This is a genomic window from Pseudomonas sp. UBA4617, assembly GCF_002386445.1.
In the GTDB taxonomy this organism is placed as follows: domain Bacteria; phylum Pseudomonadota; class Gammaproteobacteria; order Pseudomonadales; family Pseudomonadaceae; genus Aquipseudomonas.
On the sequence record NZ_DGIR01000032.1, the window covers coordinates 583 to 41,242 of the forward strand.

General features: G+C 63.9%; 34 protein-coding genes and 2 pseudogenes. 13 read left to right on the forward strand and 23 right to left on the reverse strand.

Annotated features, from left to right (window positions below):
- The 5 genes from B4L76_RS14085 to B4L76_RS14105 form a co-directional block, all read right to left on the reverse strand.
- Positions 1 to 243, reverse strand: a 243-nt coding sequence (locus tag B4L76_RS14085; protein WP_296233315.1) for a hypothetical protein, incomplete at its 3' end; no start/stop codon positions are given.
- Positions 244 to 264: 21 nt separating this feature from the next.
- Positions 265 to 1,047: a T6SS effector BTH_I2691 family protein gene (locus tag B4L76_RS14090; protein ID WP_296233321.1), complete on the reverse strand. Its 783-nt coding sequence runs from the start codon at positions 1,045 to 1,047 to the stop codon at positions 265 to 267.
- Positions 1,044 to 2,009 (reverse strand): hypothetical protein, encoded by a 966-nt coding sequence (locus tag B4L76_RS14095; RefSeq protein ID WP_296233322.1) that lies wholly within the window; start codon positions 2,007 to 2,009, stop codon positions 1,044 to 1,046. Before B4L76_RS14095 ends, B4L76_RS14090 begins: the two co-directional genes overlap by 4 nt.
- Positions 2,010 to 2,173: 164 nt before the next feature.
- On the reverse strand, positions 2,174 to 3,079 hold the full coding sequence (locus tag B4L76_RS14100; RefSeq protein ID WP_296233323.1) for a LysR family transcriptional regulator: 906 nt from the start codon (positions 3,077 to 3,079) through the stop codon (positions 2,174 to 2,176).
- A gap of 62 nt (positions 3,080 to 3,141) precedes the next feature.
- Positions 3,142 to 6,072, reverse strand: coding sequence for an aminotransferase (locus tag B4L76_RS14105; protein ID WP_296233324.1), 2,931 nt, complete (start codon positions 6,070 to 6,072; stop codon positions 3,142 to 3,144).
- A gap of 225 nt (positions 6,073 to 6,297) precedes the next feature.
- Here B4L76_RS14105 and B4L76_RS14110 point away from each other — a divergent pair, with 225 nt between their 5' ends.
- The 4 genes and pseudogenes from B4L76_RS14110 (at position 6,298) to B4L76_RS14120 (ending at position 11,496) form a co-directional block, all read left to right on the forward strand.
- Positions 6,298 to 8,079, forward strand: coding sequence for a bifunctional diguanylate cyclase/phosphodiesterase (locus B4L76_RS14110; protein ID WP_296233325.1), 1,782 nt, complete (start codon positions 6,298 to 6,300; stop codon positions 8,077 to 8,079).
- A 123-nt stretch (positions 8,080 to 8,202) separates the two neighbouring features.
- Positions 8,203 to 8,682 (forward strand): annotated as a pseudogene (locus tag B4L76_RS24360) (PAS domain-containing protein); the annotation flags it as partial.
- A gap of 99 nt (positions 8,683 to 8,781) precedes the next feature.
- Positions 8,782 to 9,219, forward strand: a pseudogene (locus B4L76_RS24365) (methyl-accepting chemotaxis protein); the annotation flags it as partial.
- A gap of 87 nt (positions 9,220 to 9,306) precedes the next feature.
- Positions 9,307 to 11,496, forward strand: coding sequence for a TonB-dependent receptor (locus B4L76_RS14120; protein WP_296233327.1), 2,190 nt, complete (start codon positions 9,307 to 9,309; stop codon positions 11,494 to 11,496).
- A 74-nt stretch (positions 11,497 to 11,570) separates the two neighbouring features.
- Here the strand turns inward: B4L76_RS14120 and B4L76_RS14125 are convergent, their stop codons facing one another.
- The 7 genes from B4L76_RS14125 to gloB all read right to left on the reverse strand — a co-directional run bounded on the left by B4L76_RS14125 (position 11,571) and on the right by gloB (position 21,425).
- Positions 11,571 to 13,178 carry an ABC transporter ATP-binding protein gene (locus B4L76_RS14125; protein WP_296233328.1) on the reverse strand — a complete coding sequence of 536 codons (1,608 nt, stop codon included), beginning with the start codon at positions 13,176 to 13,178 and terminating at the stop codon, positions 11,571 to 11,573.
- A 1-nt stretch (position 13,179) separates the two neighbouring features.
- Positions 13,180 to 14,199, reverse strand: coding sequence for an ABC transporter permease (locus tag B4L76_RS14130; protein ID WP_170030782.1), 1,020 nt, complete (start codon positions 14,197 to 14,199; stop codon positions 13,180 to 13,182).
- A gap of 1 nt (position 14,200) precedes the next feature.
- Entirely contained in the window at positions 14,201 to 15,274 is a 1,074-nt protein-coding gene (locus B4L76_RS14135) for a microcin C ABC transporter permease YejB (protein WP_296233329.1), read from the reverse strand.
- Position 15,275: 1 nt separating this feature from the next.
- Positions 15,276 to 17,111 (reverse strand): extracellular solute-binding protein, encoded by a 1,836-nt coding sequence (locus B4L76_RS14140; protein ID WP_296233330.1) that lies wholly within the window; start codon positions 17,109 to 17,111, stop codon positions 15,276 to 15,278.
- Complete coding sequence (locus tag B4L76_RS14145) at positions 17,108 to 18,934, reverse strand: extracellular solute-binding protein (protein WP_296233358.1); 1,827 nt, start codon at positions 18,932 to 18,934, stop codon at positions 17,108 to 17,110. Before B4L76_RS14145 ends, B4L76_RS14140 begins: the two co-directional genes overlap by 4 nt.
- Before the next feature lie 180 nt (positions 18,935 to 19,114).
- Positions 19,115 to 20,545, reverse strand: coding sequence for a lytic transglycosylase domain-containing protein (locus B4L76_RS14150; RefSeq protein WP_296233331.1), 1,431 nt, complete (start codon positions 20,543 to 20,545; stop codon positions 19,115 to 19,117).
- A 100-nt stretch (positions 20,546 to 20,645) separates the two neighbouring features.
- Positions 20,646 to 21,425, reverse strand: coding sequence for a hydroxyacylglutathione hydrolase (gene gloB / locus B4L76_RS14155; RefSeq protein WP_296233333.1), 780 nt, complete (start codon positions 21,423 to 21,425; stop codon positions 20,646 to 20,648).
- A gap of 85 nt (positions 21,426 to 21,510) precedes the next feature.
- Between gloB and B4L76_RS14160 the strand changes: the two genes are divergently transcribed.
- From B4L76_RS14160 to B4L76_RS14175, 4 genes are all read left to right on the forward strand, one after another.
- Positions 21,511 to 22,284 (forward strand): class I SAM-dependent methyltransferase, encoded by a 774-nt coding sequence (locus B4L76_RS14160; RefSeq protein ID WP_296233336.1) that lies wholly within the window; start codon positions 21,511 to 21,513, stop codon positions 22,282 to 22,284.
- A 13-nt stretch (positions 22,285 to 22,297) separates the two neighbouring features.
- Positions 22,298 to 22,744, forward strand: a complete 447-nt coding sequence (gene rnhA, locus B4L76_RS14165) for a ribonuclease HI (RefSeq protein ID WP_186674758.1) — start codon at positions 22,298 to 22,300, stop codon at positions 22,742 to 22,744.
- A 51-nt stretch (positions 22,745 to 22,795) separates the two neighbouring features.
- Positions 22,796 to 23,554, forward strand: coding sequence for a DNA polymerase III subunit epsilon (gene dnaQ / locus B4L76_RS14170; RefSeq protein WP_296233337.1), 759 nt, complete (start codon positions 22,796 to 22,798; stop codon positions 23,552 to 23,554).
- Between the two features lie 139 nt (positions 23,555 to 23,693).
- On the forward strand, positions 23,694 to 25,943 hold the full coding sequence (locus tag B4L76_RS14175; RefSeq protein WP_296233359.1) for an Orn/Lys/Arg decarboxylase N-terminal domain-containing protein: 2,250 nt from the start codon (positions 23,694 to 23,696) through the stop codon (positions 25,941 to 25,943).
- Here the strand turns inward: B4L76_RS14175 and B4L76_RS14180 are convergent.
- Positions 25,927 to 26,145, reverse strand: coding sequence for a hypothetical protein (locus B4L76_RS14180; protein ID WP_225778501.1), 219 nt, complete (start codon positions 26,143 to 26,145; stop codon positions 25,927 to 25,929). The two genes, B4L76_RS14175 and B4L76_RS14180, sit on opposite strands and share 17 nt — an antisense overlap.
- Before the next feature lie 155 nt (positions 26,146 to 26,300).
- Between B4L76_RS14180 and B4L76_RS14185 the strand changes: the two genes are divergently transcribed.
- Positions 26,301 to 26,861 carry an NADPH-dependent FMN reductase gene (locus B4L76_RS14185; RefSeq protein WP_296233338.1) on the forward strand — a complete coding sequence of 187 codons (561 nt, stop codon included), beginning with the start codon at positions 26,301 to 26,303 and terminating at the stop codon, positions 26,859 to 26,861.
- 76 nt (positions 26,862 to 26,937) lie between these two features.
- Here B4L76_RS14185 and B4L76_RS14190 read toward each other — a convergent pair whose 3' ends face one another.
- Positions 26,938 to 28,998, reverse strand: coding sequence for a TonB-dependent receptor family protein (locus tag B4L76_RS14190; protein ID WP_296233340.1), 2,061 nt, complete (start codon positions 28,996 to 28,998; stop codon positions 26,938 to 26,940).
- A 219-nt stretch (positions 28,999 to 29,217) separates the two neighbouring features.
- Here B4L76_RS14190 and B4L76_RS14195 point away from each other — a divergent pair, with 219 nt between their 5' ends.
- The 3 genes from B4L76_RS14195 to B4L76_RS14205 are packed head-to-tail and all read left to right on the forward strand — an operon-like array spanning position 29,218 to position 30,178.
- Positions 29,218 to 29,466: a helix-turn-helix domain-containing protein gene (locus tag B4L76_RS14195; protein WP_296233341.1), complete on the forward strand. Its 249-nt coding sequence runs from the start codon at positions 29,218 to 29,220 to the stop codon at positions 29,464 to 29,466.
- 9 nt (positions 29,467 to 29,475) lie between these two features.
- Complete coding sequence (locus B4L76_RS14200; protein ID WP_296233342.1) at positions 29,476 to 29,823, forward strand: head completion/stabilization protein; 348 nt, start codon at positions 29,476 to 29,478, stop codon at positions 29,821 to 29,823.
- Positions 29,816 to 30,178, forward strand: coding sequence for a hypothetical protein (locus B4L76_RS14205; RefSeq protein WP_296233344.1), 363 nt, complete (start codon positions 29,816 to 29,818; stop codon positions 30,176 to 30,178). Before B4L76_RS14200 ends, B4L76_RS14205 begins: the two co-directional genes overlap by 8 nt.
- On the opposite strand, the gene B4L76_RS14210 is transcribed toward B4L76_RS14205, so the two are convergent.
- Positions 30,175 to 30,555, reverse strand: a complete 381-nt coding sequence (locus B4L76_RS14210) for a helix-turn-helix domain-containing protein (protein WP_296233345.1) — start codon at positions 30,553 to 30,555, stop codon at positions 30,175 to 30,177. The two genes, B4L76_RS14205 and B4L76_RS14210, sit on opposite strands and share 4 nt — an antisense overlap.
- Positions 30,556 to 30,755: 200 nt before the next feature.
- Here B4L76_RS14210 and B4L76_RS14215 point away from each other — a divergent pair, with 200 nt between their 5' ends.
- Positions 30,756 to 31,019 carry an ogr/Delta-like zinc finger family protein gene (locus B4L76_RS14215; protein WP_296233360.1) on the forward strand — a complete coding sequence of 88 codons (264 nt, stop codon included), beginning with the start codon at positions 30,756 to 30,758 and terminating at the stop codon, positions 31,017 to 31,019.
- 94 nt (positions 31,020 to 31,113) lie between these two features.
- Here B4L76_RS14215 and nuoN read toward each other — a convergent pair whose 3' ends face one another.
- The 8 genes from nuoN to B4L76_RS14255 form a co-directional block, all read right to left on the reverse strand.
- Positions 31,114 to 32,583 (reverse strand): NADH-quinone oxidoreductase subunit NuoN, encoded by a 1,470-nt coding sequence (gene nuoN / locus B4L76_RS14220; RefSeq protein WP_296233346.1) that lies wholly within the window; start codon positions 32,581 to 32,583, stop codon positions 31,114 to 31,116.
- Between the two features lie 7 nt (positions 32,584 to 32,590).
- Positions 32,591 to 34,123 carry an NADH-quinone oxidoreductase subunit M gene (gene nuoM / locus B4L76_RS14225; protein ID WP_170030746.1) on the reverse strand — a complete coding sequence of 511 codons (1,533 nt, stop codon included), beginning with the start codon at positions 34,121 to 34,123 and terminating at the stop codon, positions 32,591 to 32,593.
- A 40-nt stretch (positions 34,124 to 34,163) separates the two neighbouring features.
- A complete protein-coding gene (gene nuoL / locus B4L76_RS14230) occupies positions 34,164 to 36,017 on the reverse strand; it encodes an NADH-quinone oxidoreductase subunit L (protein ID WP_296233348.1) in 1,854 nt (617 codons plus the stop codon).
- Positions 36,014 to 36,322: an NADH-quinone oxidoreductase subunit NuoK gene (gene nuoK / locus B4L76_RS14235; RefSeq protein WP_008096201.1), complete on the reverse strand. Its 309-nt coding sequence runs from the start codon at positions 36,320 to 36,322 to the stop codon at positions 36,014 to 36,016. The genes nuoL and nuoK overlap by 4 nt, the downstream gene beginning before the upstream one ends.
- A gap of 3 nt (positions 36,323 to 36,325) precedes the next feature.
- Complete coding sequence (gene nuoJ, locus B4L76_RS14240) at positions 36,326 to 36,826, reverse strand: NADH-quinone oxidoreductase subunit J (protein ID WP_170030742.1); 501 nt, start codon at positions 36,824 to 36,826, stop codon at positions 36,326 to 36,328.
- Positions 36,827 to 36,836: 10 nt separating this feature from the next.
- On the reverse strand, positions 36,837 to 37,385 hold the full coding sequence (gene nuoI, locus B4L76_RS14245; protein WP_016488223.1) for an NADH-quinone oxidoreductase subunit NuoI: 549 nt from the start codon (positions 37,383 to 37,385) through the stop codon (positions 36,837 to 36,839).
- Positions 37,386 to 37,396: 11 nt separating this feature from the next.
- Entirely contained in the window at positions 37,397 to 38,404 is a 1,008-nt protein-coding gene (nuoH, locus tag B4L76_RS14250) for an NADH-quinone oxidoreductase subunit NuoH (protein ID WP_296233356.1), read from the reverse strand.
- The coding region (locus B4L76_RS14255) for a molybdopterin-dependent oxidoreductase (protein WP_296233357.1) at positions 38,401 to 40,660 on the reverse strand (2,260 nt) is incomplete at its 5' end. The genes B4L76_RS14255 and nuoH, both read right to left, overlap by 4 nt.

The window sequence follows — 40,660 nt, forward strand, 5'->3', positions numbered from 1 at the left end:
GCGGGCTTCCTGCTGTTTGCGCGCGATGTTGCGTTCGCTCCTTGCCTCGATGTCCACCGTCGGCAGAGGCGCCTTGCCGGCCAGCGCGCTGTGGTTCCACTGCTCGACCTCTAGCGCCTCGCGCTGTGCATCCTCGACACCCTGCGCGGCGGCGGTGGCGGCGTGCAGCTCGCGGATGCCCAACAGCGCCTGCGAGGTGAAGTACTCGAAGTGCCGCTGCGGCTGCGCGCGCCACTCCTGCATGCGCTGTACCCAGCCCGTGCGCTACGCGTTCAGCTCCATCACCATGCCGACCGGGTCGGGCACTGTCAGCGCCAGTATGCCGTTGGGCAGTTGCTCGCGCTGGATGGCGTTGCGCACCTGGACGCGGGTTTCGTGCCAGCGCCCCAGGCGGCTGTAGAAGCCATGCACGCTGGCATACCTGGCGGAGGAAAACGTCGAGAACTCCAGCACATCCTCCAGGCCGAAGCGGAAGCTGTCGGTCATGGCGATGCCGATGCTGGCGGGGTCGTTGCGCGCGGTGTCCAGGTCTACCTCGACAAAGCGGGCGAGGGTGCCCGGGTCGCCGCTGGCGATGCCTTGCCGGTAGCGGTCGAGTACCACCCGCGGCCAGGGGTCGTTGGCGAAGGCGATCCAGGCTTTGCGGTAGAGCAGGGTATCGATGTTGATGAACGAGGCGATGACGTCATGGCCCTCGGTGGCGCACCACTGGGGCACTGGCCTGGGTGGCGCCAGGGGCATCTGCGACACCGGGAAACGCTTAAGGGTCCCGGCTGCCGCAACCTCGTAGGCTTGCCAGATTTCCTGGTCGAGCAGCACGTAGACGTAACCCTGGCGCAGCAGGCGCAACTGGTCGGTGTGCATCGGGTGGAAAGTGATCTCGCTGTCGTCCGCCAGGCGATAGGGGCGCTCGGTATCCGGGCGCGGGGCATAGGCTTGGCGCAGCAGCAGGATCGGCAGGCCGGAGCGTTCGCAGAAATGACAGCGCCCGTAGGTATTGGGAATCTCTTCCTGCATGGCGATGTGGATGGCTTTGCTGATGCTCATGAGTAACTCCTTGCCTGCGGCAAAGCCGCGACGATGTGTGCCCAGGTGCGGTCGTCGTAGCTGGCGAAGCGAACTGCCAGGCGTCGCTCGCCGGCAGCCGCCTGGGCCACATCGCGCTGGATGGTCGGGTGCTGCAGGAGCAGTGGGTGGATCATGAGCAGGTGCAGGCACATGCACTGGATATCGGCGCGGTCGCGCAGGCCCTGCTTGAAGGCCTTGAGGATCAGTTTCATGGCATGCGCGGGCGCGTTTTCTGGCAACCCTGTCGAGCCTGCGAAGCGCCAGGGAGCCCAGGTTTGCCGCATGCCATTCAGGCGTTGCCAGGCAACGAGCAGTTGCATGATCTGCGGTGCGACGTGCTGGGTCGCCCTCGCGGCTTCCGGGACGACCAGGTCGCCAGCCGACGGTTGCCGTTCAAACACCGTGCAACTGCCACTGCCATCCGGGTGTAACCAGCTACGAATGGGCCCGAGCACCTCGGCTGCGTTTTTCATGGTTTCGCGCAGCAATGCCAGGCGCACAGGCTGGAACCAGGCCGTAAGGCCATGCGGTGGTGGTTGGTGCAATACATGGCATTGCTTGTTGATATGCCGGGCGATGTGTTCGGCCGGCTGATCGCTGAGCAGCCAGCCACACACATGGTGCCTGGTGGCGGTTGCCTCACGTACGGCGCAAGTCGCACTGAGTGCGGCCAGCGCTGGGGGCACTGAGCCAGGTTTGGCGAGCTGGACCAGGGCTGGCCAGTATTGCGGGTCCTGGACCAGCCCGGAGCAGTCGATACGGGTTACGGCTTCACTGCCTAGCGCGTCGATGAGGGCGGGAATGCTCAAGGGGTGCTCGGGCGGACACCCGGCAGAAGGGTCGAGCAGAAGATAGAGCGCCTCTTCTGGACTGCGCTGCCGGGTGGCGAAGTCATGGAGGCGCTGTGGGTAGCGAGTGGCCGTTTCAGCCTGGCTCTGCATGTGAAATTCCTTTTCGGCTAGTGCACCTTGAATGGCGTCTGCTGGGAGGGCAGAACACTAGCGAGGAATGAATTCGCAGAGGAGGTTTGGGCGTCCCAAAAGCTTGTAGGAAGTTTCGCTTCTTGCGTTTTCAATGGTCTTGGAGGCTGCCGACCCAGCCACGATCAGGCCCGAGGCGGCTCCTTCTCGAACAGCTGGCGCATGACCTCCAGGTAGCGCCGCGCACCCAGCCCCAGCGGGCGCGGCTTGACCCAGATGATGTCGACCCACAGGCGCAAGCGGCTGGCCATGTTGTCGAAGCGCACTTCCGCCAACGCACCCGAAGTTATCAGCGGATCTACCAACGGCTGCGGCAGGTAGGCCCAGCCCAGGCCGGACTGCACCAGGTCCAGCGTGGCCAGGTAGCTGTCGGTCAGCCAGATGCGCCGCGACAGCACCATGCGCGGGTCCGAGCCGGTGGCCTTGCCCGAGGCCACGATGATCTGCCGTTGTTCGGCGAAAGCCTCTTCGGGTAACGGTGCGCCACGGTTCTGCCCGGCGGGATGGCGTGGTGAAGCCACCGCCACCAGCAACTGGCTGCCGGCTTCAAGGAACGACTCACGCTCGTCGATGCCGGGCCGCTCGAACACCAGCGCCAGTTGCACGCTGCCGTCATGCAGCAGGCGAATGGCCTCGGTCTGGGTGGCCGAGCGCACCTCGATTTCCAGGCTGGGGAATTCCTCGGCGAGGATTTCCAGTGGTTGGCTCCAGCGGCCGGTCTGCAGCTCGGGCGCCATGGCAATGCTCAGGCGTTTTTCCAGGCCTTTGTGCAGCTGCAGGGCCTGCGCGTCGAGCAGGTTGAGCTGGCACATCACCTGCCTGGCCTGGGGCTCCAGTGCCAGGGCGGCACTGGTGGGCAAGGCCTTGCGCGTGGCCCGGTCGAACAGTACCAGGTCGAGCTCCGCTTCCAGCTGGGCGATCGCCATGCTTACGGCCGAAGGTACGCGCCCCAGCTTGCGCGCGGCGGCGGAGAACGAACCCGCCTCCAGCACGGCGAGGAAGATAGCCAGGGAGTCGCTGCTGAAGGCCATGTCGGCAAACCTGATGAACGGGCCGGAAATTATGACTGCTCGCCGGCCCGCTTGACAGCCCCTTACAAGCCTTCGCCCAGCACCCGGTCGATGCTGTCGACAAAGTAGTCGACGCTTGCCCGGGTAGTGCACATCGGTGGCTTGATCTTGAGAATATTCAGGTAATCGCCGGTCGGCTGCATGAAAATGCCCAGGTCACGCAGGCGGTCGCACAGCGCCATGGTTTCTTCGGTGGCGGGTTCGAGCGTTTCGCGGTCGCGCACCAGCTCCAGCCCCAGGTAGAAGCCCGAGCCATGCGCGGCGCCGGCCAACGGGTGCTTGTCTACCAGTGCCTGCAGGCGTGCCTTGAAGTAGCGCCCGGTGTCGCGGGCATTGTCCCACAGGCCTTCCTCCTGCATCACGTCCAGTACCGCCATGCCGATGCGGCAGCTGACCGGGCTACCGCCGGCCGAGGAGAAGAAGTAGCCCTCGGCCTCCAACGCTTCGGCAATTTCGCGGCGGGTGATGACCACGCCCAGTGGCTGGCCGTTGCCCATGCCCTTGGCCATGGTGATGATATCGGGTACCACGCCCTGTTCCTCGAAGCCCCAGAAGTACTCGCCCAGGCGGCCATAACCGACCTGCACTTCGTCAGCGATGCATACCCCGCCACGGGCGCGTACCTTGGCATAGGCTTCGCGCAGGTAGCCGGCCGGCAACGCAATGCCCCCGGCGTTGCCATATACCGGCTCGCAGATGATGCCTGCCAACTGGCGGCCACGGGTGTCGAGGTCGGCCAGCTTGGCGTCGACATCGCGCAAGTACTGCGCGGCGCTGTCGGCACCGCGGAAGCGGCCGCGGAAGGTGTTCGGCGCCTCTACCGGATGCACCCAGTCCGGACGGGTTTCCAGAGCCTGCGGGTTGTCGGCGATCGAGGTGGAGATGGCATCGGTGGCTACCGACCAGCCGTGGTAGGCTTCCAGCACGCTGAGTATGTCGCGTCCGCCGCTGTAGGCCCAGGCCAGGCGAATGGCCAGGTCGTTGGCTTCGGTGCCGCTGTTGACCATGAACACCCGGTCGAAGCCTGCGGGAGCCAGCGCCAGCAGGCGTTCGGAGAACTCGGTGATGGCCGCGTAGTGGAAGCGCGAGTTGGTGTTCAGCAGCGACCACTGCCGCGCTGATTCGGCGACCATGCGCGGGTGGCCGTGGCCCAGCACGGCGACGTTGTTGAGCATGTCCAGGTACGAGCGGCCGTGCATGTCGATCAGGTAGTTGCGCCAGCCGCGCTCGATATGTGGCGGCTGCGCGTAGTAGTGCTTCTGCGAGCGGGCGAAGCTGGCATCGCGGCGGGCCAGCAGGGCCTGCGGGTCAGGCAGCGGTTCGGCATCGCAGTCAAAGCCCAGTAGCGCCGCCGGCGATGGGCACAGGGCCAGCCAGGCTGGCGCATGGGAGGGGGTGGCAAAGAACGGCGGCTGGATGCTGCTGTCCAGGCACAACTGGACGCTGAGAAAGCCACAGCTGCTGCCCAGCGACTGGCCTTTTTCCACCACCTGGCCATCGTCGGGGATACCTTCCAGACCTTGCAGCCACAAGGTCCAGTGTGTGCTGCGCAGGCAGCCACGGCTGTCGCCGTGGCGCTCCCAGGTGCCGCTTTCCGGCGCATGCACAGGGCTGCCCGTGGGCACATGCAATTCGACGCCGAGGGCGCAGGTAGCGGGCTCCTCGGGGCGGTCGATATGGGTTTGCGACAGGCGATACTGGCCGTGCAGGCTGCAGGCCGGGGCCGGCTGCAGGCTCAGCAGGTGCCGGTCGAAGCCTGGTTGTTCCCAGTTGCCCGCCTGGTAATGCACGCTGAGCACGCCGAGGTCTACGCGAGTGACGGGCTGGCCATTCAGCTCCGGGAGCAGGGGCGCGCAGGTGCTCAGGTCAGGCGTGGCAGGTTGCAGCCCCGCCGCTTGGAGGATGGCCGCTTCCATCAGCGCGAAAGGTACAGCAGTGGCGGTGTCGAAGATTTCCCATTCATGGGCGATGTTGGCGCGGATGTACTGGTTGTCCGGGTCGACGTTGAGCTGCTGCTCGCTGCTCAGCACCAGCACGGCGGCGCGGTTGACCACCAGTGGCCAGAGGGCGCGTAGCTCGGCTTCACTCAGTGGGTTGAGCGCCTGGTAGGCGTGTACGGCCGGCAGGACGCGCAGCGGGTCACCTTCTGCGTGGTGCAGCAGCGCCGCGCAGGTTACCGACAGGTCGGCGATACGCCAGGTACGCAACAGGTCGCCGAAATCGATCACGCCCTGCAGCTGCCATTGGCGCGCAGCGTCGCGGGCCCAGACCGCATTGTCGTCAGTGATGTCCAGGTGCACGGCCTGGGCCGGCAGGTGCCCGACCAGCGGGGCCAGATGCGCGGCTGCCACGGCGCTGGCCTGTTCGATGCGCGCGCGTCGTGCGGGGTCGGACAGTACCGGCAGCAGGTGCTGGATCAGGGCCTGGGCATGTTGCGGGTCCCATTGCAGGGTACGCGCCAGGCCTGGGTGGTCGAAGCCGGCGAGGGCTTTGTCCAGCCTGGCGCAGAGACCGCCCAGCTCGGCCATCAGGTACGTCGGCATGTGCCCGAGGCGGGTCAGCGGCTCGCCTTCGATGTAATCGAGCAGGCGCATGCGCAGGGCCTGGCCGTCCACGTTCACTTCCCGCAACGCCTGGCCATCGTTGGCCGGATGCACGGCCGGCACCGGCAGGCCCTGTTCGCGCAGGTAGGCCAGTGCTGCATGTTGAGCTTCAAGTTCCACTCGCGCATAGCTGCTGTGGCAAGCCTTGAGCACGTACCTGCCTTGGGCTGTGTCGACCCGCAGGTTCAGGTCTTGTTGGCTGCCCATGGCCGACAGTTCGCCGGCAAACCCGTAATGGGCCAGCAGCAGATCGTTGGCCTGGCACGGGTCGAGCGTCGGGTTTGGCAGGCTGGAACGCTGGGCCAGGATGTCAATGACGGAGGAAGCGGGCGTTACTGGCTGGGTGGGCATGGCTCTACCGTGTTCGCTGGGAGGACGGTAGAAAATTTATGCGGGTTTTGATTGATGATGAAAGACGATAATCGTCAATTTTCCTGATGACTGCACCATCACCCGGTCGGTCCTTGATCGAAAAACCTATACAATACTTGTACAAATGCTTTGTCTTGTACATATATTGGGTGTAGCGTAGTGCTATTACTTTGTAGGCTCCCCGTGTGGGACAGGTGAAACGACATGAAGGTTGCGCCCGTTTCGACCAACGAGCAGGAGCGCCTGGCCACAGTTGCCGAATGGTGTGTGCAGCATCACGAGCAGAGCGGTGAGTTGCGTGCGCTGGTAGAGCTGGCCCGGCATTACTTTTCGGCACCCATCTGCCTGGTTTCGATTGTCGGTGCATGTCAGCAATGGTTCACCGCCCGCGCTGGCCTGGAGATAGCGGGCACGGCCCGGGATGTATCGTTTTGTGCCCATACCATCTTGCAGGCGCAGCTGCTGGAGATACTCGACGCTGCTGCCGACCCGCGCTTCGCGGATAACCCCCTGGTTACCGGTGAACCGGGCATTCGCTACTACTGCGGTGCGCCGCTACGGGTCGAGCAGCAGGTGGCGATCGGCAGCTTCTGTATCATCGACACCGCATCGCGCGCAGCGCTGAACGACGCTCAGCGCGGGATGCTGTTGGCGTTCGCCGACATGGCCATGCAGATCATCGCCGGCATGCGCCGCAACAACTTTCACGACCAGGCTACAGGGCTGTTCAACCGACTGAAGCTCGAATGTGATGTCGGCGCGGGGCTGGATCGCGGCCAGTCGATGACACTGCTGGCCGTCGACATCATGTCGGCAGAGGCGCTGAGCGAGCTGATTCGCGGGCTGGGCTACAACTTTGCCCATGACTTGACCTTGCAGGCCAAGTCGCGCATCGCCAGCCAGTTGGAAAGCGGCTTGTCATTGTACAAGATCAGCCCCACCCGGTTCGCCGTGCTGCTTGAGGATGCAGCTGCTGTCCTGCCGCTTTGCCAGCGCATCCTCCAGGCGCTGCAGGCGCCTGCCCAGTGTCACCAGATACCCGTGCTATTGGACGCAGGCATCGGCATCGCACCCATCACCCCGCTGGAGGATGACCGCAACAGCCTGGAGTGGCTGCGCCGCGCCGTGGCCGCTGCTGACACGGCACGGCGCAGTGCGGGGCGTCATGCCTGGTACCAGACCGGAGTGGACGCGGCCCAACGTCGCGCGTTCATGTTGCTCACATCGCTGGCGCAGGCGTTGCACAGCGAGGATGAACTGAGCCTGCATCTGCAGCCGCGGGTCGAGCTGCCCGGCGGTGAGTGCCGTTCTGCCGAGGCCTTGTTGCGCTGGCGCCACCCGCTGCTGGGCGACGTTTCGCCCGGCGAGTTCATCCCGTTGGCAGAAAAAACCGCACTGATGGCCAACCTCAGCCTCTGGGTCATGCGTGCCGTGCTGCGCATTTTGCAGTGCACCCGCGACCTGCAATTCAGCGTCAGCTTCAACGTCACCGCGCGGGACCTGGAAAGCGCGACGTTCATGGACACCTTGCTGGCCGAACTGCAACGCCAGGCTGTCGAGCCGGGCCGCGTACAGCTGGAGTTCACCGAAAGTGTGCTGATAGAGCAGCCCGGCGAGGTGCAACAGCAATTGCAACGTGCCAGCCAGGCCGGCATTGCTGTTGCCATCGACGACTTCGGCACCGGTTACAGCAACTGGGCCTATCTCACTCGCCTTCCGGCCTCGCTGGTCAAACTGGACAGAAGCCTTGTGCAGCGGTCCGCGCGTGGTGCCAAGGAGGCCTTGCTGGTGCAGTCGGTCGTCAGCCTGGCCTGCAGCCTGGGTTACCAAGTGACCGCCGAGGGTATCGAAACGGCCGAGCAGCTTGCCCAGGCCAAAGATTGGGGCTGTGCGGAGGCGCAGGGCTACCACATTGCCAGGCCGATGCCTGTCGAGGTGTTCCGGCAGTGGTACTGCCGCACCCGGTTGGCAGGCCCGGCGGCCTGATCATCTTGTCATTACGTAGGTACTTCCATGTTCAATCGGCAACTCAAAGCCGCGCTCGCCGAGCGCGATGCGGAAATACTGAGCCTTCGCCAGCGTCTGGCCCAGATCGAACAGGGACCTTTCATGAGGCTGGATGCCCAGGGCCGCGTGCTGGAACTCAACCCGGCGTGCGCTGCCGCCCTGGGCGCAGAGCCCGGCAGTGCCGTTGGCCAACCGCTGGCGCAGTGGCTGCCGACCCCGGCCCAGCAGGGCCAGGCACTGCTTGACGCGCTGCTGCGTTCGACTGCGGTGATCCAGTTCGGGCTCGATGGCACGGTGCTGGATGCAAACCCGATGTTTCTCGATGCCATGGGCTATCGGCTCGAGCAGGTGGTGGGCAGGCATCACCAGATGTTCTGCAGCGCCGCACAGGCCAGCAGCCCTGACTACGCTCTTTTCTGGCAGACGCTCAATACCGGCCGCTATGTGGCGGGTCGCTTCTGCCGCCTGGACCGGCAAGGCCGGGAGGTCTGGCTGGAAGCCAGTTACAACCCGGTCACCGACGCCCGGGGGCGCCTGGTGAAGGTGGTCAAGTTCGCCTCGGTGGTGACTGACCAGGTGCGGCGGGAGGAGGAGGTCAAGCGTGCCGCGCAGATGGCGCTGGATGTTTCTCGCAGCACCGACGCCGGTGCCAGCGAAGGCGTGGCGGTGATGCATGCCATGGAGCAGACCATGCACGACGTGGCTCGCCAGATGCAGGCTGCGGGTGTCACCATCAGCGCGCTGGGCGAGCAATCGACCAGCATCAGCGCCATCGTGCAGACCATTGGCGGGATCGCCGCGCAGACCAACCTGCTGGCACTCAACGCGGCCATCGAGGCGGCACGTGCCGGCGAGCAGGGCCGAGGCTTCGCAGTGGTGGCCGATGAGGTCCGCAAGCTGGCGGCGCGCACCAGCACGGCCACCGCCGAGATCGATGCCGTGGTCGCGCGTAACCAGGTCCTGGCCAGCCAGGCTGTCAGCGAGGTCGAGCGTAGCCGGAAGGAGGCGGCCAGCGCATTGCAGTTGGCGCTCCAGGCCGGTACGGCCATCAGCGCCATCCAGGCCGGGGCACGCAAGGTGGTGGATGCGGTAGAGCGGGTGAGCGAAGACCTGGGCTAGACATGGCGGCGGGGTGGCCAGATTTGCCTTATGTGTTTGCGAAGCATTAGCATTAGCAAAATCATTGATCTTGCCCCGGAACCCGACATGCCTTCGCCGCTACCGTCACGGCCAGCTCTGCTGGCGTTCTGCTGTTTCGTCCCGTTGCTGGCCCACGCTGGCGAACCGATCCAGCTGGAGGCTACCGACATCAATGCCGATGCCCTGAAGGCGCGGCCAGGCGCAATGCCTGAGGCGTTCGCCGGCGGGCAAGTGGCCCGTGGCGGGCAGATGGGGGTGCTGGGCAACCAGGACTACATGGATGTGCCTTTCACGATGACCAGCTACACCGCCAAGCTCATCGAAGACCAGCAGGCCGAAGACATCGGCGACGTGCTGGCCAACGACCCTTCGGTGCGCGAGTCGTACGGCTTTGGCAACCAGTCCAAGGTGTTCGTGATCAGGGGCTTGCCGCTGGCCGGTGATGACATCTCCTTCAATGGCCTGTACGGCATCCTGCCGCGCCAGATCATGTCCACCGATGGCGTGGAACGGGTCGAAGTGTTCAAGGGGCCGAACGCTTTTCTCAATGGCGTCAGCCCGACCGGCACCGGCCTGGGCGGCAACGTCAACCTGCAACCCAAGCGCGCCGAAGACTTGCCGACCCGCCGCTACACCCAGGACATCAGCGCCGATGGCCGCATTGGCGAACACCTCGATATCGGCCAGCGCTTCGGTGAAGACAACCGCTTCGGCGCGCGCCTGAACCTCAGCCAGCGCGAAGGTGAAACAGCGGTCGACGATCAGGACCAGCGCACCAAGCTGTTTACCGCAGGCCTTGACTACCGCGGCGACAATTTCCGCCTGTCGACCGACATTGGCTACCAGAAGCAGCGTATCAACCACCTGCGCAACTCGGTGCGCCTGGGCAGCACAACCACCAGCCTGCCGACCGCACCGGATGCCAGCCACAACTATGGCCAGGCCTGGAGCTACAGCGAGTCGGAAGACACCTTTGGCATGGCGCGCGGCGAATGGGACCTGAACGACAACTGGACGGCCTACCTGGCCGGCGGTGCACGGCATACCCGCGAACACGGCACCTATGGCACGCCGGTGCTGGTCGGCAACAGCGGTGCGGCGACGATTACCCCTTCCGATATTGTCCATGGTGAAGACAACACCAGCTTCAGTGCCGGCCTCAATGGCCGGTTGCAGACCGGAGCAATCAGCCACCAGGTCGCCGTGGGTGCGAACACCCTGTGGACCCAGGCGGAGAACGCCTACACCTTCTATTCGCCGATCAGCACCCACCTCTACGACACTGTGCAGCAGGCCAAGCCGAGTAATGTCACCAGCACGGGTGGCGAAATGGGTGACCCAGGTGTCACCGGCAAGACCCGCGCTCGCAGCATCGCGATTTCCGATACCGTCGGTGTATTCGACGACCGCCTGTTGCTGACCTACGGGGTACGCCGCCAGCAACTGCGGGTGGAGAGCTACAGCTACGATGGCACCACCTCGCAGGGCAACGTCAACCCAGCCAATGACGGTAGCCGCCGGGGCGACCCTTACGACAAGTCGATTACCACGCCGGTATACGGCATCGTATTCAAGGCGACCGACAGTATTTCACTGTATGCCAACCGCATCGAAGGCCTGGCTCAGGGGCCGACGCCGCCAGCCAATGTATCGAATGCCGGTGAAATGTTCCCCCCCGGTCGCACCAAGCAGCTTGAAGCCGGTATCAAGCTCGACCGGCAGAACTTTGGCGCGAACCTGGCCGTGTTCCGCATCGAGAAGCCGTCGGACGGCTACACCTTGAACAATGTCTTCATCCGCGACGGCGAACAGGTCAACAAAGGCCTGGAATTGAGCCTGTTCGGCGAGCCCGTCGAAGGCCTGCGGCTGATGGCCGGTGGTACCCGCATGAGCTCGGAGCAGAAGAACACCGCCAACGGCAGTAACGACGGCAACCACGCCATCGGTGTGCCGACCTTCCAGCTCAATGCCAGTGTCGACTGGGATGTACCGGGTGTGCCGGGGCTGGCGTTGAATGCACGCATGTTGCGCACTGGCGGCCAGTACGTGGATGCCGCGAACAACGTCAGTCTGCCGACCTGGAACCGTTTCGACATCGGTGGTCGCTACACGCTGAAAGTAGCGGAGAAAGACCTGACCTTGCGGGTCAACGTGGAAAACCTGACCGACAAGAACTACTGGGCTTCGGCCAATGGCGGCTACCTGACCCAGGGCGATCCGCGGCTGGTGAAGTTCTCCGGCACCATCGATTTCTGAGTGGCCGAGCGGGGCGGGCGATCCGCAGCAGTTTGCACCGTGCCAGGGCGGGACCCCGCCCTGGCAGTGGTTGGCTACGACGCCTTCACCTGTAGAAACGCCGCCTCCAGCAACTGCCGGGTATACGGATGTTGCGGCGCGTGGAAGATCGCCTGCGCGTCCCCTTGCTCAACCACCTGGCCGTGCTTGATCACCATCAACTGGTGGCTCAGCGCCTTGACCACCGCCAGGTCATGGCTGATGAACAGGTAGGTCAGGTTGTACTTCTGCTGCAGGTTGCGCAGCAGTTCCACTACCTGGCGCTGCACGGTGCGGTCCAGCGCCGATGTCGGTTCATCCAGCAGGATCAGCGCCGGCTTCAACACCAGGGCCCGGGCAATGGCAATGCGCTGGCGCTGGCCACCGGAAAACTCATGTGGGTAGCGATGCCGGGTGCGCGGGTCCAGACCGACTTCCTCCAGCGCAGCAATGATCGCCGCTTCCTGCTCCTGTGGGGTGCCGATGCGGTGAATGCGCAGCCCTTCACCGACGATGTCCGCCACGCACATGCGCGGGCTCAGGCTGCCGAACGGGTCCTGGAACACCACCTGCATTTCCCGCCGTAATGGCCTGACTGCCTTTTGGTTGAGGCATTCGAGCTGTTGCCCGTGGAAGCGAATCCCGCCCTGGCTGGCAATCAGCCGCAGGATTGCCAGGCCCAGCGTCGACTTGCCCGACCCGGACTCGCCGACAATTCCCAGCGTCTGCCCCTGCGGCAGGCTGAAGTTGACACCGTCCACGGCCTTCACATGGTCGACCGTTCGCCGCAGCAAGCCTTTCCTGATCGGGAACCACACCTTGAGGTCGTCCACTTCAAGCAACGGCGCGCCCACCGGGTTGTGCGCCGGCAGCCCGCTGGGCTCGGCATTGATCAGCATCTGCGTGTAGTGGTGCTGCGGGGCGCTGAACAGCCTGGTGCATTCAGCCTGCTCGACGATCTGCCCGCGTTGCATCACGCACACCCGGTGGGCGATGCGCCGCACCAGGTTGAGGTCGTGGCTGATCAGCAGCAGGGCCATGCCCAGGCGCGCCTGCAGTTCCTTGAGCAGGTCGAGGATCTTCAGCTGCACGGTCACATCCAGCGCCGTGGTCGGTTCGTCGGCAATCAGCAGGTCGGGTTCGTTGGCCAGCGCCATGGCGATCATCACCCGCTGGCGCTGCCCGCCCGACAACTCGTGGGGCAGGGCCTTCAAGCGCTTGCGCGGCTCGGGGATACCGACCATTTCCAGCAGCTCCAGCGTACGTGCCGTCGCTTCCTTGCCGCTCAGGCCCTTGTGCAGCAGGAGAATCTCGTTGATCTGCTTCTCGATGCAGTGCAACGGGTTCAGCGAGGTCATCGGCTCCTGGAAGATCATTGCAATGCGGTTGCCGCGGATGCGCTGCAGGCTCTTCTCGTTCTGCTGCAGGAGGTCCTTGCCCTCGAAGCGGATGCTGCCGCTGGGGTGGCGGGCGAGGGGGTAGGGCAGCAGACGCAGGATCGAGTGCGCGGTCACCGACTTGCCCGAGCCGCTCTCGCCGACCAGGGCCAGCGTCTCACCCTTGCGGATATCGAAGCTGATGCCATCCACCACGCGGTTGACCTGCTCCCCGGTGACGAACTCCACGGCCAGGTCGCGCACTTCGATCAGGTTCTGTTCACTCATGTCACTTCCTCGGGTCGAAGGCATCGCGGGCGGATTCGCCGATGAACACCAGCAGGCTCAGCATCAGCGCCAGCACGGCGAAGGCGCTGATGCCCAGCCATGGCGCCTGCAGGTTGGACTTGCCCTGGGCGACCAGTTCGCCCAGCGACGGCGCGCCTGGCGGCAGGCCGAAACCGAGGAAGTCCAGGGCGGTGAGGGTGCCGATGGCGCCGGTGAGGATGAACGGCATGAAGGTCATGGTCGAGATCATCGCGTTGGGCAGGATGTGCCGGTACATGATCGCGCCATTGCGCATGCCCAGGGCACGGGCGGCGCGCACGTATTCCAGGTTGCGCCCGCGCAGGAATTCGGCGCGTACCACGTCCACCAGGCTCATCCACGAGAACAGCAGCATGATGCCCAGCAGCCACCAGAAATTCGGTTGCACGAAACTGGCCAGGATGATCAGCAGGTACAGCACCGGCAGGCCGGACCAGACCTCCAGGAAGCGTTGCCCGGCCAGGTCGACCCAGCCGCCATAGAAGCCCTGCAACGCCCCCGCGATCACGCCGACGATGGAGCTGAGCAGGGTCAGGGTCAGGGCGAACAGCACCGAAATGCGGAAGCCGTAGATGACCCTTGCCAGCACGTCGCGGCCCTGGTCATCGGTGCCCAGCCAGTTATCTGCCGACGGCGGCGCCGGGGCCGGCACGCGCAGGTCGTAGTTGATGCTCTGGTAGCTGAACGGGATCGGTGCCCACAGCACGAAACTGTCCTTTTTCGCCAGTAGTTCGCGGATGTACGGGCTCTTGTAGTTGGCTTCCAGCGGGAATTCGCCGCCGAAGGTGGTTTCCGGGTAGCGCTTGAACGCCGGGAAATACCACGCGCCGTCGTAGCGCACGGCAATCGGCTTGTCGTTGGCGATCAGCTCGGCGCCCAGGCTCAGGCCGAACAGGATCAGGAACAGCCAAAGTGACCACCAGCCACGGCGGTTGGCCTTGAAGCGCTCGAAGCGCCGACGGTTGAGGGGGGACAAGGCCATGTCAGTGCTCCCGGCTGGCGAAGTCGATGCGTGGATCGACCAGGGTGTAGGTCAGGTCGCCGATCAGTTTCACCACCAGCCCCAGCAGGGTGAAGATGAACAGGGTGCCGAAGACCACCGGGTAGTCGCGGTTGATGGCCGCCTCGAAGCTCATCAGGCCCAGGCCGTCGAGGCTGAAGATCACCTCGATCAGCAACGACCCGGTGAAGAAGATACCGATGAATGCCGAAGGGAACCCGGCGATCACCAGCAGCATGGCGTTGCGGAACACGTGGCCGTACAGCACGCGCGGCCGGCTCAGGCCCTTGGCCTTGGCCGTGACCACGTATTGCTTGTTGATCTCGTCGAGGAAGCTGTTCTTGGTCAGCAAGGTCATGGTGGCGAAGTTGCCGATGACCAGCGCAGTGATCGGCAGGACCAGGTGCCAGAAGTAGTCCAGCACCTTGCCGGTGGTGCTCAGTTCGTCAAAGTTGTTGGAGGTGAGGCCGCGCAGCGGGAACCAGTCGAAGTAGCTGCCGCCGGCGAACAGCACGATCAGCAGAATGGCGAAAAGGAACGCCGGGATGGCATAGCCGACGATGATCGCCGAGCTGGTCCACACGTCGAAGTGGCTGCCGTGGCGCACCGCCTTGGCAATACCCAGCGGGATCGACACCAGGTACATGATCAGCGTGCTCCACAGCCCCAGCGAAATCGACACCGGCATCTTCTCGATGATCAGGTCGATGACCTTGGCATCGCGGAAGAAGCTGTCACCGAAGTCCAGCCGCGCGTAGTTCTTGATCATGATCCACAGGCGTTCGGGCGCCGACTTGTCGAAGCCGTACATGCGCTCGATCTCGGCGATCAACGCCGGATCCAGGCCCTGGCCACCCCGGTAGTTGGAACCGGCCACCGACACTTCGGCACCGCCACCGGCAATGCGGCTGGTGGCGCCTTCGAAGCCTTCGAGTTTGGCGATCATCTGTTCGACCGGGCCGCCGGGGGCGGCCTGGACGATGATGAAGTTGATGATCAGGATGCCGAACAAGGTCGGGATGATCAGCAGCAGACGGCGCAGGATATAGGCCAGCATCTCAGTTGGCCTCGTCCGCTGGGGTTGTGCTGACCGCAGGCGTCACACCGGGCTTGATCCACCAGGTGTCGATGCCGATGTCGTACTTGGGCGATACCTTGGGATGGCCGATGTGGTTCCAGTAGGCCACGCGCCAGGTCTTGATGTGCCAGTTGGGGATCACGTAGTAGCCCCACAGCAACACGCGGTCGAGTGCGCGGCAATGGTCGATCAGGCTCTGGCGCGAATCGGCGTTGATCAATTGTTCCACCAGCTGGTCGATGGCCGTGTCGCGCAGGCCGATGAAGTTGCGGCTCCCGGGGTTGTCGGCGGCGGCGCTGGACCAGAACTCGCGCTGCTCGTTGCCCGGCGAGTTGGACTGCGGGTAGCCGCCGACGATCATGTCGTAGTCGCGTGAACGCAGGCGGGTGATGTATTGCGACACGTCGACCCGGCGGATGTTCAGCTCGATACCGAGGTCGGCGAGGTTGCGCTTGAACGGCAGCAGGATGCGCTCGAACTCGGTCTGCGCCAGCAGGAACTCGATGCTCACCGGCTTGCCCTGGGCGTCGACCATCTTGTCGTCGACGATTTTCCAGCCGGCTTCCTGCAGCAGCTTGTAGGCCTGGCGCTGCTGTTCGCGGATCATGCCGCTACCGTCGCTGACCGGATTGTGGAAGGCCTCGCTGAACACTTGCTCGGGCACTTTACCGCGCAGCGGTTCGAGGATTTTCAGCTCGCTGGGGCTGGGCAGGCCGCGGGCGGCCATTTCCGAGTTCTCGAAGTAGCTGCCGGTGCGGGTGTAGGCGCCATTGAACAGCTGCTTGTTGGTCCACTCGTAGTCCAGCAGCAGGCTCAGCGCCTGGCGCACGCGAATATCCTGGAACACCGGGCGGCGGATGTTGAAGATGAAGCCCTGCATGCCGGTGGGGTTGCCGTTGGGCAGCTCTTCCTTGATCAGGCGACCCTCGCGCACGGCCGGTACGTTGTAGGCGGTGGCCCAGTTCTTTGCGCTGACTTCCAGCGCATAGTCGAACGCTCCCGCCTTCAATGCTTCGAGGGCCACAGTGGTGTCGCGGTAGGAATCGAAGGTCATCACGTCGAAGTTGTAGAAACCGCGGTTGATCGGCAGGTCCTTGGCCCAGTAATCCTTGACCCGCTCGTAACGTACCGAGCGCCCGGCCTTCACTTCAGCGACCTTGTACGGGCCGCTGCCCAGCGGAATCTCAAGGTTGCCGCGGTTGAATTCGCGGTTTTCGTACCAGTGCCTGGGCAGTACCGGCAATTGCCCAAGAATCAGCGGCAGCTCACGGTTGTTCTTGTGCTTGAACCGGAACAGCACCTTCAGCGGGTCTTCGGCGACCACTTCGGCAACGTCGGAATAATACTGGCGGTACAGCGGCGCACCGTCCTTGATCAGGGCGTTGAAGGTGAATACCACGTCGTCGGCGCGCATCGGGTGGCCGTCGTGGAAGCGTGCTTCCGGGCGCAGGTAGAAGCGCACCCAGCTATTGTCCGGGGCCTTCTCGATCTTGCCGGCCACCAGGCCGTACTCGGTGAACGGCTCGTCCTGGCTCTGGCGCATCAGGGTGTCGTAGATGATGCTGATGTTCTCGGCCGACACGCCCTTGTTGATGAACGGGTTGAGGCTGTCGAAGCCGCCGAAGCTGGACTGGCGGAAGGTGCCGCCCTTGGGCGCGTCGGGGTTGACGTAGTCGAAGTGCTTGAAGTCGGCCGGGTATTTGGGGGGCTCGTCGTACAGGGTGAGGGCGTGTTGTGGTGCGGCCAGGGCGGGAAGGCTCAGGCAGGCAAGCAACAGGCTGCCGGCCAGCTGGCGCAGTCGGTGCGTTGGCATCATTGGGCTTTCTCCGAAGTCTTGATCCACCAGCTGTTCAGCCCGAGGGTGTAGGGCGGCGTGGTGACGAAGGCGAACCGGTTGCGGTAGGCCAGGCGATGATTGTCGAGGTACCAGTTGGGAATCATGTAGTACTGCCATGAGAGCACGCGGTCCAGGGCGCGGGCGGCAGCCACCTGGTCATCGCGGGTACGGGCGGCCAGCAGGGTGTCGAGCAGGTGGTCGACAACCGGGTCCCTGACCCCAGCATAGTTCTTGCTGCCCTTGGTCGTGGCCTGGCTGGAATGGAAGTACAGCCACTGTTCAAGGCCAGGGCTCAGGGTCTGGTTCAGGGTCATCAGGATCATGTCGAAGTCGAACTGGTCCAGACGCTGTTTGTACTGGGCACGGTCGACGGTGCGCAAGTGTGCATCGATGCCGATACTGGCCAGGTTTTCGACATAAGGTTGCAGGATGCGTTCAAGGTTGGGGTTGACCAACAGCAGCTCCATGCGCAGTTGCTGGCCCTTGCTGTTGACCAGGCGCTGGCCATCGAGTTTCCAGCCGGCTTCGGCGAGCAAGCCGAGGGCCTGGCGCAGGGTCTGGCGACCGATGCCGCGGCCATCGGTCTGGCTGACCTTGTACGGTTCGCTGAACAGCCTGGCCGGCAACTGGTCACGCAAGGGCGCCAGCAGCAGCCACTCCTTGCCGGTAGGCAGGCCGCTGGCGGTGAAATCGCTGTTGGGGTAGTAACTGGTCGAGCGGCGGTAGGCGCCGCTGAACAGCGCGCGGTTGGTCCACTCGAAGTCGAGCATCAACCCCAGTGCCTGGCGTACCCGTGGGTCGCTGAAGGTCGCCCGCCGGCTGTTCATGAACAGGCCCTGGGTCTGGGTGGGGATGCGGTGCGGGATCTGCGCCTTGATCACCTCGCCACGGCGCACGGCCGGGAAGTTGTAGCCGTTGGCCCAGTTCTTCGCCTGGTGCTCGATATAAATGTCGAATTCGCCGGCCTTGAACGCTTCGAAAGCCACCGTGGCATCGCGATAGAACTCATATTCGACGCGATTGAAGTTGTACTTGCCACGGTTTACCGCCAGGTCCTTGCCCCAGTAGTTCTTCACCCGCTCGAACACCAGCCGGCGCCCGGGCTGGACTTCGCTGATGCGGTACGGGCCGCTGCCCAGCGGCGGTTCGAAGGTGGTGGCCTTGAAGTCGCGCGTTTGCCAGTAGTGCTTGGGCAGTACCGGCATCTCGCCCAGGCGCAGGATCAGCAGCGGGTTGCCGGCGCGCTTGAACACGAAGCGGATGCGCAGCGGGCCGAGGATATCCACCCGCTGCACTTCCTGCAGGTTGGTGCGGTAGATCGGGTGGCCGTCCTTGAGCAACGTGCGGTAGGAGAACGCCACGTCTGCCGAGGTGATCGCCCTGCCGTCGTGCCAGCGTGCTTCCGGGCGCAGGTTGAATACCACCCAGCTACGGTCCTCGCTGTACTCCACCGAGCGTGCGATCAGGCCATAGCTGGAGGTCGGCTCGTCGCCGGACGGGTCGTACTGGCCAGTGCCGACCATCAGCGGTTCGTTCAGCTCGCTGATGCCATATTGCTGGAAATTGGGCGTGGTGACCGGGCTCGACCCTTTGAAGGTATACGGGTTGAGCGTGTCGAAGGTACCGAAAGCCATGGCCCGCAAGGTGCCGCCCTTGGGCGCATGCGGGTTGACCCAGTCGAAATGGGTGAATGTGGCTGGGTACTTGAGCGTGCCGAACTGCGCGTATCCGTGGCTTTCGCTCACCATCGCGGCTGCGGGAAAGCTCAAGGCCAGGCTGAATGACAGCAGGAGGGGACGTATCAAGTCGGCATCCGATCCAGAGGCGTTGGGCTTTGATCGGGGTACAGTAACAGCTTGGTGGGGTTGGAAAAAGAGTGCCGCCTTCGGGGATTGCAGGGGCCGCATCGGGTGCAAGCCCTGCGTAGTCCCGGTGGGCGCTGGCTTGCCGGCGATGGCGCGCGGAGCGGCCCCTGGGTTACATCAATGCGAGAGGTAGACGGTAAGGGTCTGGCCCGGCTTCAGGGCATGGCCACTGCGCGGGTTCCAGCGCTTGAGGTGCTGCATTTCGACGTTGAAACGCTTGGCCACCAGGTACAGCGAGTCGCCCTTGCGCACCTTGTATTGGGTGGAACGCTTGCCGGATGCCGCTACCCGGTTCGCAGCCGCACCTGGGGCATTGCCGCCACGCAGGGCCAGAACCTGGCCAGCGCGTACGCTGTTGCCTGAGAGCCGGTTCCAGCGCTTGATGTCCTTGACCGAAACGCGGTTGGCCTTGGCAATACTGCCCAGGTTGTCGCCGCGCTTGACCCGGTAGCTGCGCGCCGCCACCGGTGCACGGGCTTCCGCCACGGCACGGGCGAACACGGCCTTGTTCGGCTGCAGGCTGACCAGTTGCTCGGGCTTGAGGTTGGACAGGCTGTCGCTCAGCAGTTGCGCCTTTGCCGTCGGCACCAGCAGTTGCTGCGGGCCGTCCACGGTCATGCGTTTCTTGTACGCCGGGTTGAGCTGGATCAGCTCGTCTTCGTCGATGTTGGCGAAGGCCGCTACACGCGACAGGTCGAGACGGTCGTTGATGGCCACCGCCTCGAAGTAGGGTTCGTTGGCGATCGGGCTCAGGTTCACGCCATAGGCTTCCGGCGTCAGAACGACCTGCGACAGGGCCAGCAGCTTGGGCACGTAGTCGCGGGTTTCCTGGGGCAGCGGCAGGTTCCAGTAGTCGGTCGGCAGGCCGAGCCGTTCGTTGCGTTCGATGGCGCGGCTGACAGTGCCTTCACCGGCATTGTAGGCGGCCAGGGCCAGCAACCAGTCACCGTTGAACATGTCGTGCAGGCGGCTGAGGTAGTCCAGCGCGGCGTTGGTCGAGGCGGTCACGTCGCGACGGCCATCGTAGAAGTTGGTCTGGCGCAGGTTGAAGTGGCGGCCGGTGGACGGGATGAACTGCCACATGCCCGCAGCGTGGGCGCGCGAGTAGGCCATCGGGTTGTAGGCACTTTCGATGGCTGGCAGCAGGGCCAGTTCCAGCGGCATGTCGCGCTCTTCCAGGCGCTCGACAATGTAGTGCAAGTAAAGGCTGCCGCGCTCGCCGGCGGTTTCGATGAAACTCGGGTTGCTGGCGAACCACAGGCGCTGCTGTTCGATGCGCGGGTTGACGTCGATGTTGTCCTGCAGGGCAAAACCCTGGCGCATGCGTTCCCACACGTCCTGGGGCGGCTGCTCGGCCGGCTTGACCTGCAAGGGTGACGGCTTGTGCTTGATCCGTGCCTGGTAGTTGTGCGCGCGAACGCTATCGGATTCGTCGAGCTGACGGGTGCTCTGGCAGCCCACCAGGGTGGCGGCCAGGGCCAGCGCACTGATTTGGGCCAGGCGCGTCAGGGCGACGGAATGAGAGGTTCTGCGGCTACTTGAAGACATCGGCTGACACAGGTTTCCGGGCGAAAAATTTCGGCGATTCTAGAAACCGCTCCGGGCCGGGTCAACCGTTGAGCCTCGCTTGCGATATATCTTGGGGTTATCAGAAGGTGTCCTTCCAAGACCTCAAGGCAGCAAAAACAGCGACATGCGAGGGGTTTGTATGTCCCTTCCATTCGTCTGCTTTTTGTTTAACTAATGTTTCAGAGGTACGCAGGAAGGGGTTGGTCAGGCGTTCGAGGCCGATCGTTGATGGCAAGGTGATGCGATTTTCGGCACGCAGGCAGGTAACGTCCGCGAACCGTCGCAGAACATGCAGGTTGGCGGGTTCCACCGCCTTGGCAAAACGCAGGTTGCTCAAGGTATATTCATGGGCGCAGTACACCTCAGTGTGCTCAGGCAGCGCCGCCAGGCGGGCCAGGGCCGGCTGCATCTGCTCGGGGGTGCCCTCGAACATGCGTCCGCAACCGGCGGCGAACAGGGTGTCGCCACTGAACAGCACGGGGGTGGCCGGCTGGTCGCTGAAAAAAGCGATATGGCCGAGGGTGTGGCCAGGCACGGCCAGCACCTGGAAGGTCGTATCCAGTACCGTCACCAGGTCGCCGTCGTCCAGCGCCAGGTCACGGCACGGAATGCGCTCCCTGGCCGGGCCGCATACCCGTGCCCCGGTCAGCTGCTTGAGCCGTTCCACGCCGCCGACATGGTCATTGTGATGGTGGGTGACGAGGATGTCGCTCAGCACCCAGCCTGGGTGCGCCGACAGCCAGCCTTCCACTGGGCCGGCCGCTCCCGGGTCGACCACCGCGCAGCGGCGTTTGGCAGTATCCTGTAACAACCAGATGTAGTTGTCGGAGAAAGCGGGGAGAGCATCGATCTGTATCATGGTGCGGATCCGATTCGCCTAGCGTGGCACATGAAGGCATCTTAGCCGCGATGGCGCGGTGCGAGAACCTTCGAGGGAGAGCGCAATGACCGACCAAGCCTTTGCCCAGGCCGACCCGGACTGGGTCAAGCTGATCAGCCTGGCCCGTGAGTGGTTCAACGGCCCACTCGGACAGCTGATGCTCAAGGAGGAGGAAAAACTGCTGGAAGAAGAACTCGGGCGCTTCTTCGGCGGTTACCTTGTTCACTATGGGCCGTGCGCCGAGCCGCCACCCAGCGCCCCGCAGGTGCAGCGCAACGTGCGCCTGGGCGCGCCGCTGCCAGGGGTGGAGATCGTCTGTGAAGAACAGGCCTGGCCGCTGAGCGAGCACGCCGCCGACGTGGTGGTGCTGCAGCATGGCCTGGATTTCAGCCTGTCGCCCCACGGTTTGCTGCGCGAGGCGGCCAGCGCGGTTCGCCCTGGCGGGCACCTGCTGATCGTCGGCATCAACCCGTGGAGCAGTTGGGGCGTGCGCCATCTGTTCAGCCATGGCGCCTTGCGCAAGGCCCGCTGCATCTCGCCTTCACGGGTTGGGGACTGGCTCAACCTGCTGGGCTTCGCGCTGGAGAAACGCCGCTTCGGGTGCTATCGTCCGCCGCTCGCCTCTGCCGCCTGGCAGCAGCGGCTGGCGGGTTGGGAACGCCTGGCCGGGGGCTGGCAGGGTTCCGGTGGCGGCGTCTACCTGCTGGTGGCGCGCAAGATGGTGGTAGGCCTGCGGCCGCTGCGCCCGGAGCGTCGCGAACCGATGGGCAAGCTGCTGCCGCTGCCGCTGGCCAAGGTCAACCGCACGGTGGCCAACCCGGATACTGAAAAGCACTGAACATGAGTGGTACATGAGCGAAAGCGTCGAGATGTTTACCGATGGTGCCTGCAAGGGCAACCCCGGCCCGGGCGGTTGGGGGGTCCTTATGATCTACAAGGGCGTCGAGAAGGAACTGTGGGGCGGCGAACGCGAAACCACCAACAACCGCATGGAACTGATGGCGGCGATCCAGGGGCTGATGGCGCTCAAGCGCGAATGCGAGGTGGTGCTGACCACCGACTCGCAGTACGTGATGAAGGGCATCAACGAATGGATGGTCAACTGGAAGAAGCGTGGCTGGAAGACCGCGAGCAAGGAGCCGGTGAAGAACGCCGACTTGTGGCAACTGCTGGATCAGCAGGTCAACCGCCACAAGGTGACCTGGAAATGGGTACGCGGGCATATCGGTCACCCCGGCAACGAACGCGCCGACCAGCTCGCCAACCGAGGGGTCGATGAGGTGCGCGCGCAGCGCTGAGCTGGGGTACAATCGCTGCCTTTGTGACTGATGCAAGTTGGAGCGCCCCGCGTGGAGCAGCAGCAAGATAAGCGGTTTGTCATTCTCGATACCGAAACCACGGGTATGCCGGTCAGCGAAGGCCACCGGATCATCGAGATCGGCTGTGTCGAGGTGATCGGTCGGCGCCTGACCGGGCGGCACTTCCACGTCTACCTGCAGCCGGACCGCGAGAGTGACGAGGGCGCCATCAACGTCCACGGTATCACCGATGCGTTCCTGGTCGGCAAGCCACGCTTTGCCGATGTCGCCGAAGAATTCTTCGAATTCATCCAGGGCGCCACGCTGGTCATCCACAACGCGGCGTTCGACGTTGGCTTCATCAACAACGAGTTCGCCCTGCTGGGCCAGCACGACCGCGCCGACATCTCGCAGCACTGCACCGTCCTCGACACCCTGCTGCTGGCGCGCGCGCGCCATCCGGGGCAGCGCAACAGCCTCGATGCGCTGTGCAAACGCTACGACATCGACAACTCGGGCCGTGAACTGCACGGCGCACTGCTCGACTCGGAACTGCTGGCTGATGTCTACCTGGCGATGACCGGTGGCCAGACCAGCCTGTCGCTGGCGGGCCACGGTGCCGACGCCGAGAGTGACGGGCAGGCGGCGGGTGGCAGCGAGATCCGCCGGATTGTCGGGCGTGCACCCGGGCGGGTGATCATGGCCAATGCCGAGGAGCTGGAAGCGCATGCCGAGCGCCTGGCGGCGATTGCCAAGTCGGCCGGTGGGCCCTCGATGTGGCAGGCTTTGACCGAGACAACTGGCGGCTGAATTTTCGTCTTGGGTTGTGTGGTGTCGGTGAGATCGAGCGCCGCCCGCGCGGCGCTCGATTTACGCGCCACCTCAACATCAAGACAGGCACGTCAACTACCCTGAAATGGACGCCATGTCCTTCGGAGGTAGCCACCTGATGTACAAGGACCTCAAGTTCCCCATCCTCATCGTCCACCGTGCCATCAAGGCCGACAGCGTTGCCGGCGAGCGTGTGCGCGGTATCGCCGATGAGCTGAGCCAGGACGGCTTTACCGTCATCAAGGCCGCCGACCACGCCGAAGCGCGCCTGGTCGCCACCACCCATCACGGCCTGGCCTGCATGCTGATCGCCGCCGAAGGTCTCGCCGAGAGTACCCACCTGTTGCAGAACATGGCCGAGCTTATCCGCCTGGCTCGCCTGCGTGCGCCCAACCTGCCGATTTTCGCCCTGGGCGAGCAGGTCACGCTGGAAAATGCCCCTGCCGAAGCCATGAGCGAGCTCAACCAGCTGCGTGGCATCCTTTACCTCTTCGAAGATACCGTGCCGTTTCTCGCGCGCCAGGTCGCCCGTGCGGCGCACGCTTACCTCGATGGCCTGCTGCCACCGTTCTTCAAGGCCCTGGTGCAGCATACCGCGCAGTCCAACTATTCCTGGCACACGCCGGGCCACGGCGGTGGCGTGGCCTACCGTAAAAGCCCGGTGGGCCAGGCTTTTCATCAATTCTTCGGGGAGAACACCCTGCGCTCGGACCTGTCGGTTTCGGTACCGGAACTGGGCTCGCTGCTCGACCACACCGGCCCGCTGGCCGCAGCCGAGGCCAGGGCGGCGCGCAACTTCGGCGCCGACCATACCTTCTTCGTCATCAACGGCACCTCCACCGCCAACAAGATCGTCTGGCACGCCATGGTCGGCCGTGACGACCTGGTATTGGTGGACCGCAACTGCCACAAGTCGGTGGTGCATGCGATCATCATGACCGGCGCCATCCCCCTGTACCTGTGCCCCGAGCGCAACGAACTGGGGATCATCGGGCCGATCCCGCTCAGTGAATTCAGCCCCGAGTCGATCCAGGCCAAGATACAGGCCAACCCGCTTGCGCGCGACCGTGGCCAGCGCATCAAGTTGGCAGTGGTGACCAACTCCACCTACGACGGCCTGTGCTACCACGCCGGGCTGATCAAGCAGACCCTCGGCGCCAGTGTCGAGGTGCTGCACTTCGACGAAGCCTGGTTCGCCTATGCGGTGTTCCACGGCTTCTTCACCGGGCGCTACGCCATGGGCACGGCCTGTGCGGCGGACAGCCCACTGGTGTTCAGCACCCATTCCACCCATAAGCTATTGGCCGCGTTCAGCCAGGCCTCGATGATCCACGTGCAGGACGGGGCCAGGCGCCAGTTGGACCGGGACCGCTTCAACGAAGCGTTCATGATGCACATTTCGACCTCGCCGCAGTACAGCATCCTCGCCTCGCTGGACGTGGCCTCGACCATGATGGAAGGCCCGGCCGGGCATTCACTGCTGCAAGAGATGTTCGACGAGGCCCTGAGTTTCCGTCGGGCCCTGGCCAACCTGCGCGAGCACATTGCCGCAGACGACTGGTGGTTCAGCATCTGGCAACCGCCGGGCACCGAAGGCATCCATCGCCTGGCCGCCCAGGACTGGCTACTGCAGCCGGGCGCCGAGTGGCATGGTTTCACCGAGGTGGCGGATGACTACGTGCTGCTCGACCCGCTGAAAGTGACGCTGGTAATGCCTGGCCTGAGTGCGGGCGGTGCGCTGGGCGAACATGGCATCCCGGCGGCGGTGGTCAGCAAGTTTCTCTGGGAGCGCGGGCTGGTGGTGGAAAAGACCGGCTTGTACAGTTTCCTGGTGCTGTTCTCCATGGGCATTACCAAGGGCAAGTGGAGCACGTTGCTCACCGAGTTGCTGGAGTTCAAACGCCACTATGACGGCAATACACCGCTGAACGAATGCCTGCCCAGCGTAATGGCTGCCGATGCGTCGCGCTACCAGGGCATGGGCTTGCGCGAGCTGTGCGACCAGTTGCATGGCTGCTACCGCAGCAATGCAACGGCCAAGCAACTGAAGCGGCTGTTCACCCGCTTGCCGGAAGTCGCCATGAGCCCGGCCAGTGCCTATGACCAGATGGTGCGTGGCGAAGTGGAGGCGGTGCCGATCGAGGCGCTGTCGGGGCGGGTGGCGGCGGTGATGCTGGTGCCGTACCCGCCGGGCATTCCATTGATCATGCCAGGGGAACGGTTCACCGAAGCGACCCGCTCGATACTCGACTACCTGGCCTTTGCCCGTGCGTTCAACCGAGGCTTCCCCGGCTTTCTCGCCGACGTGCATGGCCTGCAGAACGAAGGTGGCCGCTACACGGTGGATTGCATCAAGGAATGCGAATGAGCTCGACGCCGCTGCGGGCCAGTTCGAAGCGGTTTTCACCCAGATGGTTGACCTTGTCGCCGATGGCCAGGCGGTAGGTGGTGATGGGGGCGCCCAGCGTGCTGCCGTCCACTTGCAGGGTCGACTCCTGAAACTCGTGCACGGGGTAGATGCGGCCTTCGGCGTCACGGGCGTGGAATTGGCCGACCATTACTGCTGCCATTTGGTTGAAAACCTCTGAATTGCGTAGGGAATGTCTGAACGGATAGACCGTGGAACCGCGTCGGAAGTTTTCGCCCTCGGAAAAAAAACCAAAGTGGCGAACAACGGTCATCTATAACTACAACGTCCCTTAACCCAGCAAAGTTGGAAATTGCCATGACCCAGGTGTATTCGGTAGCAGTCGTCGTCGGAAGCTTGCGCAAGGACTCCTACAACCGCAAGGTTGCCCGTGCACTCTCGGAGCTGGCACCGTCCAGCCTGGCCCTGAAAATCGTCGAGATCGGCGACTTGCCGCTGTACAACGAGGATGTCGAGGCCGAAGCGCCACCGCAATCGTGGAAGCGTTTTCGCGATGAAATCCGCCGCAGCGATGCCGTGCTGTTCGTCACCCCGGAGTACAACCGGTCGGTGCCGGGCTGCCTGAAGAATGCCATCGATGTCGGATCGCGGCCCTACGGGCAAAGCGCCTGGAGTGGCAAGCCGACGGCGGTGGTCAGTGTATCGCCGGGAGCCATTGGTGGCTTTGGTGCCAACCATGCCGTGCGGCAGTCGCTGGTATTCCTGGACATGCCATGCATGCAGATGCCCGAAGCCTACATTGGCGGTGCGGCGAGCCTGTTCGACGAGGCCGGCAAGCTCAACGACAAGACCCGGCCGTTCCTGCAGGGTTTCATCGACAAGTTCGCTTCGTGGGTGAAGTTGAACAGGGCGGTTTGACCGCCTTGAGCGGCCTGGTGTCGCGAAGGGCTGCGCAGCAGCGCTTTGGGACACCACGCCAGCTGTGTGCAGCGCTTCAGCGGAAGCTGTAGGAAACCCCGGCATACACAGCGAACCCTTCGCCCGGTGTCGAGCGGGCCACGTCCTTGCCCGCGTCGTTGTAGCCGGGTGTTACCGTTGCCGCATGGCGTTTGTTGGTCAGGTTGCGCAGGTCAAGCCAGGTCTGCCAGTCCTGTTTCGGTGAATTCCAGCCGAGGCGCGCGCCGAGCAAGGCATAGGCGTCGGCGTGGTAGCTGTTGGCATAGTCGACTTGCACTTTCGACGCCATCTGCGTGTTGATCCCCGCGTAGAAGCCGCTGGGCCAGTCGTGGCGCAGCTCGGCCTGGTAGTAGTGCATCGGGATGCCGGGCAGGCGGTTGTCGCCGAACTGGTCGTCGTCGCGGTAGTGGAAGTCACTGAAGGTGTAGGCCTGGCGCAAGCTGAGCCTGCCAGCCCCGGCGTGTTCCCACAGCGTGCTGTCCAGACCCGCTTCCACCCCCTGGTGCACGGTGGCGCTGGCATTGAATTCCTTGGCCGGAGCGCCCTGCAGGATTTCCACGGCCAGCAGTTCATGTCGCACCTGCGCGTAATACCAGGCCAGGTCCCAATGCCCTATAGCCGAATCGCCGCGCGCGCCCAGCTCCAGCGTGGTGGCTGTCTGGTTCTGCATTTCGATTGGTTGGTAGGCGGTCGGCGCGCTCCAGATCAGCGCCCAGGGATGCGGGGGTTCGACCGAGCGACTCAGGTTGCCGTACACCTGCAAGTTCGGGCGGATGTCATAGCGCAGCCCCAGGCGAGGTGCATAGTCCCAGTCATGCAAGCTCACCTTGCCGCCTTCGGCAGGGTAGGTCACCGCACTTTCGCGGCGGGTGTAGACCAGCGCCAGGCCAGTGGTCAGCCACAGGTCCGGCACCAGTTCCAGGTCATTGCCGGCATGCAGCACGGTGTCCGAACCTTGGTAGGTGAAGTCGCGGGTACGCTTGCCGAACACCTCGCCAGTACGTTCGAATTGCGAGGCGCCGCTGTTGGGCAGGTGCTTGGTGGTGCGCCAGCCAACGGTGGTCTTGCTGTCGTGGCCCATCAGGGTGTCGCGGCGCAAGTAATTCAAGGTGCCGCTGACATCGGTGTAGGCTACCTTGAGGCGCATCGGGCCTTCGCGCAGGTCCATCGGGTAGTCGTGGTAGACCAGGCCGGCTTCCAGGCGTGCATCGTCGTCGAGGTAGAAGGTGGTCTTGTTGCCCAACCAGGTGCTGCCCGGCTGAGGACGGCTGTCATCGCGAGCCAGGTAGTTCGGGTTGGCAGCGCGGGGGTGGTGCTTGATCTGTTCCTTGGTCAGGCGCCCGGCCAGTTCGTTCTCGGTTTCCCGATAACGCAGGTAGAAGCGGGTTTCCAGGTCAGGGTTGAAGCGGTAGCCGAAGTTGGCGGCAACGCCTTTCGCACTGCCACTGCTGTGCGCCTGGTAACCGTCATACTCCGAATCGGTCAGCGCCAGGTAATAGTCGAAGTTGCCCAGTACCTGGCCCGAACTCACCTGGCGGTGCTGATAGCCACGGCTGCCGACTTCGTAACGCACCTGCAGCGGCGCGGCGTCGTAGCCGGTGTGGGTGATGTAGTTGAGTGCTCCGCCCAGGGCCAGCGCGCCGTGGTCAAAGCCATTGGCGCCACGCAGCACTTCGGCACGGCTCAGCCACAGCGGCTCGAACAGTTCGTACGGCGTACCGCCCGGGCCGGTCAGGGGCAGGCCGTCGAACATCGTGTAGATCCCCGAGCCATGGGCCCCTGGGGCGCGGTTGATGCCCGAGCCGCGGATCGACAGCTTGATGCCATCGTTACCGGCTGATTGGGCGAATACCCCGGGCTGGTAAGCAAGCACGTCCTGGTTGCTTGCGACCCGGCCTTGTCCTGCTCGCTGCATGTCCACCAGGTTGGTCGCCCCAGGCACCTCGCGCAGGCGTTCGCTGGCTGCGCTCAGGTCATTCTGCTCCTCGTCGGTGATCAGCACCTGGCCCAGTTCGGCCGAGGAAGCCGCCGCAGGCTGGTTGGCAGCCAAAGCGGCCAGCAGGCCAAGGCAGGACGATAGGGGCAAAACGCAACGCATTGTACGACTCCAGGTAACAGGACAAATGACAACGGCGTTGAGACGAGCGAAATCACGCATAAAGCACGAAGAAAGCCGGCCTATTTGCTGCTGGTTTCATTAGGGGTTTTGTACGAAAGTTCTCTACAAGCCGCTGTGGTAGAGCCGCACGGCACGCGCTTCGTAAGGTGGCCGCAGATCGGCAGCGATGCCTCTCTCAATCACCTGCGGAGTTCAGACATGAATGACCACGCGCGACATTCGCAGCACCTCCCGGCGGACGCCCCGGTTCGCCTGACGCCACGTGAACAGCAAGTCCTGTTGTGGTGTGCCTACGGCAAAAGTTCCTGGGAGATCGGCCAGATCCTGGCGTGCAGGGAATCGACGGTGAATTTCCATGTGTCGAACATCCTGCGCAAGTTCGATGTGTCCACCCGGGTTGCAGCAGTGATCAAGGCCATTCGCTATGGCATGCTGGCCGAGCAGTGAGGGGCGAACATGGGCAACGATCCTCTGTTTCCACGGTTTGCCGATAACCATGACCCGTTCTGGCCACGGATCGATCTGGGCAGGCTGCGCGAGCGGCTGCACCTGCACTCGTCTGTCAGCGAAACCGCACTGGAAGTGGCCGCCCGCTGCGCGGCCATCGACGCGGCACGCGAGTTCGCCCGCTGGCGGGCGGTACTGCGCAGGCGAGGTTACAAGCGCCTCGAGGACGTTGCCAGGCATGACCATGGGCGCGCATTGCGGGTGTGCTACTTGCGCTTTATCGAGGCTGCGGTCCGCTACAACCTGGGGGCAGTCGCTTGCTTGCCCACTGCACGTCGAGGGCGCAACCATGCCTGAAGTCGACATTTTCGATACGCCGTGCACCGCGCTCGTGGCGTTGCTGGAGGTGGATGGCAGTGTGCTGTTCGCCGCGCTGTTGGGGGCACTGTTGGTGAGTGCGGCGCGTGACCGGCTGATCACCAATACGGCCAGGCGCCTGAAGCTGGGCAAGAAAGTGCTGCTGGTATTCGTGACCGTGGGAGTGGGCCACTTGTTCGAGCCGCTGGTGTCGGCACTGGCGCCCTTGTTGACACGTGGCATGGCGGCTTTCGTGGCCGCCGTGGTCGTGATCCCGATCAGCCTCAAGGTCATGGTCTGGCTGGATACACTGGACCCACGCGAGCTTATCCGGCGCTGGCGAAAACAGGATTAGCCGGTGGCTGCCGCGCCCAGCGCATTCAGTTTCTGTTCCAGTTGCTGGATGCGTTGCTTGTCCTTGATGAGCAGCAGCACGGCTTGACGATCCGCGGGCGATAGCGTCCGCAGGCGGGTGAGCATGTCGTACTCCCAGTCGGCGTCATCCGCGGCTGAAGGGGCGGTGGCGACTTCACCCAGCAGTAGCCAGTCCAGCGAGCAGCCGTGCTGTCGGGCCAGGTCTATGCACAACGAATAGGGAATGCTGTCGCGCACCTTCCAGCTGCTCAAGGTCTGTGGGCTGATCGACAGCTTGCGCGAGAGCTCGGCATCGGTCTTGGCGCCGGTCAAAAGCTTCAGGCGGGTGAGCACTGCAGCAAGTACGTGAGTACTCATAACAGATATCCATGACTGGTTTATTGATATTCCATGGGCTTAAACTACTCGTTATGAATACAGCCCTGCGTTTTAAGGAGCATTTCTGCAATGAAAAACATCGAACTGACGAACAATTCCAAGTTTGCAGCCAATACTGACACAGCTGAGCGATTATTCTTAGGGAGCATTACGTTGAAACATGCTTGCAGGTACGTGCCGTGAGTACTTACAAGCTGGTTTGCCCGCATTGCCACAGCCGGATGCGTATACGCACCAGTGAAGGGCGCCATATTTTCCTGCGCATTGCCTATTTGCAATGCACAACCGAGGCGTGTGGCTGGTCAGTGCGTGCCGAATTCGAAATGACCCATGAACTTTCACCCAGCGGTATGCCCAACCCTGAAGTTTACCTGCCCTCGGCCAATGGTGAATTGCGCAGGGCGGCGTTGCCGACGGTAGCCCAGGGCGCAGCCGATGAATGAGGTGCCACTGGATGCGATGACCCTACCTGCAGATCAGACAAGGCAAATAAAAAAACACCCCGCATGAGCGGGGTGTCTTGTTTTGCCGGGGTAATCAGCCGATCAGTTGCAGGCCCGCTTGCTGGACCATTTCCAGCAGCGGCTGCGGGTACACGCCAAGCACGAAGGCGAGAATGGCGATGGCCAGCAGCATAACGCCGCCGGTGCGCTGTTCCCACTTCAGCGGGGCGTCATGGCGACGCAGGTTCGGCTCGACCAGATACAGGGTGACCATGACGCGCAGGTAGTAGTAGACACCGATGGCGCTACCGATCACCAGCGCACCGACCAGCCACCACAGGTGCGACTCGACGCCGGTGGCGATGATGTAGAACTTGCCGATGAAGCCAGCGGTCAGCGGGATACCGGCCAGCGACAACATCATCACGGTCAGGACTGCGGTCAGGTACGGACGGCGCCAGAACAGGCCGCGGTACTCGTACAGCGCATCGGCGTCACGGCCGGCATAAGGCGAGGACATCAGGGTGATGACGCCGAACGCGCCGAGGCTGGTGATCACGTAGGTGACCAGGTACACGCCCATGGCTTCCAGGGCCAGGCCCTTGCTGGCGACCAACGCGATGACCAGGTAGCCGAAGTGGGCGATGGACGAGTAACCGAGCAGACGCTTGAGGTTGCTCTGGGTCAGTGCCAGCAGGTTACCGATCAGGATCGAGGCCACGGCGATAACCGCCAGCACGGTGCTCAGCACGCCGCTGCTGGCCGCAGGGGAGAGCATGAACAGGCGGACCACCACGGCGAACACCGCCACCTTGCTGGCAGTGGCCAGGAACGCGGCGACCGGCGCCGGGGCGCCTTCGTACACGTCCGGAGTCCACAGGTGGAACGGTACCAGCGACAGCTTGAAGGCCAGGCCGACCAGCATCATGGCCAGGCCCAGCTGGGCCAGCAGGCTTGGCATGCTGGTGGCAGCCAGGGCCTTGCCGATCTGGTCGAAGCTCAGGCTGCCGGCGTCGGCGTACAGCAGGGCCATGCCGAACAGCAGGAACGCCGAGCCGGCAGCCGACAGCACCATGTATTTGATGCCGGCTTCGAGCGAGCGCTTGTTGAAGAAGGCATACGCCACCAGGCCGTAGACCGGTACCGACAGCAGCTCCAGGCCGATGAACAGGCCGGCCAGGTGGTTGGCGCTGACCAGCACCAGGCCGCCGAGAGCCGACATCAGCAGCAGCAGGTAGAGTTCTTCACGGTTGCCCGGGAAGCCCTTGGCGCCTTCGCCGAGGTAGGCGTGGGCGAGGGTGACGCAAGCCAGCGTGGCCACCAGCATGATCGCCATGTACAGGCAGGCGAACTTGTCGATGGTCACCAGCGAAGTGACCGCCAGCGGCGCAACCTTCAGCGCCGGCAGGATCGACAGCAGGGCCAGGTTGAGGCCCACGGTGGACAGCAGGAAGGTCTGCGAGTGGTTGCGCTTCCAGGCGATCGCCAGCATCACCACCACCGTGGTGATGGTGGTGATCAGCATCGGCGCCAATGCGATGAAGTGTTGAGTGGTGAATTCCATAGCGCTCTTACCGGGCCGAAGCGAGTTGAGTGAAAGCGGAACCGAGCCACTGCTGCACACCACTCATGGTGGCGGCAGAGGTGTCGAGGAACGGCTGCGGATACACGCCCAGCAGGATCAGCAGTACAGCCAGACCCAGGACCATGATCAGCTCGCGACCGTCCATGCCGGCCAGCACGCTGTCGGCCTTGGCCGGGCCGAAGTAGGCGCGGTGGATCATGATCAGCGAGTACACCGAACCGAACACCAGGCCAGTGGTGGCGATCACGGTGATCCATGGCACGCTGGCGAAGCTGCCGATCAGGATCAGGAATTCGCCGACGAAGTTGCCGGTGCCGGGCAGGCCCAGGGAGGCGGCGGCGAAGAACAGGCTGATGGCCGGCAGGTAGGCGATGCGGTGCCACAGGCCGCCCATTTCGCGCATGTCACGGGTGTGCAGGCGCTCGTACAGTTGACCGGCCAGGATGAACAGCGCCGCAGCCGACAGGCCGTGGGCCAGCATCTGGATCACCGCGCCTTGCAGGGCCTGCTGGCTGCCGGAGTAGATACCGATCAGCACGAAGCCCATGTGCGAGACGCTGGAGAACGCGACCAGGCGCTTGATGTCGGTTTGCGCGAAGGCCAGGAAGGCACCGTAGAAGATACCGATCAGGCCCAGGGTCATGGCGATCGGCGCGAACTCGGCCGAGGCATTCGGGAACAGTGGCAGGGCGAAGCGCAGCAGGCCGTAGGCCGCAGTCTTCAGCAAGATACCGGCGAGGTCCACGGAGCCTGCGGTCGGCGCCTGGGCGTGAGCGTCAGGCAGCCAGGAGTGGAACGGCACCACTGGCAGTTTCACCGCGAAGGCGATGAAGAAGCCCAGCATCAGCAGGTACTCGGTACCGGCTGGCAGTTCAGCCTTCAGCAGGTCGCTGTAGTTGAAGGTGATCACCCCGGTGTTGGTGTAGTTGACCAGCACCAGGCCAAGGATCGCCACCAGCATGATCAGGCCGCTGGCCTGGGTGAAGATGAAGAACTTGGTCGCCGCGTAGATCCGGGTCTTCTTGCCGTCTGCCGAGCTGTGACCCCAGAGCGCGATGAGGAAGTACATCGGCACCAGCATCATTTCCCAGAAGAAGAAGAACAGGAACAGGTCCAGGGCCAGGAACACGCCGACCACGCCGCCGAGGATCCACATCAGGTTGAGGTGGAAGAAGCCGACGTGGCGCTGGATTTCTTTCCAGGAGCACAGTACCGACAGCACACCGAGCAGGCCGGTGAGCAGGATCATCAGCAGCGACAGGCCGTCGAGGGCCAGGTGGATGCTGATGCCGAAGCGCTGGATCCACTGGACTTTGTATTCCAGGGCCCAGGCCGGCTCGGCGCCCGGAGCAGGGGCGAGGGTGTAGTCGCCGTTAGCCCACAGCCACAGGCCGATACCGAGCAGCAAGGACATGGTCAGCAGCGCGATCCAGCGCGGCAGGGTGGCGCCGAAGCGCTCACCCAGCCAGCACAGGAAGCCGCCGATGAAGGGGATCAGGATCAGCCAAGGCAAAATCATGACGGGTTGGTTTCCTTTGGCAAAGTCGCAAGATTCATAGTCATACCGCAGCCACTACCACGGCACCGAGCACCAGCACGGCACCCACGGCGATAGAGGCGGTGTACCAGCGCAGCTGGCCAGTCTCGGTCTTGCTCATGGCGACGTGGCCGCCACGCGCCATCCGGGGAATCAGGCCGATGGTGCGGTCAACCGGGTCCTTGCGCAGGATGTGGCTGATCAGCAGGTACGGTTTGACGAAGAGCTTGTCGTAGATCCAGTCGAAGCCCCAGGCAGCGAACCACCAGGCCGACAGGACCCGGCCGATGCCACTGTTGGCCACGGCGCTGACGAAGCGGCGCTTGCCCAGGAACAGCAAGGCCGACAGCAGGATACCGGCGATGGCGATGGCACCCGAGGTGAGCTCCAGCGCGTGCTTGGCTTCGCCACCGGCGTGGCCGGCGCTTTCCGGCAGCACGCCTGCCAGCGGCGGGGTGATCCAGGCGCCGACGAAGGTCGACAGCACGATCAGCACGCCCAGCGGCAGCCAGTGGCTGATGCCGTGGCCCGCGTGAGCTTCGGTCTTGGCTTCGCCGTGGAAGGCGATGAAGATCAGGCGGAAAGTGTACAGCGAGGTCATGAACGCACCGACCAGGCCGGCATACAGCAGGCCGGTGTTGCCGCTGGCGAAGGCTTCCCAGAGGATCTCGTCCTTGGAGTAGAAGCCCACGGTCACGATCGGCAGGGCGGCCAGGGCGGCACCACCGACCACGAAGCTGGCGTAGGCCAGCGGCAGTTTCTTCCACAGGCCGCCCATCTTGAAGATGTTCTGCTCGTGGTGGCAGGCAACGATCACCGCACCGGAAGCCAGGAACAGCAGGGCCTTGAAGAAGGCGTGGGTCATCAGGTGGAAGATCGCCGCGTCCCAGGCCCCCACGCCCAGGGCCAGGAACATGTAGCCGATCTGGCTCATGGTCGAATAGGCGAGGATACGCTTGATGTCGGTCTGTACCAGCGCGGCGAAGCCGGCCAGTACCAGGGTTACGCCACCGACCACGCCGACCAGGTGCAGGATGTCCGGGGCCAGCAGGAACAGGCCGTTGGTGCGGGCGATCAGGTACACGCCCGCGGTCACCATGGTTGCCGCGTGGATCAGTGCGGAGACCGGAGTAGGGCCGGCCATCGCATCGGCCAGCCAGGTCTGCAGTGGCAGCTGCGCCGATTTACCGACCGCACCACCCAGCAGCATCAGCGTGGCCAGGACCATCCAGGTGTCGCCAGCCTGGAACTTCTGCGGTGCCAGCACCAGCAGTTCCTGCACGTTCAGGGTACCCAGCTGGGCAAACAGGATGAACAGGCCGATGGCCATGAACACGTCGCCGATGCGGGTGACGATGAACGCCTTGAGTGCCGCGTTACCGTTGTTGCGGTTGCTGTAGTAGAAACCGATCAACAGGTACGAGCACAGGCCCACGCCTTCCCAGCCGAAGTAGATGAACAGCAGGTTATCGCCAAGGACCAGGAACAGCATGCTGGCGATGAACAGGTTGGTGTACGAGAAGAAGCGCGAGTAGCCGGCTTCGCCACGCATGTACCAGGAGGCGAACAGGTGGATCAGGAAGCCGACACCGGTGACCACGCCGAGCATGGTCACGGACAGGCCATCCAGGTACAGGGTGAAGTTCGGCGCGAAGCCATCCACCGACATCCACTGCCACAGCAGCTGGCTGTACGCACCGCCTTCAGGCGGGGCGACGTTGAATTGCCAGATGACGTAGGCAGCCACGGCGGCCGACAGGCCCACCGAGCCGACGCCGATCAGGGCCGACAGGTTCTCCGAGAAGCGCCCGCGCGAGAACGACAGCAGCAGGAAGCCGAGGAGGGGGAAGACGAAAGTCAGGAAGAGAAGGTTCATCCGCGCATCTCACTGGCAGCATCGATGTCGAGAGTGTGGAAGCGGCGATACAGCTGCAGCAGGATGGCCAGGCCGATACTGGCCTCGGCAGCTGCCAGGCTGATCACCAGAATGAACATCACCTGGCCGTCGGGCTGGACCCAACGGGCACCGGCGACGATGAACGCCAGGGCAGAGGCGTTCATCATGACTTCCAGGCTCATGAGCACGAAGAGGATGTTGCGGCGGACCATCAGGCCAACCAGACCTAAGCAGAACAGGATGCCGGCGACCGCCAGACCATGCTCGAGAGGGATAGCGCCCATGATTTACTCCTTCGCCTCGTTGCGGCCCAGGTGGAAGGCGGTGACGGCTGCAGCGAGCAGCAGCATCGACGCCAGTTCGACCACCAGCAGGTACGGGCCGAACAGGCTGATGCCCACGGCTTTCGGGCCTACGGTGGTACCGCTGATGGCGGCGCCGCTCGGGGCGACGAACAACACGTACAGCAGCTCCAGCAGCAGCAGGGCGGCGAGGATCACCGGCCCGGCCCAGATGCCGGGCTTGAGCCAGCCGCGTTCCTGGGCGACCGAAGCCGGCCCGAGGTTGAGCATCATCACCACGAACACGAACAGCACCATGATGGCGCCGGCGTAGGCGATCACTTCCAGGGCGCCGGCGAACGGCGCACCCAGGGCGAAGAAGATCATGGCCACGGAAATCAGCGAAATGATCAGGTAAAGCAAGGCGTGCACGGGGTTGGTACCGGTCACCACCCGAAGGGTGGAGAGCACGGCGATCCCGGATGCGAAGTAGAAAGCGAATTCCATCTTTCTGTCCTTATGGGAGCAAGCTCTTCACGTTGATCGGCTCGGCTTCGTTCTGCGCAGCGCCTTTCGGCTTGCCAGCGATCGCCATACCCGCAACACGGTAGAAGTTGTAGTCAGGGTTCTTGCCGGGGCCGGAGATCAGCAGATCTTCTTTCTCGTACACCAGGTCCTGACGCTTGAACTCGGCCATTTCGAAATCCGGAGTCAGCTGGATCGCGGTGGTCGGGCACGCTTCTTCACACAGGCCGCAGAAGATGCAGCGCGAGAAGTTGATGCGGAAGAACTCCGGGTACCAGCGGCCGTCCTCGGTCTCGGCCTTCTGCAGCGAGATACAGCCGACCGGGCAGGCCACCGCGCACAGGTTGCATGCCACGCAGCGCTCCTCGCCATCGGGGTCGCGGGTGAGGACGATGCGGCCGCGGTAGCGCGGCGGCAGGTAAACGGGTTCTTCGGGGTACTGCAGGGTATCGCGCTTGCGGAACCCGTGGGAGAACACCATGGCCAGGCTGCGCAGCTGGGTGCCGGTGCCCTTAACGATGTCGCCGATATACTTGAACATGGGTCAAATCCTCACTGGGCCGCGACGGCTGGCGCGTTGTAGAGCACGAGCGCAGCGGTCACCAGCAAATTGATCAGGGTCAGCGGCAGGCAGAACTTCCAGCTGAAGTCCATCACCTGGTCATAGCGTGGGCGCGGGATCGAGGCGCGCAGCAGGATGAACAGCATGATGAAGAACGCGGTCTTCAGCGCGAACCAGAGGAACGACAGCTGCGGCAGGATGCCGAACGGGCCGTGCCAGCCGCCGAAGAACAGGGTCACCAGCAGCGCCGAGATGAGGATGATGCCGATGTACTCACCGACGAAAAACATGCCCCATTTCATGCCGGCATACTCGATGTGGTAGCCATCGGCCAGTTCCTGTTCCGCTTCCGGCTGGTCGAACGGGTGACGGTGAGTCACGGCGACGCCAGCGATGAAGAAGGTGCAGAAGCCGAAGAACTGCGGAATGATGAACCACAGGTTCTGTGCCTGGTAGTCGACGATGTCGCGCATGTTGAACGAGCCCACCTGCACCACCACGCCCATCAGCGCCAGGCCCAGGAACACTTCGTACGACACGGTCTGTGCCGAGGCACGCAAGCTGCCCAGCAGGGCGTACTTGTTGTTCGACGACCAGCCGGCGAACAGCACCGCGTACACCGACAGGCCGGCCATGGCGAAGAAGAACAGCAGGCCGATGTTGAGGTCGGCAACGCCCCAGGTCGGGGTGATCGGGATGACCACGAAAGCGATCAGCAGGGCGCTCATGGCCACGACCGGTGCCAGGGTGAAGATCACGCGGTCGACGAAGGGTGGGTTCCAGTCTTCCTTGAAAAACATCTTCAGCATGTCGGCAGCAATCTGGAACATGCCGAACGGGCCGACGCGGTTCGGACCGTAACGGTCCTGCCACCAGCCCAGCAGGCGACGCTCGACGAAGCTGAGCAGGGCACCGCAGACCACCACCGCCAGCAGGACCACGACGGCCCGCAGCACGGAGAGGATCACATCGATCACTTCGGGGGTGAACCAGCTCATTGTGCTGCCTCCTGCAGACCTTCGACGGATGCACCGAAGATGGCAGGCGGAATGCCGGCCAGGCCTTTCGGCAATGCGACCAGGCCAGCGCCCAGCTGTTCATTGATGCGCAGAGGCAGACGCAGGGCCACACCACCGACCGTCAGGCTCAGCAGGGCGCCGTCGTTGACACCCAGGCGGTCGGCTTCGGACTTGGCCAGGGCCACGTAGGCAGCCGGGATGCGTTCTTGCACCGGAGCGGCGCGCGAGGAGCTTTCTTCGCTGCCGAACAGGTGGAAGAACGGCACGGCGGTCCAGGTGCCACGGGCCGGGTTGAAGGCCCCCGGAATGCTGGTGAACCAGTTCAGGCGGTCGCCCTGCGATTCGATCAGGCGCACGCCCGGGTCACCGGCTCGTAGGTGGCCACCAACCTCGTCCTGGAACTTGTTCCAGGCCTGCGGCGAGTTCCAGCCCGGCGACCAGGCGAACGGCACCTGCTGGCGCGGTTCGGCGGAGCCCGAGTAGCCTTCCATGGAGAAGGCGAATGCGGTGTCCTTGTCCTGCGGAGTACGTGGCTCATGCACGCTGATGTTGGCGCGCATGGCGGTACGGCCGGAATAGCGCAGCGGTTCGCGGGCCAGTTTCAGGCCCTTGATGCGGAACGCGGCAGATGGCGCGGCGTTGACGATGCCAGCCAATTGCGGGGCGGCTTCGGCACAGGCGCTGGTGACGTGGTCCAGCTGGGTCCAGTCGACCGGCTTGTTCAACAGGGTGGCACGCAGGGCGTGCATCCAGCGCCAGCCTTCGTGAACCAGGATGCTGCTGTCCAGGTATTGCGGGTCGAACACCTGGAAGAAGCGCTGGGCGCGACCTTCCTGGCTGACCAGGGTACCGTCGCCTTCGGCGAACGAGGCGGCCGGCAGCACCAGGTGGGCGCGGTCGACGGTCGCGGTTTTCGAGTGGTCGGCAACGATCACCACCTTGGCTGCGGCCAGGGCAGCGTCGACCTTGGCCGCCGGCACGCGGGCATACAGGTCGTTTTCCAGCACCACGATGGCGTCGGCCTTGCCACTGATGACGGCGTCCAGCGCAGCGTCGACGGACTCGCCACCGAGCATGGCCATGCCCAGGCTGTTGGCTTCAGGCACCACCAGGCTCAGCGAACCGTTCTTCTCGCGCAGCTTCAGCGCCTTGGCGATGTTGGCGGCGGCTTCGATCAGCGCCGGGTCGGCCAGCGAGGTACCGGCGACCACCAGTGGGCGCTGGGCGGCGACCAGGGCGTCGGCGATGCGCTGGGCCAGTGCTTGCGCGTCGGCATCCAGGCCGGCAACGGCAGGCGCGCTCGGGTCGATGGCGTGGGCCACGGCGAAACCGATGCGGGCCAGGTCGGCCGGGGCGGCGTGCACGCACTCTTCGGCGACGTCGTCCAGCTTGGTTTCCGCCAGCGAAGCGATGAACAGCGGGTACAGCGCGTGCTGGCCGATGTTCTTCACGGCCGCGTCGAGCCACGGCTGCACCTTCATCGCTTCGGCCATGGCCTCGGCCTTGCCCTTGGTGGCCTGGCGCACGGCCAGGGCGACGCGGGCAGCGGTCTGGGTCAGGTCTTCGCCGAGCACGAACACGGCGTCGTGGTCTTCGATGTCGCGCAGGGTCGGCACCGGCAGCGGGCTGTTGTTCAGTACGTTCAGGGCCAGGCGCACGCGGGCCAGCTCGCCGGCTTCCATACCCGAGTAGAAGTACTCGGCGCCGACCAGCTCACGCAGGCCGTAGTTGCTTTCCAGGCTGGCGCGCGGCGAGCCGATACCGACGATGGTACGCCCGCGCAGCAGGTCGGCGGCCTTGTCCAGGGCGGCATCCAGGCTCAGCTTGGTACCGTCGGCCAGTTGCGGCTGGCGTGGGCGATCCTTGCGGTTGACGTAGCCGTAGCCGAAGCGGCCACGGTCGCACAGGAAGTACTGGTTGACCGAACCGTTGAAGCGGTTTTCGACCCGGCGCAGTTCGCCGTAGCGCTCGCCCGGGCTGATGTTGCAGCCGCTGGAGCAACCGTGGCAGATGCTCGGGGCGAACTGCATGTCCCACTTGCGGTTGTAGCGCTCGGAGTGGGTCTTGTCGGTGAACACGCCGGTCGGGCAGACCTCGGTGAGGTTGCCGGAGAATTCGCTTTCCAGCACGCCGTCTTCGACGCGGCCGAAGTACACGTTGTCGTGGGCGCCGTAAACGCCCAGGTCGGTACCGCCGACATAGTCCTTGTAGTAGCGCACGCAGCGGTAGCAGGCG

What these genes read in the sequence shown, in the direction of transcription:
- B4L76_RS14090 (WP_296233321.1), bottom strand. Translation starts at nt 1,047, where the DNA reads ATGAGCATCAGCAAAGCCATCCACATCGCCATGCAGGAAGAGATTCCC.
- B4L76_RS14110 (WP_296233325.1), top strand. Translation starts at nt 6,298, where the DNA reads ATGAAGGTTGCGCCCGTTTCGACCAACGAGCAGGAGCGCCTGGCCACA.
- B4L76_RS14150 (WP_296233331.1), bottom strand. Translation starts at nt 20,545, where the DNA reads ATGTCTTCAAGTAGCCGCAGAACCTCTCATTCCGTCGCCCTGACGCGC.
- B4L76_RS14210 (WP_296233345.1), bottom strand. Translation starts at nt 30,555, where the DNA reads ATGAGTACTCACGTACTTGCTGCAGTGCTCACCCGCCTGAAGCTTTTG.
- B4L76_RS14185 (WP_296233338.1), top strand. Translation starts at nt 26,301, where the DNA reads ATGACCCAGGTGTATTCGGTAGCAGTCGTCGTCGGAAGCTTGCGCAAG.
- nuoK (WP_008096201.1), bottom strand. Translation starts at nt 36,322, where the DNA reads ATGGGCGCTATCCCTCTCGAGCATGGTCTGGCGGTCGCCGGCATCCTG.
- B4L76_RS14175 (WP_296233359.1), top strand. Translation starts at nt 23,694, where the DNA reads ATGTACAAGGACCTCAAGTTCCCCATCCTCATCGTCCACCGTGCCATC.
- B4L76_RS14095 (WP_296233322.1), bottom strand. Translation starts at nt 2,009, where the DNA reads ATGCAGAGCCAGGCTGAAACGGCCACTCGCTACCCACAGCGCCTCCAT.
- B4L76_RS14180 (WP_225778501.1), bottom strand. Translation starts at nt 26,145, where the DNA reads ATGGCAGCAGTAATGGTCGGCCAATTCCACGCCCGTGACGCCGAAGGC.
- B4L76_RS14120 (WP_296233327.1), top strand. Translation starts at nt 9,307, where the DNA reads ATGCCTTCGCCGCTACCGTCACGGCCAGCTCTGCTGGCGTTCTGCTGT.
- B4L76_RS14105 (WP_296233324.1), bottom strand. Translation starts at nt 6,072, where the DNA reads ATGCCCACCCAGCCAGTAACGCCCGCTTCCTCCGTCATTGACATCCTG.
- B4L76_RS14195 (WP_296233341.1), top strand. Translation starts at nt 29,218, where the DNA reads ATGAATGACCACGCGCGACATTCGCAGCACCTCCCGGCGGACGCCCCG.
- nuoI (WP_016488223.1), bottom strand. Translation starts at nt 37,385, where the DNA reads ATGTTCAAGTATATCGGCGACATCGTTAAGGGCACCGGCACCCAGCTG.
- rnhA (WP_186674758.1), top strand. Translation starts at nt 22,298, where the DNA reads ATGAGCGAAAGCGTCGAGATGTTTACCGATGGTGCCTGCAAGGGCAAC.
- B4L76_RS14100 (WP_296233323.1), bottom strand. Translation starts at nt 3,079, where the DNA reads ATGGCCTTCAGCAGCGACTCCCTGGCTATCTTCCTCGCCGTGCTGGAG.
- gloB (WP_296233333.1), bottom strand. Translation starts at nt 21,425, where the DNA reads ATGATACAGATCGATGCTCTCCCCGCTTTCTCCGACAACTACATCTGG.
- nuoJ (WP_170030742.1), bottom strand. Translation starts at nt 36,826, where the DNA reads ATGGAATTCGCTTTCTACTTCGCATCCGGGATCGCCGTGCTCTCCACC.
- nuoN (WP_296233346.1), bottom strand. Translation starts at nt 32,583, where the DNA reads ATGGAATTCACCACTCAACACTTCATCGCATTGGCGCCGATGCTGATC.
- B4L76_RS14205 (WP_296233344.1), top strand. Translation starts at nt 29,816, where the DNA reads ATGCCTGAAGTCGACATTTTCGATACGCCGTGCACCGCGCTCGTGGCG.
- nuoH (WP_296233356.1), bottom strand. Translation starts at nt 38,404, where the DNA reads ATGAGCTGGTTCACCCCCGAAGTGATCGATGTGATCCTCTCCGTGCTG.
- B4L76_RS14160 (WP_296233336.1), top strand. Translation starts at nt 21,511, where the DNA reads ATGACCGACCAAGCCTTTGCCCAGGCCGACCCGGACTGGGTCAAGCTG.
- B4L76_RS14140 (WP_296233330.1), bottom strand. Translation starts at nt 17,111, where the DNA reads ATGATGCCAACGCACCGACTGCGCCAGCTGGCCGGCAGCCTGTTGCTT.
- B4L76_RS14125 (WP_296233328.1), bottom strand. Translation starts at nt 13,178, where the DNA reads ATGAGTGAACAGAACCTGATCGAAGTGCGCGACCTGGCCGTGGAGTTC.
- B4L76_RS14135 (WP_296233329.1), bottom strand. Translation starts at nt 15,274, where the DNA reads ATGCTGGCCTATATCCTGCGCCGTCTGCTGCTGATCATCCCGACCTTG.
- nuoL (WP_296233348.1), bottom strand. Translation starts at nt 36,017, where the DNA reads ATGAACCTTCTCTTCCTGACTTTCGTCTTCCCCCTCCTCGGCTTCCTG.
- nuoM (WP_170030746.1), bottom strand. Translation starts at nt 34,123, where the DNA reads ATGATTTTGCCTTGGCTGATCCTGATCCCCTTCATCGGCGGCTTCCTG.
- B4L76_RS14190 (WP_296233340.1), bottom strand. Translation starts at nt 28,998, where the DNA reads ATGCGTTGCGTTTTGCCCCTATCGTCCTGCCTTGGCCTGCTGGCCGCT.
- B4L76_RS14130 (WP_170030782.1), bottom strand. Translation starts at nt 14,199, where the DNA reads ATGGCCTTGTCCCCCCTCAACCGTCGGCGCTTCGAGCGCTTCAAGGCC.
- B4L76_RS14200 (WP_296233342.1), top strand. Translation starts at nt 29,476, where the DNA reads ATGGGCAACGATCCTCTGTTTCCACGGTTTGCCGATAACCATGACCCG.